Genomic DNA, 43,837 nt, shown 5'->3' with positions numbered 1-43,837 from the left:
CGGCGGCGGCATTACGGTAGCCGTTGCCCTGCCGCGACCGCCGCACCGCCGTACCGGAGAGCCGATGCCCGCCCACACCACGAACGACGCCGCCCGCAGGGAGGCCGCCGCCGCACCCGGCACCGGGAACGCCGAAACACGGCCCGAGCACGCACCCCCTCCACCCCCTCCATCCGCTGCCTCCGCTCCCTCCACCCCGCCGGCCGAGGCGGTCGCACCGCTGCTGCGCGGTATCGCCGTACTGCGGCGGCTGACCGAAGCGGACGAAGGCGGCACCCTCAGCCTCAGCGGCCTGGAGAAGGCCACCGGCCTGGCCCGCTCCACCGTCGACCGCGTCACGGCGACCCTCGCCCGTATGGGATACGTCCGCCTGGACGGCCGCGACGTCACCCTCGCCCCCCGCCTGACGGAACTCGGCAACGCCTACCTGGCCGCCCTCCGCCTCCCCGCTCTGCTCTCCTCCCGTGCCGACGCCCTGGCCGGCGAACTGGACGAGTCGGTCTCCCTCGCGGTCGGTGACCGGGACGGCATCCGCTTCATCCACCAGGCCACCCGCCGCCGCGCGATGTCCCTGAGCTTCCGCATCGGCGACCTGCTCCCCGCCGAACGCACCGCGCCGGGCCCGCTGTTCGCCACGGAGTGGACGGAGTCCGACTGGCGCCACTGGCACGAGCGCCGGGCCGCGGACCCGGAGGACCGCACCTTCCCCGCCGTACCCCCACGCCAACACACCCCCCAGAGCGACGACTTCGAGCAGCGCACCGCCGCCGCGGCGGCCACCGACTGCGCCCTGGACGACCAGCTGATCGAACCCGGCCTGGTCGCGATCTCGGCCCCGGTACGGGACACCGGCACCGGCCGGGTGGCGTGCGTGGCGAGCGTGGTGAGCCACACCAGCCGCCACACGGCCGAGGACCTGCGCACCACCCTGCTCCCCCACCTGCGCGCGGCGGTCACCGCGATGGAGAACGACCTCCGCACCGCCCCACCGCCCGAACCGGGCACCCCCCGCTCCGGCCTGGCCACCTGGACGACCGCGTCGAAACACGAACTGGGCCGGGAGTTCGTCGAATCCCTGGCCCGCGGCCTGACGGTACTGACGGCGTTCGGCGAAGGCCGCAGCGCGCTGACCCTCACGGAGGTCGCGAGGGCGACGGGCCTGGCCCGCGCGACAGCCCGCCGGGCCCTGATCACCCACGAACACGCGGGCCTGGTACGGCAGACCCCGGACCACCGCTTCACCCTCACCCCCCGAGTCCTCTCCCTCGGCTTCCCGCCCCTCTCCCGCACCTCCCTGCCCCAGATCGCCCAGCCCCACCTGACCGCCCTCGCCGACCGCGTCCACGAGTCGGCCTCACTGGCCGTCCTGGCGGACTCGGGCGAGGAGATCCAGTACACGGCCCGCGCATCGACGAGCCGCGTCATGAGCGCCCACATCACACTCGGCACCCGCCTCCCGGCCCGGTCGACGGCGATGGGCCACGTCCTCCTCTCCCTCCCGGAGGCCCGCTCTCTCGGCTACGCCCTGGTCGACGAGGAACTGGAGGCCGGCCTGCGCTCCCTCGCCGTCCCGGTACGCGACCGCGAGGGCCGCACGGTGGCCGCCGTGAACGTCGCCATGCACGCCGCCCGCCGCACGGCAGCGGACTGCATGACGGACATCCTGCCGCCCCTGAAGGAAACGGCCACGCACATAGAGGCCGACCTACGTGAGGCGGGCCGCTTCCGCCGAGTCCCCCTCACCTGACCAGCCCGCCACCCTCCGACCCACCCGCTACACTGTCGGCGGTGGCACATCCGCACCTCACCGTGCCGCCACCGGCCTTCGTAGCTCAGGGGATAGAGCACCGCTCTCCTAAAGCGGGTGTCGCAGGTTCGAATCCTGCCGGGGGCACAGAGAAACACCTGGCCAGAGGCCCTTCCGTCCGTCGGACGGGAGGGCCTTCGCACTCGCAGCACACATATGGCACACACGGGCTGCGGGCAGAGGTGGGGAGCTGTGCGACATGCCCGCGAAGGACGAGCTGGCCCGGCGCCGGCACGAGAAGCTGGTCGACCGGCTTGAGACGTTGATGCGGGCCGGCCTGAAGCCGCAGTACGAGGGCTACTACGGTCAGCTGATCCTGAGCCGCGACGATCTCACGGAGATGGGCGAGCTCAAAGATGTTTGGCGAGCCGCTCGGGAGGCCGGAGGACGTCTCGGCTGGAAGGTGACCACCCAGCTCGTCGACGGCAGGCTCTTCGTGCTGGACCAACGGGAGGTTCCGGAGGAGATCGAGCGGCTGGTCGGCCATGCGGCCGCCGACGCCATCGACCGGGCCCGGGACGAAGCTCGCCGACCACGGCTGACCTGAACCGCAGGCGAGGCGGAGGGCGCCGCCGACCGCTCTGCTGCGCTGGTCTGTCAGCGTTCCGAGGACGGTGTGCGGGGCGGGGTCTTCTGGGCGGTGACGATGACTGCGGGGAGGAGGGCGAGGGCGAAGGCGGCGCCGGTGAGGGCGAGGAAGGGGTAGCTGGCTGCGGCGACGACGATCCCGGAGGTCATGCCGCCGGTGGCGCCGGCAATGGCGATGGCGACGTCGACCATGCCTTGGGTCTTGGCTCGCGTGGCCAGGGGGACGGCGTTCGTGATGATGGTGGTGCCGCTGACGAGGCCGAAGTTCCATCCGATGCCGAGCAGGATGAGAGCGACGGTGAGCAGGAGGACGGAGTCGGCCGGCGCGGCGGCGGCGAGGATGCCGGCAGCCAGCAGGGTCAGTCCGGAGGCGGCGGCCGTCACGGTGGGGCCGTGGCGGTCGGTGAGTGCTCCGGTCAGGGGTGAGGGCAGGTACATCGCGCCGACGTGTAGGGCTATGACGAGGCCGGAGACGGCGGTGCCGTGGCCGTGGTCGTGCATGTGCACGGGGGTCATCGTCATGATCGCGACCATGACGAGCTGGCTGAGGATCATCACCAGTACCCCCAGCGGCAGGCCGGGGCGGCGGTGTGTGGCGGGTTGCTGGACGTGGGGCGCCGATCCTGTGCCGGTGCGCTCCGGTGCCTCCGGCTCGGAGGGGAGGGTGCGGGCGAGCAGGAGGGGGTCGGGACGCAGCCAGATCAGGAGGGTCAGTGCAGCCAGGGCGAACGCCGCGCTGGAAATGAGAAACAGGCCGCTCAGCGGGGGCAGTGCGAGGGCGGTGGCGAGGTGCCCGGCGGGGGCGGTCAGGTTCGGGCCGACGACGCCGCCCAGCGTGGTGGCGACCAGGACGGTAGACAGGGCGCGGGCGCGGTGACGCGGGGCGGCGAGGTCGGCTCCGGCGTAGCGGGCCTGGAGATTGGCGGCGGTTCCGGCGCCGTAGAGGAAGAGGGAGATGAACAGCAGGGCGGGGTTGTCGAGGGCGGCGGCGACGACGACTCCGGCACCGCCGAGAGCGCCTGCGAGGTAGCCGGCGGCCAGGCCGGGGCGGCGCCCGCGGGTCTGCGAGACGCGGCCGATCGTGACGGCGGCGAGGGCGGAGCCTGCGGTGAGCAGGGCGCTGGGCAGCCCCGCCAGAGTGGTGGAGTGGAGCATGTCCTGCGCCAGCAGGGCGGCAACGGTGACGCCGGCCGCGAGTCCTACACCGCTGAGGATCTGGGACGCCAGCAGGATGACCAGGATGCGCTTCTGCGTCTCGGGGAGCGAAGGGCCGGGAGTGGCCGGTGGGGCGTCTGCCGGCCCGCTGGGTGGCGTAGTCGCGGTGTGGGGCATGGTGTCTCCGTTACGAGCCCAATGGTTGTGGGCGGGCGTGGTGTTGGGGTGCCTTACGTGGTCCTGTCCGGCTGCGAGTCAGGTGGCCCGTGCGAGCTGCCTGGGGCCGTCAGCGAGCGGACACGGGGACCGGTGTGCTCGGCAGGGTGTAGGCGTCGGCGATCAGTTCGGTCGAGCGCAGGAGCGCCTGAGGGGTGTGGCCCACACTGGCGATCATGATCTCGTCGGGCCGGGCGGCCTCGTGCAGGCGGTCGAGGTGCGCGGTGACCCGGTCGGGCGTGCCGTGCAGGACGGTGTTGGTCCAGCGGTCGAGAACCAGCTGCTCCGAGGCGGTGTAGGGGTAGGAAGCCGCCTCGTCGGCCGTGGGCACGAGGTAGGACTTGCCGTGGAGCATGCGCATCATGCTGTGGGCGTAGCTGCGTGTCTGACGCAGGGCCTCGTGCTCGTCGTCGGCGGCCATGACGGCGAAGCTGGCCAGTGCGTACGGCTCGGTGAGGACGGCCGAGGGGGTGAACCGGTCGCGATAGAGCTGGAGCGCACCGGCGACGTGATCGGGAGAGAAGTGCGCGGCGAAGGCGAAGGGCAGGCCCAGGCGGGCGGCGAGCTGGGCGGAGTATCCGGAGGATCCGAGCAGCCAGACCGAGGGGCGGCCGGTCGTCTGCGGAAGACCGTTCTCCTTGTCCTGTCCCGGTCCGGGCACGGCGTAGACGCGCTCGCGGTAGGGGTGCTCTTCGGGGAAGTCGTCGTCGAGGAAGCGCAGCAGCTCGACGACCTGTTGCAGGAAATCGTCGTCGTCGGAGCGGCCTCGTCGCAGGGCGGCGGCGGTGGCCTGGTTGGTGCCCGGGGCGCGGCCCAGACCGAGGTCGATCCGGTCTGGAGCGAGGGCCTGGAGCAGGCCGTACTGCTCGGCGACGATCAGTGGGGGGTGGTTGGGCAGCATCACTCCGCCCGCCCCGAGCCGCAGCCGTGTGGTGTGGGCGGTCAGCCGGGCCAGCAGGACGGCGGGGCTGGAGGAGGAGACGCCGGGCATGGAGTGGTGTTCGGTCACCCAGTAGCGGGTGAAACCGCGCCTCTCGGCGAGTTCGGCCAGTGCGATGCTGCCGGACAGGGCGTCGGCGGCGCTGACGCCGCGGCCGGCCAAGGCGGTGTCGAGGACGGACAGCGGCGCGGGAGCGGAGCCGCGCGCCGTGTCCCTGATCGGGTCGTTCACGGGGATTCCTTCTGCGGTGCGCCGGCCTGGCGCGAGTGGCCGGGCCGGGGAAAGGACCGCCGCGGTGCACGCGTGGCGCGCCGCGGGGCCAGGGCGTTCGGTGTCAGGCCAGTTCGACGCGGTCGATCAGTCCGGCGGTGGTGAAAGCGTCCACGAGCTGCTCGCGGCCCTCGGTGAAGTGGGCCCAGCTGTCGAAGTGGACCGGCACGATCCGGCGGGCGCCCAGGATGCGGGCGGCCTCGGCGGCCTGAGCGCTGTCGAGCGTGAGCAGCGCGCGGTCCAGGACGGGAGTGCGGACCGCGCCGGCGAACAGTACGGCGGTGTCCACCGGGCCCGACCGGTCGGCGATCTCGCGGACCAGGGAGAGCTGGGCGTTGTCGCCGCTGACGTAGATGGTGGGCAGGCCGTCACCGCTCAGGACGAAACCGACGACCTCGCCGACAACGGGTTCGAGGTCCTCACGCGTGCCGGGCCCGTGCAGGGCCGGGACGCCGGTGACGGTGATCGTGCCGCCATCGGGGCGGTCGAGCTCGATGGACTCCCAGTCCTTCAGGGGGCGTGCGGTGCCGCCCAGCCGGCCCGCGCCACTGGGCGTGGTCAGGGTCAGGGGGACATCGGTGAGCAGGGCCCGGCCCGAGGCGTCGAGGTTGTCGTCGTGCTCGTCGTGCGACAGCAGCACCACATCGATACGGCCCAGATCAGCGGGCGTGGCGGAGGCGGGCGCGGTCTTGGCCAGGCCGGAGGGGTAGGTGCCGGGGGCGTCGAAGGTCGGGTCGGTCAGGAAGCGCAGCCCGCCGTACTCGATGAGGGCGGTCGGACCGCCGAAGACACGGATGGGGATCTGCTCGCTGGACGCGCCGGTTGCTGCCATGACGAAATCACCTCACGGATAGATTGGCTTACATCCGTGACCATAGGCGTTTGTCACGGATAGAAGCAAGCTGTAGCGTGAGATGCGTGAGTGAGACCGATACCGCCACCACCGTCGAAGCAGTCGGCCCGGGGCTGCCCCCGGCACCGGGCGCTGAGCAATACCCCGCCCTCGACCTGGCCAACAGCGCCATCGCCCTGCCGGGCGGCCAGTTCCTCGATGCGTTGGGCACGCCCTCCGGCGCCAACCAGTGGCTGGTGGACCACAACCTGGCCCCCGCGGACGCCGGCATGCAGGAGATCTGCGCGGCACGTCTGCGCTCCCTGCGCGAACAGGTACGCGCCCTGCTCGCCGCCCAGGTCGGCGGGCATCCGGCTCCCGCCACCGCGCTGGCGGCCGTCAACGACGCCCTCACGCGGGTGCCCACCGCCTCCCCGCTCGGCTGGGACTCGGTCCGCGGCATGCACCGCACCGCCCCGCACCCCATCGACCAGATCGTCGACCAAGCCCTCGGCATCCTCGCCGCCGACGCCGCCGACCTGCTCACCGGACCCGACGCCGAACGCCTGACGGCCTGCCCCTCCAACCCCTGCAACCGCTACCTGCTCCGCGCGGGACGCCGCCACTGGTGCTCGGTCCGCTGCGGCGACCGTGCCCGCGCCGCCCGCGCCTACGCCCGCCGCACGCAGACCACCGCCGACTGAGTCCGGCCACCTCCGCCCCGCCGCCGGTTCACCGGACCCGCGCCGGGGCGCGGTTTCGCACGCCCTCAAGCCCCCGGCATGGACGGCCCAACTGGCCCTCCATCCGGTCGTTCCCCACGATCGACGAAGGACCATCACCTCTCATGACGGCCACATTCACCCTGCTGACCACCGGCTACGACAGCCTCGACGCCCGCAACGCGGACCGCGACGGCCGCGAGAAGCCGTGGCACGTCGCCTCGACCGTCTGCCTCCTGCACGACGGCGACACGATCGTCGTCGTCGACCCCGGCATGGTCGAGGACCGCAAACTCATCCTCGACCCGCTCGCCGCCGCCGGGATAAGCCCCGAGCAGGTGACCGACGTGGTCTTCAGCCACCACCACCCCGACCACACCCTCAACGCCGCCCTGTTCCCCAACGCGCGCGCCCACGACGTCTGGGCCGCCTACCACAACCACCTCTGGTACGACCGCCCCGCCGACGGGTACCAGCTCTCCCCCTCGATCCGCCTGATGGAAACGCCCGGCCACACCCCCCAGGACATCTCCACCGTGGCGGAAACCGCCGAAGGGACCGTCGTCCTTACCCACGCCTGGTGGAGCGTCCACGGCCCCGCCGAAGATCCCACCTCCGACGACCACGAGGGCCTGCGCGCCACCCGCCGCAAGATCCTCGCCCTCAAGCCCGCCCTGATCGTCCCCGGCCACGGAGACCCCTTCGTCCCCGACGAGAGCACCCCCGTCTGAACCACGGAAGCCGGCCCCGGACCGGCCGGCTTCAATCCGCCACAGCGCGGGCATCGGCACTACGCGGCTGCGACGGCTCTTGGGGTCGTCGTCGTACAGCTCGCCCCTGCGCCGCTGAGCCTGGTGTCTGACGTGGAGTACCCGGTTGTCCAGGTCCACATCGGACCAGCGCAGGCCCACAAGCTCACCCCGTCGCAGACCCATGACGATGGCCAGGACGAATGCGGCGTACAGCGGGTTCTTTCGCGCAGCCTCCAGAAAGGACAGCGTCTCTTCCAAGGACCAAGGCCGAATCTCCCGTTGCTCGACTCGCGGTGGCTCCACCAGCGAGGCAACCCTCCGCGTGATCAATTCCTTCCGCACGGCCGCCGTGAGCGCGGTGCGGAGCACACGGTGCGCCTCCTTCGCGGTGGCGGCCGTATGAGCGGCGAAACCATGCTGCTCTGCGGCCGAGGTTTCGCGACGGTCACGTCGCCGGGTGGTTCAGCGCTCACCGGTGTGGCCCGTCAGGCCAGGGGTACCGCCGGCCGTGTTCCGATCCTCTGGCGACGAGTCCACCGCGCCGGTTTCCCACTTGTCGTGGGCTTGCTGGTCGGATGCCGGCCGATGGGAGGGAGCGTGAGCGGGATCAGCGTGCCGGAAGGACGGCAGACAGTACGCTGAATCCAGCGGGATCGGGCCCGCAGCACAGCGTCCGGGAGGTACTTCATGACGGCCGAGATGGTGGCCCCGGCGTGGATGCATGAGCAGATCACGGCGGAGGAGTACGAGTCCTGGTCCGAGGAGCAGTGCGCCGGCATCGAGGTCGTGGACGGGATGGTCGTCGTGAGTCCGAGCGCGTCCAAGCGGCACAACCGACTGGCGCGGATTCTCGCGAACGCCCTGGATGCCGCCGCGGGCCCGGAGTGGAACGCCGACACGGACTTCGACGTCCGGCTTCAGGACGTCCCGCTCACCAATCGCCGCCCGGACGTCGTCGTGTACCGCGCGGACACGATCGACATCACCCCCACCCGTCCTGAGCACGTGCTGCTGGTCGCGGAGGTGGTGTCGCCGGGCTCGGAGACCACCGACCGGATCGTGAAGGTCGACCAGTACGCCAAGGCAGGCATCGGCTTCTACTGGCGGATCGAGCAGGCCGTGACAGGCGTTCCTCTCGTGTACACCTACGTTCTCGACCCCGCGACGAAGACTTACAGGGACGGAGATGTGTTCACCGGCGTCGTCAAGGCAGCGGCCCCCTTCTCGGTGGAGATCGACCTCGGCCGGATCTGACCACGCGCTGTTCAGCAGTCGGCGACGCGTGAGTGACGCGTGAGTGATGCGTGAGCGGACTGCCCGATACAGGGCGGCTTGAGCCGGATCAAGCGGCTCGCCGCGCGGTTCTGACCCTCGAAGCGGAGCTCCCGTGGTCGCCGCCCGGGCTCGTGGCGTCAGCGGTGGATCGACCAGCCGCGTTCGCCGAGGGCTGTGCTCAGGGCGGGGGCCGCTGCGGGGCTCACCATCAGTTGGACCAGGCCCGCTTGGCGGCCGGTCGCGTGGTCGATGTGTACGTCCTCGATGTTGACGCCCGCGCGGCCGGCGTCCGCGAAGATGCGGGCCAGTTCGCCCGGCTGGTCGCTGATGAGGACGGCCACCGTCTCGTAGGAGGCGGGCGCCTCGCCGTGCTTGCCGGGCACTCTGGCGCGGCCCGCGTTGCCCCGGCGCAGGACGTCCTCGATGCCCGCCGCGCCGCCGCGCCGTTTGGCCTCGTCGGCGGACTGCAGGGCGCGCAGCGACTCGACGGTGTCCTCCAGGTCGGCCGCCACCCCCGCGAGCACCTCCGCGACGGGGCCCGGGTTGGCCGCGAGGATCTCGGTCCACATCCGCGGGTCGGACGCGGCGATCCGGGTGACGTCGCGGATGCCCTGACCGCACAGTCGCACCGCTGTCTCGTCGGCGTCCCGGAGTCGTGCGGCGACCATCGAGGAGACGAGCTGCGGGGTGTGTGAGACGAGGGCGACGGCCCGGTCGTGGGCGGTGGCGTCCATGATCACGGGCACGGCGCGGCAGAGCGCGACCAGTTCCAGGGCGAGGTTCAGCACCTCCGTGTCGGTGTCCGGCATCGGGGTGAGCACCCAGGGGCGGCCCTCGAACAGGTCGGCGCTCGCCGCGAGCGGGCCGGAGCTCTCCTTGCCCGCCATGGGGTGGGTGCCGATGTAAGAGCCGAGAGGGAGGCCCAGGTCCTCCAGCTCGCGCCGGGGGCCGCCCTTGACGCCGGCGACGTCGGCGTAGCCGCGCGCCACCCCCGCGCGCATCGCCCCGGCCAGCACGGCGGCGGTGTGCGCGGGCGGCACGGCGACGAGTGCCAGGTCCACGGGGCCGGGGGGCGGCTCGTCGCTGCCGGCGCCGAGGGCCGCCGCCGTCCGGGCCCGGTCCGGGTCGTTGTCGGCCAGATGCACCGTGACGCCGCGTCCGGCGAGCGTCAGGGCCGCGGATGTGCCGATCAGGCCGGCTCCTATGACCAGGGCGGTCCTCATCGGACGCCGTCCTCGTGCCAGGCGGCCGCCACGTGGCGGAGGAGGGCTGCGAGGGCTGCGAGCCCTTCGTGCTGCTGGTCAGTGTTCACTTGCTCCGTCCAGGTTCGGGAGTGGGCGCCATCACCAGGCCCGCGCCGGTCCCATTCGTCAGGAACGTGCCGGCCGGTCCGGGGGCGGTGTCAGTCGTGCCAGTGTTCGAGGACCCTGCGGCGGATCCGCTCCGGGTAGGCCTGGGCGAAGGAACTGTGCGGGAGCCGGCCTTCTCCGGGGGCGGGCAGCAGCCCGTCGTGGAAGACGATCGGGCCGGACTGGGCGGCGCGCTCCTCATGGGTGTAGCAGTTCAGCAGCGGGTGGACGAAGCCGTACCACGCCTCCGCCCGGCCCAGGGGGTGGATCCGGGTGGCCAGCGCCCACAGCAGGTCGGTGTCGTCGGCGGGGTCGACGTCGTCGTCCAGGACGAAGGTGGCCGCCGTGGCGCGGCCCGAGTGGGACTCGGAGAGCACCTTGCCGATCCGGTGCGTGAGTTCGGCGGAGTCGACGCCGGGCAGCCGCTCCCGCCAGTCCCGCGGGACGGTGACCACCATCCAGTGCGACGCGGCGCGCAGCGGCGACCAGGCAGTGGTGACCGGCAGTCCGGCGGCGCGCAGCTCCGCCAGGACCTCGGCCGCCTGACCGACGCCCGTCACGGTGTGGAACTCGTCCACCGGCCGGCCCTCGGCCACCAGCGGCCAGATCGGGTCGTCGCGGTGGGTGATGGCCTCGACCGTGTACACCGGCTGCATCGACGTCTCGGTGGAGCCGTATCCGGCGAACTCGCCGAACGGCCCCTCCCGCGCGTCGCGGCCGACTGACAGGTGCCCCTCGATGACGATCTCCGCGCCCGCGGGCACTTCCAGGTCCACCGTCTCGCACCGTACGACGTCGACCGGCTCGCCGTGCAGCGCCCCGATGTAGCCGGCCTCGTCGACCCCCGGCGGCAGCGGAACGCCCCCGACGAACGGGACGGCCGGGTCGCCGCCCTGCACCAGTGCGTACGGCATCGGCTCGCCGATCTTCACCCACTCCGACCAGATCATGCCGATGTGCTGCGCCGGGATCACCAGGCCGGTCATGTGCTTGCCGTCGATCAGCATGATCCGGGCGATCGACCAGTTGGTCCAGCGGCCGTCCGGCGTCCTGGCGACGATGATGCCCCAGGTGTTGGCGTAGGGGCCGCCGTCGAACTCGTGGACCCGGGGCACCGGGAAGCGGTCGAGGGTGGCGTCGTCGCCCAGCAGCACGTTCTGCTTGCAGGGCGCGTCCTCTCGCGCGACCGGCCGAGGAGGGACGGGTTTCGCGTCGCGGGTACGGGCCAGGTGGTCGACCAGTTCGGCGGCGGTGGTCCCGGCGGGCAGGCCGACGGACAGCGCGACCCGGGCCAGCGGCTTGCCGGGGGCGGAACTGAGCGCGGCGGGCGCCCCCAGCAGCCGGAAGCCCGGCTCGACGCCCGCCACGTTCTCGAACAGCGGGGCCGGGGCCTGTCGTTCACAGGACAGGCGGCTGATCGCGGCGGCCTCCAGATCGGCGCTCACCGGCCGTGTGACGCGCCGCAGGTCGCCGAGCGCCTCCAGCGCGTCGAGGTAACCGCGCAGCTCACCGAACCGGATCAGCGGGCTGGGGCCGGCCGTGGGAGCGGTCGTCGGGCTGGTCGCCGAGCCGGTCGCGGGAGCGGTCGCCGGCCCGGCCGTGGGGGCGGTCGCCGAGCCGGTCGCGGGAGCGGCCGCCGGCCCGGCCGTGGGGTCGGCCCCCGGCCCGGTCGCAGGCCCGGCCGTGGGGGCGGCCCCCGGCCCGGTCGCAGGCCCGGCCGTGGGGGCGGTCGCCGAGCCGGTCGCGGGAGCGGCCGCCGGCCCGGCCGCAGAATCGGCCGCGGGGCCGGTCACCGAACCGGACGCGGGACTGGTCGTAAGGCTGGCCGTGGAGGCGGTCGCCGGCCCGGTCGCCGGGCTGGTCGTGGAATCGGTCGCCGACCCGGCCGCAGAATCGGCCGCGGGGTCGCTCACCGACCCGGCTGCGGACTCGGTCGCCGCTCCGCTCGTAGGCTCGGTCATAGGCCTGCTCATGAACGCGCGCTCCTCTGCTGCGTACCGTTGTGGCGTATCACGGGGGCGTCGGCCGCCGGGCCCGTCCGGCCGGCCGGCTGCCGCCGTGGGAAGCCCTCCCAGCGGCGGGCGCCGGTGGCCTCGAGACCGAACTGGTCGAGAACCCGCATGACGATGTGGTCGACGATGTCGTCGACCGACTCCGGCCGGTTGTAGAAGGCGGGCATGGGCGGCACGATCGAGACGCCCATGCGGGCGAGTTCCAGCATGTTCGCCAGATGGATCTCGTTGAGCGGCGTCTCCCTCGGCACCAGAACCATCCGGCGCCGCTCCTTGAGCGTCACGTCGGCGGCGCGGCCCATCAGCCCCTCGGCGTACCCGGCCCGAATGCCGGCCAGCGTCTTCATGCTGCACGGGATGATCACCATGCCGTCGGTGGGGAACGAGCCGGAGGAGATCGCCGCACCTTGGTCGTCGGGCGAGTAGGTGACGTCGGCCAGCGCGGCCACCTCGCGGGCGCTCAGCCCGGTCTCCAGTTCCACCGTCGCGCGCGCCCAGCGGCTGAGCACCAGATGTGTCTCCACCTGCGGGTTCCGCTGCAACTCGGTGAGCAGTCGAACGCCCAGCACCGCGCCGGTGGCGCCGGTCATTCCCACGATCAGCCGCATCCTGGCCCCCACCGCAATCTTCCGTGTACGGAATGTCCTTGTACTGAATATACTGGCCGACATGGCGAACACAAGCCCTCGGCCGCGGCCACAACTGGAAGAGGCGCTGCCGCATCAGCTGCGCCGGGCCGGACAGGCGTGGGCGGCGCTGTGGCAGCAGCGCCTGCCCGACCTGACCAGTCCTCAGTTCGCGGTGCTGCTCGCCCTGGACGACCACGGCAGCCTGGACCAGTCCGCGCTGGGGGCCCTGACCGCCGTCGACCGCTCCACGCTCACCGTTCTGCTGGACCGCCTGGAGGCGCGCGGCCTGGTGACCAAGGAGATGGACCCGGCGAACCGCAGGCGCCGCATCGTCGCCCTCACCGACACCGGCCGCCGGCGTCTGGCCGAGGGGGTCGAGGAGGCCGCGCAACTGCACGCACGGGTGGAGGAGCTGCTGGGCGAGGAGCGGACGAGGCAGCTGGTCGAGATGCTCCGCGTCATGGGGGACATGCCGCAGCCCACTCCCCCTCGATAGGCCGCAGCCCCCTCCCCCTCAAAAGGCCGCAGCCCCCTCCCCCTCGAAAGGACGCAGCCCACTTCCCCTCAATAGAGGGATGGGCCCTCCGAGCCGGCGCTGGAAGTGTGATCAGCGAACCGACTGGCTCCGCCTGGGAGGGCTGACGCATGTACAGACCGGCAACCGCGCAACGGCTTGCCGGGCGCCTTTCCGGGCCGGTGCTGGGGCCCGGGGACGAGGGATACGCGGCCGAGGTCGCCGGGTTCAACCGGGTCCTGCGGCACCGGCCCGCGATGGTCCTCGGCGCACGGGACGCCACGGAGGTGCGCAAGGCCGTCGCCTTCGCGGCCGAGACCGGACTGCCGACGGCGGTCCAGGCGACCGGCCACGGTCCCTCGCGTGTCACCGAGGGAACCGGGCTGCTCGTCAACACCCGCCGGATGACCGGCGTGACCGTCGACCCCGCCACCCGGGTCGCCCGGGCCGAGGCCGGCGCGCGCTGGCGGCAGGTCGTCGACGCGGCCGCCGTCCACGGGCTCGCTCCGCTCAACGGCTCCTCACCGCTGGTAGGAGTGGTCGGCCACACCCTGGGCGGCGGACTGGCGCTGCTGTCCCGCGCCTACGGTTTCGCCGCCGACCACGTCACCGCGGTGGACATCGTCACCCCCGACGGACTCCCCCGCACCGCCACCGCGCGGCGGCACCCGGACCTCTTCTGGGCGCTGCGCGGCGGCAAGGGCAACTTCGGCGTGGTGACGGCCCTGGAGTTCGGGCTCGTGCCGGTCACCCGGCTCTACGGCGGCGGTCTCTTCTTCCCCGGCGACAGGACCGCCGAGGTGCTGCACGCCTGGCGGTCGTGGACGGAGTCCGTGCCGGAGGAGACCGCCTCCTCTCTTGCGCTGCTGCGGATGCCCGACCAGAGGCCGATCCCGCCCTTCCCGCGGGGCGGGCTCCTGGTGCACCTCCGCGTCGCCCACCTCGGCCCGGGCGACGAGGGGGAGCGACTGGTCAGGCCCCTGCGCGCCGTCGCCCCGACGCTCGCGGACACGCTGGGAGAGATGCCGTACACCCGCTTCGCGGACATCCACAAAGACCCGGCCTCCCCCATCGCCTACGACGAACGCTCCACCATGCTGCGCGAGCTGGGTCCGGACGCGGTCGACGACCTGCTCCGCCTCGCCGGTCCGGGCAGCGGCTGCACGGACGCCGTGGTCGAGTTACGGCACATGGGCGGCGCGCTCGGCCGGCCGGCCGCGGTGCCGGGCGCGGTCGACCACCGCGACGCCCTGTACTGCCTGACCACGCTCGGACCGCCCGGCGGACGCCCGGAACACGTCGTGGACGGCATGGCGCATCGCGGGACGGGCCGCGCCCATCTCAATTTCCTCGCCGGACCGGGTACCGCCCGGCTGGCCCACCGGGGTCACACGCCCGCCGACTACGCGCGGCTGGGCGAGATCAAGGCGCGGTACGACCCGGAGAACCTCTTCCGGTTCAACCACAACATCCCACCGCGCGTGCGGGCCCTCGAACGCCCCGCGTGACACCCCCCGACCACACCAAGGCGCCGACTCGGCACACCTCACGAATCCTGGAAGGGACGACTCTCGATGACCACCAACAGCGCGGTGCAGGCTCCGCCGCGAACCGCACCCGGTGCGGGCTTGACCGGGCTCAGGCTCGGAGCCCTCTTCGGCCCAGTGATCTTCGGAGTGACCGCTGCGGGCGTGGCGCTGCCCGACGTCGCCATGGAGATGGAGGTCCGCCCGGCGGTCGCCGGCTGGGTGCTGACCGCGCACGCCCTCGCGCTCGGCGTGGGCACCGCGTTCTTCGGGCGGCTCTCCGAGAAGTGGGGCGTGCGCAACACCCTCCTCACCGGCGCCCTGTTCCTCGCCGTGGGCGCGGTGCTGTGCCTGGTCGCACAGGACTTCGGCACCTTGATCGCCGGCCGGTTCGTGCAGGCGGCGGGCTCCGGCGCCATGACCTCCAGCGCCCTCACGCTCGCCTCGGGAGCGGCGGCCGAACACCGGACGAAGATCCTTGCCATCTTCGGCGCGTCCATGGCGCTGTTCTCCTCCACCGCCACCCTCATGGGCGGCATGGTGACGGACTGGCTGGACTGGCGGCTGACCCTGGTGCTGCCGGCGCTCTCGCTGCTGCTGGTGCCCTTCTGCCTGGAGCTCGCGGCCTCCCGCCCCGGCTACGGCAAGGCCGTCGACGTGACCGGCGGCGTCCTGCTGGGCGCCGGCGCGACCTCCCTGCTGCTCCTCATCCAGGCGTCCTCCCTCGACCTCGACACCCCGCTGGTGATCGGGCTGGCGGTCCTCCTCGTGGTGTCGGTGGGCGGCCTGCTGACGCGGATCGGCAAGCGGCCCGACGGGTTCCTCCCGCGTGAACTGGCCACCGACCGGACCTTCCTTACCTCGGCGGCGATCGGCGTGGGCGGTTACGCCGGGCTGTTCGCCGCGATGTACGCGGTGCCGCAGATCCTCACCGTGCAGTACGGCTGGGGTGTGTTCAAGATCGGCGCCTGGCTGCTCCCGGGCGCGGTCGTCGGCGCCGTGGCCGCCCGCGTGGCCAGCAAGCTCACGGTCGGCAAGGGCGGCAGCCTGCTGCTCGCCGGGACCGCCGTCAGCTGCGCGGTGTTCCTCGGCACCGTCGGCCTCGTGGACGGCGGCATCGTCGTGATGCTCATCGGCACCTCCATGGGTATGGCGACGTTCGCCGCCACTCAGGTGCTCACCACCGCCGTGCTCTCCAGCCGTCTCGCGCCCGCACAGCGCGGTGGCGCCATGGGCGTGCTCAACCTGCTGTTCTTCGTCGGCGGCGGCATCGGCTCGGCCGCGGCCGGGACCCTCTCCGAGCACATGGACCTCACCAGCGCGCTCGCCGTCGTCGCGGCGCTCCCGCTGCTGGCCGGGCTGATCGCCCTGACGCTCCCGCCCGCCCGGGCGCAGCAGGAGGCCTGACGCGTACGGGCGGAAGCCCGAAAGCCGAAGCCCTGAAGCAGCGACCCGGGAGCTGAGGCCCAAAGAGGCGGCCCGGACGGTGAAGACGCAGCACGCCCCTCCCCCTGGTCCTGTCCGTCGAGGAGCGGAGGGAGGGGCGTTGCCGTGAGCCGGTTCAGTAGGCCGCGACGCCCAGGTCGACGTCGCTCAGGTCGAGCCAGAGGGACAGGATCCGGCGGAGCCCGTCGCGTTCGGTGCGCAGCAGGTCGTTCTCCAGCCGCAGTTGCTCCAACGGGTCGGCCGTGACGGGGTTCGGCGAGGTCCGGGAGAGCAGCGCTATGCCGGCCGGGCGGCGGCCCCGGTGACCGTCAGAACGAGGGGCGGCGTAGGCCGGCGGGTCCACGGGAGGTGAGCCTGCCGGGGAGAGCCGCCCCACCAGAATCGACTGGTGCAGGACGTGCAGGTCCCGGGCCGGCTCGATGCCGAGGTCCTCGGAGAACCGCGCCCTGACGGCGCGGAAGGTCTTCAGGGCGTCCGCCTGGCGGCCCGAGTGGTAGAGCGCCAGCATCAGTTGGGCACAGGCTCGCTCCCGGAAGGGGTTCTCGGAGACGAAACCGGTCAGATCGCCGATGATCCGCTGGTGGTGCCCCAGTTTCAGCGCCACGTCGAAGTACTCCTCCTGCACGGTCAGCCGGTCCTCGTGCAGCCTGACGACGAGCGCGGTCAGCGCCGGGCTGTCGAGGCCGGCCGCGACCGGTCCGCGCCACAGCGCGAGCGCCGCCTTCAGCAGTTTCTCGGCGCGCTCCAACTGGTCGTCGCGGACCATGGCCCGCCCCTGGGAGACGAGCCGCTCGAAGGTGAACAGGTCCACGGCGTCCTCGCCGTGGACGCTGATCCGGTAGCAGGAGGGGTGGGTCTCGATCACGCTGTCGCGCTCGCCGCCCCTGAGCAGGCGGCGGAGGCCGGAGACGCAGATGCGGATCTGTCCGTGGGCGGACGCGGGCGGCTTGTCGTCCCACATGACGTCGACGAGCCGGTCGAGGCTGACCATCTGATTCGGCTGCAGAAGCAGCGCGGCGAGTAATTTCTGCCTGCGGATACCGCTTATTTCTATTGGCTCCCCGCCGCTCGTCACGAGTAGCGGGCCAAGTATGTGGAACACGTGGTCGGCGCACATATCTATACCCCCGGTAATGATGTGCGAGAAAATGACGCACGGGCGCGTGAAGACCCGTAATCACGCCAATGCAGTTGCCATCGGCATCAGGTGAATGTCGATGGCAACTGTCGTCGGCGGCACGGGACTACGGTCGTGCGAGATGTTCCTGGACCTCTGAAGAACCCTATTCGTAGCGGTAGAACTTCGTGTGATCGAGCAGATCGGCCGGTGTCATCGTGTACCAGGGCGCGAGCTTGGTGTGCAGCGAGGGCACATCCGGGTGCTCTTCCACCGGAAGGTACTGCGGAACGTCCGGGTGCTGCTTCTGCCAGATCGTCCAGGCCTTGTCGAGGAAGGAGTGGTGCATGAAGAAGATGGGGTCGTTCGGCGACCCGATGTACAGCATGTGGCCGCCCACCCAGGTGTGGCCGGCGCCGTGCAGCTTGCCCAGGTTGGCCTCGTGGGGGAACTTCGCGTACCCCTCCAGGTGGTTGCGCAGGGACTGCGTCTCGGTGCCGTACCCCGAGGTGTAGTTGTAGGGCGGCGTGTCGTACGTCGGCAGGGCGAGGGTGTCCGCCAGTTCCTTCGTCGTCGGCAGGACGGGGTTGGTGGTGCCGAAGTCGCGGACCAGGTAGTCCCGGTCGTCCGCGGTGTAGTTGCCGTTGAACGCCGGGTGCTCGTCGCCGACCGGGACGACGCTGACGTTCAGCTTCCAGCCGTTGCAGCGGGCGAACGGGCCGGTCATGACCCTGCCGTCGCCGGGCCGGCCGTTGCCGCCCATGAAGTCGTCGGCCCACAGGGGCGAGTCGGGACTCTGGTCCTTGGTCCAGTCCCAGTACGGGATGGTGACGGTGGGGTCGAACCGCTGCATGGCCCGCTCCAGGACCAGCAGGTACTGGCGGTGCCACGGGAACAGGCCCGGGCCCATGTGACCCCAGCGCTTGCCGACGCCGCCGTCCTTGTCCAGGTAGTCGCCCGAGTTGATCTTTATGTGTATGCGGACCAGCTCGTCGTAGACGCCTGTCTCCTTGACCCGGAGCAGGGCGCGGATGAATCGTCTCTTCTCCGCGCGGGTCATGTCGAGGTGGTTCTTGCGAACGGGAACCATGGGCTTCTTCCTTCTCGGTTCTCTCGCGTCCGGGTCAGGCATGGTGGTGGCCGCCGGAGGGCAGCAGGTTCGCCCCCCGCAGCTCGTCGACGGCCTGGCGGCCGGCGGCCAGCGGGGTGGCCTCGAACCGGTAGTGGCACATCGAGCTGAGGTACGCGCCCTCGCCCAGCTTCATCAGGTGCAGTTCCCGGCCGTCTATCCGCACCTTCCCGGTGCTCTCCGTCACGGTGATCGTGCGGCCCTTGTACTGCTCGGTGTACAGGTCCCCCGGCTCTTCCCCGGCCGCCCCGGGGGCGGCCGCGTCTTCGTTCGAGGCGGCCCAGGTGTTGCCCGCGTGGATGACGGCGGCGGGCGCCGCCGCGACCGCGACGGCGCCCGCCATGCCCTTCATCACGTCACGTCGTTTCACTGCTGTCCTCCTGATTGAACAATCCACCAGACAGTGGTAAGCGTCCCGGCCAGCCTTGCAATGGGATGTATCGGCGGGATATCGCGCCGGTGCTACCGCGCCCGCGGGTGCGCCGCGCCGCTCTTTCGCGAGCTCAGGCCCGCCGGGGACGCGGCGCGATGTTGTGGTTGAACCGGAAGAGATTGTCCGGATCGACCTGGGCCTTGATCGCTGCCAGCCGGGCGAAGGTGGCCGGTTCGTAGCCGCTCTCGGTGAGGTCCGCCGCGTCGGGACTGGCGAGGAAGTTGAGGTAGCGGCGCCCGGTGCCCCACGCCGCCATGCCGTCCACCACGAGCGGGGGCCGGTTGTCGGGCAGCGAGAGGGTCGACAGCGCGAAGGCGGCGTCCCGGTGGTCGACGGCGTTGGGCGTCTTCGGCGGCCGGCCGGCCGCGCCGCCCAGCTGCCGCAGCTCCACGGCCAGGTCGATGCAGTCGGCGCCTGGGCCGGCCAGCTCCAGCAGCGCGCGCACGGCCGCCTCGTCCAGCTCGCGGAGCATCATCGACCGCTCGCTGTAGGGGATCGGCTCGGTGGGGTCGTTGTGGATCTCTCCGCACCTCGTGTACGGCATGTCGGCCAGCGTGTCGACGACCAGCGGACCGGCGGCGCGCAGCGGCCCGGCCAGCTTGTCGCCGTCCTCGGCCGAGCCCAGGTAGGCGATCCGGACGTGCACGGTCAGCCGGCCGCGCAGGAAGGGCGGGATCGACTCGACGTCCGGCAGCCGCAGCAGCGCCAGCGAGGAGGTGACGTCCTCCGGCACGGTCGCGGTCCACTCGCGCCAGGCGTGCAGCACCTCCGCGGCGGCCTCGCCGGCGAAGAACAGCCCGCCGCCGTACAGCCGCTCCACCGGGACGAGGCCGAACTCCAGGGCGGTGACGACGCCGAAGTTGCCCTTGCCGCCGCGCGCGGCCCAGAAGAGGTCGGTGTCCTGGTCGGCGGTGGCCCGGTGCGACCGTCCGTCGGGGGTGACGATCTCCAGGGCGGTGACGTGGTCGGCGGCGTAGCCGTACTTGCGGGCCATCAGCCCGAGGCCGCCGCCGAGCGTGTAGCCGATCACCCCGGTCAGCGGTGACGAGCCGTTGAGCGGGGCCAGGCCGTGCTCGGCGGCCGCCTCGACCACCTCGAACCACTGCGTGCCGCCCTCGACCCGGGCCGTCCGAGCGGCCGGGTCGACGCGCACGCCCCGCATCCCGCGGGTGCTGATCAGCAGCCCGCCGTCCGCCGCGGTGGACGGGCCGTGGCCGGTGGCCTGGACGGCGACCGGCATCTTGCGGGCGGCGGCGAAGGACACGGCCTCGCGCACGTCCTCGGCTCCCGCGACGACCGCCATCAGGTCCGGAGCGTGCTCGGTGATCTGGTTGAACCCGTCCAGCTCCGGGGCGAAGTCGTCGTCCCCCGGCAGCAGGACCCGGCCCCGGAGCCGTTCGGAGAGCTCCGCCGCGGCCGGCTTCTCGATGCTCTTGCCTGTCGTCATCCTCAGTCCTCCCGGACCCGGTTGTGTGGCGGGACGGAAAGGACTCTGCCAACGGCGGGGGCCGTGTCCCATCCCCCGTTTGAGGAGGATGCGGCGACCGGCCGCCGGACCGGGCCCGGCGGCCGCCGCCGTTACGGGAGACAGGCGGCCCCGTCGAGGATCCGGCGCCCTGCGGGCAGCTCGCCGCGCATCGCCGCGCCGAGTTCCTCCAGGTCCTCGTGGACGAGTGCCTGGGGCCCGTCGCACAACGCGGTCGCCGGGTCGGGGTGCACGTCGACGATGACCCCGTCGGCGCCGACGGCCAGCGCCGCCCGGGTCAGCGGAAGCACCAGGTCGCGCCGCCCGCCCGAGTGCGAGGGGTCGACGATGACGGGAAGGTGCGACAGCCGCTGGACGATGGGCACGGCGGAGATGTCCAGGGTGTTGCGGGTGGCCGTCTCGAACGTCCGGATGCCGCGTTCGCACAGCACGATGTCGAGGTTGCCGCGCTGCGCGACGTACTCGGCGGCCATCAGCCACTCCTCGATGGTCCCGGACATCCCCCGCTTGAGCATGACCGGCTTGTCCACGTCGCCGACGGCCCGCAGCAGCGCGAAGTTCTGCGCGTTGCGGGTGCCGATCTGCAGCATGTCGGCGTACGAGGCGACCAGTTCGACGTCGTGGGCGTCGACCACCTCGGTGACGACGGGCAGGCCCGTCTCGGCGCGCACGTCGGCGAGGATCTTCAGCCCGGCCTCGCCCAGGCCCTGGAAGGCGTAGGGAGAGGTCCTGGGCTTGAAGGCACCGCCCCGCAGGACGGTCGCGCCGGCCGCCCGGGCCATCAGCGCCGCCCGCAGCGTCTGCTCCGGCGTCTCCACCGCGCAGGGCCCGGCGATCAGCGTCGGCGCGCCGGGGCCGATCGGCGACCCGCCCACCCGGACCACCGAGCGGTCCGGGTGGCTCTCCCTGCTGATCAGCTTGTACGGCACCGAGATGCGCACCACCTCGGCGACCCCGCGCAGGGCGCCGAGGCTGAGCGTGCCGAACTGCTCGATGTCGCCGACCAGTCCGACGACGGTACGGCTGGTCCCGCGGCTGACGAAGGCCTCGCCGCCCGCCGACTCGACCCGCGCGACGACCGCGGCGACGTCCGACACCGTGGCCTGTGCGGCCATCACGATCACCATGTCTCAACCCCGGACAACGGCCTGCCCCCAGTCCTCGTCGGGCCCGAACAGTTTGCGCGGCTTCATGGCGTCCAGTTGCTCCGCCAGCAGCGCGGTCGGCACCAGCGTGCCCTCGGGTACCGCGCCGGCCACACAGGGCACCCCGAGTTCCGCCTCGACGGACGCGGCGAGCGACGCGGCGGCCTCCGCGCCGTCCGGGCCGGGTGCCTCGAACTCGACCACCAGGCGGTCCCGTTCGGCCCTGGCCCGCCAGAACAGCACGCCGTGGGAGGCGGGCAGCCGGTAGACCATCTCCTCCACCTGGATCTGCCCGAGGCGCCGCCCGGCGACCGTGTAGCCCTGGCCGAGCCGCCCCATGACCCGCACGGTGGGGAGCTGCCACCCGCAGGGGCAGTCCTCGTACCGCAGTTCCACCAGGTCTTCGAGGTTGTAGCGCACCAGCGGCATCGCCTCGCGGTACAGCGGGGTGATGACCAGCTGCCCGGCGCCCTCGGCGGTGATGCGCCCGGTCTGCGGGTCGTAGATCTCCGGCAGCACCCGGTCGGCCCAGAAGTGCATCCGGCCGTACGGGCAGTCGCTGCCCAGCGGGCCGACCTCGGTGCAGCCGTACTCCTCGATGACCGGTGCGCCCCAGATCTCCTCGATCCGGCGGCGGCGCGCGTTGCTCATCGGCTCGCCCGCCACGTACAGCGCCCGCAGCGACTTGAAGGAACCGGCGGGGCAGCCGGCGGCCTTGGCCGCCGCGACCCACAGCAGGCACTCGCTCGGCGTCGACCAGGTCAGCGTCACCTCCAGGTCGCGCAGCACGCGTACCACCCGCGAGTAGGGCACCGCGAGCGAGCGGCAGTCGCCGGGGACGACGGTCGCGCCGCCGCGCATGGCGGCCCAGTGGGCCATGTGCCCGGCGAGCACCAGCCCGTAGGGGATGCGCACCAGCATGGTGTCCCCGGGGCCGAGCGGGACGGTCTTGCGGACGAACCGGTCGGCCAGGTCGGTCCACTCCGCCTCGGTGAAGTAGGCGGGGGTCGGGTTGCCGGTGCTGCCGCTGGACTCGTGGTAGGAGGCCAGGCGCTCCCTGTCCACGGCGAGCATGCCGAAGGGGTAACTGTCGCGCAGGTCCGCCTTCCCGGTGAGGCCCACCGTGGACAGCTCCTGCCCGGCCCGCAGACGCTCGGCGTAGAACGGCGAGTCGAGAGCGTGCCGCAGCGTCGGACCGATCCGTTCCCGCTGGAGCGCCCGCAGTTCGTCGAAGGTCTTCCAGTCGCCGATGCCCGGCAGCGCGCCGGACGCCGGACCGGAGGCGGCCGCTTCGGTGTTCAGGGCGACGGTCACGGATTGCCTCCCGCCCGGGCGGCCTCGGTGATCGCGCCGGAGGCGATCATCTCCACGACCGCCGTGATGTCGCCGTCCATCTGCCGGTCCTTGGCGGCGAAGGGGACCTCCTTGCGGATGCGCGCGTGCACGGCCCTGGTGCGCGGGCTCATCTCGTCGACACCGCGCAGCTCGACTGCCTGGCAGGCGGCGAGGAGATGGATGGCGGCGACCTCACGGGTCAGTTCGATCACGTTGCGCGCGTCGCGCGCCGCGATCGGGGCCATGCTGACCTTGTCCTGGTTGTGGGCCTCCGTGGAGCGGGAGAACGTGGAGGCCGGACCCGCGTGCTTGAGCGCCTCGGCGGTGAGCGCCGAGCACGCGATCTGCATGCCCTTGAAGCCGTGCTGAAGCCCGGCCTCGGTGTCGTCGTCGTCCACCCGGGCGATCAGGTTCGGGGTGAGGCCGTTGTTGAACTTCTCGTCGACCAGGAGCGCGAGCTGCCGGTCGAGCAGGTCGGCGACGCCGGCGACGGCCGTCTTCAGCGAGTCCATCGCGGTGACGACGTGCCCGCCGTAGAAGTTGCCGCCGCTGTACACGGCGCCCGTGGAGGGGTCGAACAGCGGGTTGTCACTGGAGGAGTTGATCTCCACGGTCATCCAGGTGCGGACCCAGTCGAGCATGTCCCGCAGCACGCCGTTGACGTGCGGGGCGCAGCGCAGCGAGTAGCGGTCCTGGATGCTGCGGGCGAGCTTCTGGTAGTGCCGGCCGTCCAGCGGGACGTTCAGGTCGACGACCTGGTCGTACGTCATCGCCAGCGAGGAGCCTTCGAGCATCTCGTGGATGAACGCGGCGCTGGCGCCCTGGCCGCTGTGCGGCTTCTCGTTGTGGATGAACGGCGCGTAGTGGCCCCGGTTGCCGAGCATTCCCTCGCCGGCCAGCGCGGTGCAGATGTCGGCGACGTCGGCGAGTTCGGCCGCCGCCTCGGTGTTCAGGACGGCGAACGCCGAGCTGAAGGAGGTGCCGTTGATCAGCGCCAGCCCGTCCTTGGCCTCCAGCGTCACCGGTTCGAGGCCCAACTCGGCCAGCACCTCCGCGGTCTGGCGGGTCTCGCCGCGGTGGCGCACCCTGCCCTGGCCCGTCAGGGCGTTGGCGAGGTAGCAGAGCGGGACCAGGTCACCGCTGGCGCCGACCGAGCCGCGCTCGGGGACGGCCGGCAGGATGTCGTGCCGGAGGAAGTCCAGCAGCAGGTCCACGACGGGGAGGCTGACGCCGGAGTTGCCGCGGGCCAGGCAGTTGGCGCGGATCAGCACGGTGGCGCGCACGACCTCGTCGGAGGCCAGCGGGCCGGTTCCGTTCAGGTGGTAGCGGATCAGCTCGTTCTGCAGTCGTGCGGTCTTCTCCGGTGATATCTGCCGGTTGACGCTGTCACCGAATCCCGTCGTCACCCCGTAAATGGGCTTGCCGGTCGCGAGGATCTCCAGCTTCAGGTTCCGGGAGGCGTTCATCGCCCGCAACGCGTCCTCGGAGACCGCGAATTCCGAACCTTCGCGGGATGCGGCGGCCACGGTCTGGGCGATGCTCAGGCCGTGCCCGTCAATCTTCATGGTCGTCACTTTGTGGACACCTTTCTCGCCGGTTGCCCACGAGTCTTGACCGCTGATGTTTCCCGTCGATATCGGAAGGTCGCCGCACGCGATATGCGGATGAGACGCCGAAGATACCCGCCCTCTTCAAGGTTGATCCAAGACCGGCACGGAGAAATGAGGAACCCCCATGATCTCCAATGGCGCGTTCGGCAGGCGGCTACGCCTGCGGCGCCTCTACCGAAACGATTCCGAACGGCTACTGATCGTGCCGATGGACCATTCGGTGAGCCAGGGACCGATCACCGGCGGCGAAGGGCTCGACGGACTCGTGGGCCGGCTGGCCACCAACCGGGTGGACGCCATCGTCCTGCACAAGGGCAGTCTCCGGCACGTCGATCCCGCCTGGTTCGGCAGCACCTCGCTCATCGTCCATCTGAGCGCCAGCACCGTGCACGCTCCCGACCCGGACGCCAAGTACCTGGTGGCCGGCGTCGAGGAGAGCCTGCGGCTGGGCGCGGACGCGGTGAGCGTGCACGTCAACCTGGGTTCGGACGGCGAGCAGCGGCAGGTGTCCGACCTGGCGGCGGTCGCCGAGGCCTGCGACCGCTGGAACGTACCGCTGCTCGCGATGATGTACCCCCGCGGCCCCAGGATCAGCGATCCTCGCGACCCCGCGCTGGTGGCGCACGCGGTGACCCTGGCCGCCGATCTCGGCGCGGACCTGGTCAAGGCCCCCTACGTCGGCTCGGTGACGGAGATGAAGGAGATCGTCGCCCGCTCTCCCGTCCCGGTCATCACCGTCGGCGGTCCGCGCAACGACGACGAGGGCCAGGTCCTCGCCCACGTCGGCGAGGCGCTGAGCGCCGGCGTCGCGGGCGTGGCCATGGGCCGCAACGTTTTCGAGGCGCCCGATCCCGGCGTCATGGCCGGGAAGCTGGCCGATCTCATCCACAGTGTGTGACCCCTAGGAGCCCTGCACATGAAGCTCAGTTGGCTGGACATCCGAGGCGTCGACGAGGCGCGGGACGCCATCGTCCAGGAGGCGCTGCACCAGCGGGTCGACGGCATCGTCGCGGCGGACCCGGCACCCCTGGAGGGCCTGCCCCCGACCGTCACCAAGGTGCTGTTCCCCCGCGGCAAGACCCTCCCGGAGGACTTCGGTGAGGCCACCGTGATCATCGTGGACCCCGACTTCCACAAGATCACCCCCGCCGAGCTGAAGCTCAGGCACCCGGAGCTGGAATTCGGCCGGTTCGTGGAAATCGTCGACGCGAAGACGCTGGAGGACGCCTGTCAGTCGGCGCGCACCGAGCAGTGGAGCCTGCTGCTGTTCCGCGACCCGACCAAGATCCCGCTGGAGATCGTCATCGCGGCGTCCGCCGCCGCCCGGGGCAGTCTGATCACGGTGGCGGCCGACGTCGAGGAGGCCGAGATCATCTTCGGCGTGCTGGAGCACGGCTCCGACGGCGTCATGATGGCGCCCCGCAAGGTCGGCGACGCCACCGCTCTGAAGGCCGTGGTCAACGCCGAGACCCCCGACCTGCTTCTGACCGAGCTGGAGGTCGTCGGCACGGAGCACGTCGGCATGGGCGAGCGCGCCTGCGTCGACACCTGCACCTACTTCCGCGAGGACGAGGGCATCCTGGTCGGGTCGCACTCCAAGGGCATGATCCTCTGCGTCAGCGAGACGCACCCGCTGCCGTACATGCCGACCCGCCCGTTCCGGGTGAACGCCGGCGCCATCCACTCGTACACGCTGTCCAAGGACGGCCGGACCAACTACCTCAGCGAGCTGAAGGCCGGCAGCAAGGTCGTGGCGTCCGACGTCGAGGGCCGCACCCGGCTCGTCACCGTCGGCCGGGTCAAGATCGAGACCAGGCCGCTGATCTCGGTGAACGCGGTCTCCACCGACGGCCGCGAGGTCAATCTGATCCTCCAGGACGACTGGCACGTGCGGGTGCTCGGCCCGGGCGGCAAGGTCCTCAACAGCACCGAGCTGAAGCCCGGCGACAAGGTGCTCGGCTTCCTGCCGACGGAGGACCGGCACGTCGGCTACCCGCTCGACGAGTTCTGCCTCGAGACGTGACGTAGTGGACGCGCTCCTGTACGTCCCGGTCCGGGTCGGCGACCTCGACGGCGCGGCGGCCGTCGTGCGCACGGCCCGGCCGGGTGCCGGTACCGAGCGGGTCGGCCTCGCCTTCACCCGCGAGGAACGGCTCCACGCCGCGCTGGGACCCACCCAGCGGTGGATCCGTCTGTCCCGGCCCGCGCTCCTGGCGCTGCTCGGGCCACTGGGCATCGAGCACGTCCGGATCGACCCGCTCTACGTCGGGCCTGAGATGCCGAGAATGCCGGAGGCGGCCGGCCTGCCGACCGTGCACCTCCGCGGGGACGGGCCCGTCCTGACCGGCCCACGGCGGTACGCGCAGTGGCTCCCGGACGACGTGTGGTGACGGTCGGCGTCACCGCCCCGGAACCGCCAAGTGGCGTACGGTGGAGTCAGGTTGTGACAGGCAAGGCTGACTCTTCATCCGTACACCACCCCGGAACGGAGTGCCGGAGATGCCCACTGCTCTCGGTCGCGACGAACTCCTCCTGCGCGCCGGACGCGCGGACAGCCCGCACACGCTGTTCAGCACGCTGGCGACGCAACTGCGCAGGGCGGTCCCGTACGACGCCGCCGTCTGGCGGGCCACCGACCCGGAGACCGGCATGATCACGTCGCCGATCTTCGCGGAGAACATCGAGGACCACAGCTGTGCCGTCTACTGGCAGTACGAGCTGTTCACGGAGAAGATCAACCTGTTCCGGGACCTCGCGCTGGCGCCGGTACCGGTGGCCAGCCTGTGGGAGACCACGGGGGGCGAGCCCGAGCGCAGTTCCCTGTACCGGGGCTTTCTGGCGCCGCGCGGGGTGCACGACGAGTTGCGGGCCGTGCTGCGGGTGGACGGCCGGCCCCACGGGTACATCAGCCTGTTCCGGGAGACGGGGCGGGCCGAGTTCTCCACCGGGGAACGCAGGTTCATGGAGGATCTGGGCACGCCCGTCGCCCGCCTGCTCAGGGCGTACGCCAAACAGCGTCCCGAGCCGTCCGGCGACGCTCTGACCGGCACCGGGCTGCTGCTGTTCGACGCCGAGGGCGCCCTCGTCTCGGTCAACGACGAGGCACGGCGCTACCTGGAGGAGATGCCGCGGGGTCCCGCCTCGCTCACCGCGCTCGGTCTGCGCATACCCCTGTGGGTGCACGGCACCGCGATGCGGGCCAGGGCGATCGCCGAGGAGCGCGGCGGGGACACCGCGCGGATCAGGATGCGCACCCGCACCGGCCGCTGGCTGGTGTGCCACGCGTCCTGCCTGCGCGGGGCCGACGGACGCCCCGGCGCCTCCGCGGTGATCATCGAACGCGCCCCGGTCTCCGACGTCACGCCGCTCGTCGTGCAGGCCTACGAGCTGTCGGAACGGGAGCTGGAGGTCACCCGACGGGTGGCGCGGGGCCTGTCCACCAGCGGGATCTCCGAGGAGCTGCACCTGTCGCCGCACACGGTGCGCGACCACATCAAGGCGATCTTCGAGAAGCTCGGCGTGTCCAGCCGCGGCGAGTTGGTGGGCCGGCTGTTCACCGAGTACTACGAGCCCATGGGTTCGTCCCCCACCGGCCGGCGGAGCTAGGCCCCGGCCCGCCCCCGCGGATCAGGCGGCGGGCCCCGGGCCCGGCACGCGCCCCGAAGGAACCGGCACAACCCGAAGAACCGACCGCACCACGCCACGGCCCCGGGCGGGCCGCCGTCCGAGCGGCCGTGCCCGCGCGCGCCCGCGGCCGTGCGCAGGGCCGGCACGTGCGCAGGGCCGGCACGCGCTCGAACCGGCACGCGCTCGAACCGGCACGCGCTCGGGCCTGCATGTGCTCGGGCCTGCATGTGCTCGAACCGGCACGCGCTCGGGCCGGCCGCGGATCAGCTACCAGGAAGTGAAGCTGCCGACCTCACCCATGCCTTACGGCGCCCGGCCGTACGCGCCACCCCGGGCCGACGGCCCGGAATTCACCGTCCTGCTCGGCCCGGACTACTCGGGCAAGTCGTCGGTGCTGCGGCGTCTCGCCGACAGCGGCCACTGGACGGTGGTCACCTGCGACCAGACGCCGCTCGACACCGACTACGCGCTGATCGGCCGGGCCCGCCGGGAACTGCTGTCCGAAGCGCTGAGGGCTCCGGCCGGACGCTACTCGCCGGACATCCTCATCACCCTGCTGCAACTGGCCGTGGTGCACATGCGCGACCGCGTGACCGGCGCACCGCCCGGACGCCCCCCGAACCGGGCTCCGGCATCGACCGTGCCGTCGACGCCGTCGTGCACGCGACGGGGCATCGGGCCGGTGTCTGACATGGAGGCGGAACTGTTCCCCGCGTACCGGGGAAGAGTGCTGGCCGAGCGGGACGGGCTGCGCAAGGCACTCGGCGACGTGCGGGCGGCACAGGACGGCGCACTGCGGCACCTGCTGAGCGCGAACGCCGCCGGCAGACCGGCGGGCGGGCCCACGTGGATCCCTACCGGCTCACCTCCGCGCTGCTGCGCAGACACCAGCGGGTGCCGCTGCGCGCCGTAACCTCCGCCGTCTACCTCTGACCGCCCGGCAGAAGGGGCACCGCCCGTGTTCACCCAGCAGTACCTCCGGGAGCACGCCGAACGCCGTGTGCGGGCCGCGCGCGCCGGCCGGGCGGCCGAGCCGGACCGGACGGCCGTGACGGTCGTGCTGCGGCGCTTCGAACCCACGACGTTCGCGCGGTCCGCGGTGGCCTACGCCCTGAGTCTGCCGGACACGCTGAGCGAGCCGTGGCTGCGCGCCCACACCCGCACGGTCTTCCTCTCCGGCAACCCCGACAACCTCCGTACGCGGTTCGCCTTCCACCACGTCAGCGCGGACGGCGCCATGGCGTGGACGCTGCCCGAGGACACCGGCGAGGCCCCGCCGCTGCGGCGTCTGCTGCGGCTCTTCCCCGCTCCCGCCCTGCCCCCGCTGCCCGCCCGGATCGAGATTCCGCCCCGGGCCGGCGCCGGTCCGGACCTTCGCACGGCACGGCTCGACGTCGTCACCACCCGGGTGTCCCTGGCCGACTATCTCGTGCACGTTCACCACGCCCTGGCCGAGGCGGTCCTGTCCGGGCTGATCGGCGCGGGCACCGGAGTCGTGCTCCGGCACCTGCCCCGACTCGACCCGGCCGAGGGGCCCTACGCGATGCTGCGCGCCGTCCCCGACCGGGACGCGGCCGACGGCCGGCTGCGCGCCTGCGCGGGCGTCGCCCGGTGCGGCGTTGAAGGCGAGGAAAGCGAAGGGACTTGGGTTCATTTGGAGTGAAATGAGAAGGAAGCCCCTTCATGGCCTCGCCGCGGGCAACGCCAACTCTCAGCCCGGGATCAGGTCGCGCGGATTCTCGAGGGTGCCGACCCGGAAGTCCTGGTGCAGCCCCTCGGGGGCGTCTCGCGCGGCATGAGAGGTGCAGGACGCGGAACAGCCTGCCGGGAGCGGACTTCAGCAGCCGCACCGCACCGGGGACGTCGAAGTCGTCGAGCAGCTGCCCGAGGCGGCTGCCGAAGGACCGCGCCTCCTTCTCGCCCCGCGCGACGGCGAACACGTCGGCGGCGGCGGCCGGCGGGGCTGACCGGACGCTCACGCCGGTCCGGCCGCTGCCCCGCCGTCATGGCCCTGATACCGCAGCAGCAGCATCGCGGCGTCGTCGTGGTGCGGTCCCGCCGCGTGCCGCACCAGGTCCTCGCGGAGGGCGTCCAGGGCCCGGTGGACGTCGGGGTCCTTCAGGAGGTGGGCGCGTTCGGCGAGCGGGTAGAAGTCGCCCTCCTCGTCCCGGGCCTCCGTCACGCCGTCGGTGTAGAGGAGCAGCTGGTCGCCGGGGACGAAGGGCACCGAGAACAGCTCCGGGCCGGGGCCGCCGTGTGCGGCCAGGCCCAGCGGGAGGGCGTGGGCGGGCGGCTCCGGGAAGTCGGCGGTGCCGTCACGGTGGACGACCATCGGGGCCGGGTGGCCGTAGTTGAGGAGGACGACCTGGTGGTCGTAGCCGATCTCGGCGACGATCGCGGTCACGAACTTCTCGTCCTCCAGCTCGCGGGCGACGCTGCGTTCCAGCCGCTCGCCGAGCTTGACCAGGTCCTTCTCGTCGTACGCCGCTTCCCGGAAGGCGCCGAGGACCCTGGCCGCGGTCTCCACCGCCGCCAGGCCCTTGCCCTGCACGTCGCCCACGATCACCCGGACGCCGTGCGGGGAGGCCGTCACCTCGTACAGGTCGCCGCCGATCCGGGCCTCGGCGAGCGCCGAGGTGTACGAGACGGCCGCGTGCAGCGGGCCCGCGGTCAGCGGTACCGGGCGCAGCAGGACCCGCTGGGCCGCCTCCGCGATCGACCGCACACTGGCCAGTTCCGCCTCCCGGCGCGAACGCATCACGGCCGCCGCGATTCCGACGCCGGTCACACCGGCCACCGACACCATGGCGGTGTAGCCGCGGGGACGGTCGAAGAGCCCGTTGTACAGGCCGAGGCCCACGCAGAGCAGCAGCGCGACCAGCCCGATCACCGCCGTACGACGCCAGCCGCCGACCAGTCCGGCGAACGCCGGTCCCAGCGACACCAGCGGCAGGAGCCCCACCCCCGGCCCGGCCGTGAGGTCCACGACGGCGACCACGGTCATGGCCGCGACAGGCACCCAGGCCAGCATCGTGGCACTGGACGGCGACTTCTTCACGGTCATGACTACTCCGGTGTCGCAGCGCTCAAGAGTCGCCTCTTCCCCGTTCTCAGGCGTCCCTCCCCAGTCTCTTAGACTATGCAACGGTTCGTTGGCGCAGGAGTTCCCGAGCGGTCCTTAACCCAATCGAGGCCGAGTATCGAGGCCGGGTGACGCGCCCGCCGGCACGACATGTGACGGGGCTAGCATCCGCTCATGAGGACCTCAGAGAACACGCAGCGCAACGACAGCCTCCCCCTCGACGTCGGCATCGGCGCCCTCCAGGGCGGATCCGCCGACCTCTCCCAGTACGCGGGCCGGGTCGTACTGGTGGTCAACGTGGCCTCCAAGTGCGGGCTCACCCCCCAGTACGCCGGCCTGGAGCGGCTGCACGAGCGGTACGCGGAACAGGGCTTCACCGTGCTCGGCGTCCCCTGCAACCAGTTCATGGGCCAGGAGCCGGGCAGCGCCGACGAGATCGCCGAGTTCTGCTCGGCGACGTACGGCGTGACCTTTCCGATGACCGAGAAGGTGGACGTCAACGGGGAGGGCCGGCATCCGCTGTACGACCGGCTGACGGGCTTCGCCGACGCCGAGGGGCACAGCGGGGACATCCGCTGGAACTTCGAGAAGTTCCTGATCGGGCGGGACGGCGAGGTCGCCGCGCGGTTCTCGCCGCAGGCCGAGCCGGAGTCGGCCGAGGTCGTGGCGGCCGTGGAGGAGCGGCTGGCGGGTTGACCCTGCCCCTGGGGCAGGCCCGAGCATCGTCGTCGCCGGGCGGAACAGGCCGCCCGGCGACGGAGGATGACGACGTGGACGATGCACGCGACGACGAGTTGCTGACCATCGGGGCGTTCGCCGCGCGGGCCCGGCTGTCGGCCAAGGCTCTCAGGCTGTACGACCGTATGGGCTTGCTGGTGCCCGACCATGTGGACGAGGCCACCGGCTACCGCTACTACCGCACCCGGCAGACCGGACGCGCCCGGCTCGTGGCCCTGCTGCGCCAGCTGGACATGCCGCTCGCGAAGGTCGCGGAGGTGGTCCACGCGGACGGGCCCGGGGCCGCCGTTCTGCTCGACGCCTACTGGGCGGGAGTGGAGGCCCGGGTGGCCGGGCAGCGAACGCTCGCCGACTACCTCCGTGGACGTCTTTCGGGGAGGAGTTCCGAGGTGTACGGAAAGTTCGTGGTCGAGACGGTGGACGTGCCGGCGCAGGTGGTGATCAGCGAGATGCGGCACACCCTGGCGGGCGAGCTGCCGGCGTGGATCGGTGCCTCGCTGACCCGGCTGGAGGAGGCGGCGCGGGGCTGCGGGGGTGTGACGGCGGCGCCGTTCGTCGTCTACCACGCCGAGGTGTCGATGGAGAGCGACGGCCCGGCGGAGTCGTGCGTGCCGGTCGCCGACGAGGCGGCGGCCCGGGCGTGGAGCGAGGAGCGGGGGCGGGCCTGGCAGTCGCAGGCGCGGGTGGAGCCGGCCCGGCGGCTGGCCTACACCCGGATCACGAAGGCGCAGGTGGCCCATCCGCAGATCCTGGCCGCCTTCGAGGCGGTGGAGGAGTGGGTCGCCGCTCAGGGGCTGACGGTGGCGGGTCCTTGCCGTGAGGTGTACTTCGCCGACTGGGAGGCGTCGGGCCCCGAGGACCCGGTGTGCGACATCGCGTTCCCCGTGAGCTGAGCGCGACGGAGCTGAGTCGAGCCGACGCGGGGCCGGAACTGAACAGAGCCCTCTCGGCAAGGTCGGCGAACTGGTCGAGAGGGCTCCGTCGGCGGTGCTGGTGGGCGGAGCGTGGAGCCGTTACTCCTTGACCGAGGTCACGAAGGCGTTCCACGCGTCGGCGGGGAAGGCCAGGACCGGGCCCTCGGTGACCTTGGAGTCGCGGACGGCGAGTGCCGCCACGACCGGTGACTTGACCTCGACGCACGCGCCGTTTCCTCCGGAGTAGGAGGACTTGGTCCACGATTCCTGGGCGCCCTGAAGAATTGCCATGTCTGCTCCGATGGCGAGTGCTGAGTGCTGTTTACGCCAATGACGCTTGATCTTTGGCGTGATCGACGCTACTCGCTGTCCTCGCCGATCGGAGCAGCCATTCACCCGACCGGGTGGCATATACCAGTGTCTCCTCCAGTACCGCATACCAGGGGTGTAACATCCGCCGACACGTCAGCGGGCGTACTCCTTCGCCACGTCCTCGATGCGCCGCCGCGACTCCTCCACGTTCAGCGCCTGCGCCCGCAGGTGCTCGTACATCACCGTGTACTTCTGCACGTCCTGCGCCTTCTCCAGGTACAGGTCGCTGGTCACGCCCTCGATGTACACGACGCTCGAGTCGGCGGCGTCGGCGAACTCCAGGATCGAGTACTGGCCGTTGATGCCGGGGTGCGCCCCCACGTCGAACGGCAGCACCTGCACGGTGATGTGCGGCAGCTGCGACAGCTCGGCGACGTGCTCCAGCTGCTCGCGCATCACCTGCTTGCCGCCCACCACCCTGCGCAGGCAGGACTCGTCCAGGACCACCCACAGCCGCAGCGGGTTGCTGTCGGCGGAGATGCGCTCCTGGCGCCGTATGCGGACCTGGACCCGTTTCTCGATGTCGGCGACCGAAGTCTCGGGCAGGGCGCCCTGGATGAGCGCCTCGGCGTACGGCCGGGTCTGCAACAGGCCGGTGATGATCTGCGGTTCGTAGGTCCGCAGCGACTCCGCGTCGGTCTCCAGGCCGATGTAGACGCTGTAGGGGATGTCCCCGAAGGCGTGCCACCAGCCCTGCTGGCGCGAGTCCTTCGCCATCTGCATCAGCGAGTCGACGATCCGCTGGTCCTCGACCTCGTAGACCCCGCACAGGTCGCGGACGTCACGCTGGCTGATGCTGCGCCGGCCGTTCTCCAGGCGGCTGATCTTCGACTGCGAGACCAGCAGCCGCTCCGCCACCTCTTCGGCCGTCATGCCCTTGAGCTCACGGAGCCGGCGCAGCTCCTGGCCCAGCCGGCGTCGCCTGACGGTGGGATTGACATTGGACGCCACGGGACGTGCACCTCCGGCTGCGTGACTCATACCTGCCACTTTGCGTATCTGCTGCTGAGCAGACTGCCACCAAGGTGCTTTCTGCCGCTGGGAAACGGTCGATATGCGCCGCGTACACGCCAGTTCGGGGCGCCCCCCGTACACATGGCCGCGCGGGGCGGCGGAACCGTACCGCCGTCCGGGCGTGCCGGACGTACGGTCGGTCCCGCCGCCCCGCGCGAACCTGCGGCTCCCGTGACCGGGCCTGGGGACTGGCGGTGCGGCGGTGCGGGTACTGCTTGTGCCTTGCTGCTGCGTGTTGCTGCTGTGCGTTGTCGCGGTGGGTGTGGCTCAGTGGGCCACCGCACGCGCCATGGATCCGTGGCGCGGTTGCGCCGGAACACCGCGCGCGGGTTCCGGGGCGGGCCTGGCTCCCGGTCCCGCGGCCTGGCGGCCGGCCGGGGCCGGGGCACGGCGTGGCTGGGCCGCCGCGCCGTTCTGGACGTCCATCACCGCGTGCGCCACCAGGCCGCCCATGGGGTCGTGCCTGATGAGGTCCCGCAGGCGGGACCGTGACGAGCGTCCTTCGTTGCCCGGGTAGAGGTGCTTGCCGAGACCGACCGCGTGGGCCAGCGCGGCGAGCGCCGCGGTCCGCGGGTCCGGCGGTACGCCGGTGCGGATCGCCGAGTCCAGCCGGGCCTTGATCTCCCTGCTGATCGCCGTGTCCGTCGCCTGATAGCGAGTCGTCGGCAGCACCCCGCACATCTGGCCCTCCACGGCATGCACCATGCCGCATCGCTCCAGATGCGAGAGGTAGGTCTGGCGCAGCCCCAGGCGGGGCCCGCCAATCCAGTTGACCGCCCGTACGGGAGCGCCACGCCTTCGCAGCAACTCCAACGCGCAGTCCAGTGTTGGATCTCCTGTCGGCCGTGGTGCCACCACGGCGATACGATCCCCGTCTGGGGCTATCCGTCCGGCCAGCGCCAGCTCCACCAGCTGTGCTCCGGCCAGACCGAGGTCGAGCGACTGCGGCTGTGCGGTGGTACCCGTGGTCGGGTCCAACGCCAGCAGCAGAAGCTCTTCCGGAAGTGTTCTGCGGCTCCTGCCCATCCATGCCTCCCCGCGTGGATGAAAGACAGGGTGACCCCTCTCACATTGGTCTGTCGAGGGTGCGTGACCGGTTCGCAATGGAACCAGTAGGTATGTCGTTCTCGTCTACCGCGTGGGTTCCACCCGTACACAGGACACTGGTACATGGTTTCGGTACGGGTTCGGTAGCGCACACGCGACGTGCGGCGCATGGAGGAGGCATCGGTGGCGGGCGAGTCCCCCGACAGTTCGAAGCAGCGCGAGTCGTCGGAAGAACCGACGTCGGGGAGCGCGGGTCCGGTTCCCGAAGCCAGGACCGAGGCGAGCGAGGCGCGTGATCCGCGGCTGGCGGTGGCACGGGAGGACGCGAAGCCGTCGGCGTCCGCCGGGTCCGCCGGGTCCCGTGGGGGCGTCGATACGGCGACCCGGGTGCTGTCGGTCCGCGAGACGGAGGCGGAGTCCGACACGGAGGCGGAGTCGGAGGCGGAAGCCGAGGGCGAGGGCGCCGGCTCGGACCCCGTCGAGGACGGCTTCTCCGAGACGCCCGAAGAGTCCGACACCTCCGAGGTGTCTCATACGTCCGGCACCTCCGGGGCCGATCGCGACGAGCCCGCCGCCGCCACCGACGGCCGGCTGCGGAACGCCGTCGCCGCCTGGGTGGCGACCGCCGACGAGCGGGCCGCCGCGGAGGCCGGCGCCGGGGACACGCCGCGCGCGGGGGCCGCGGAGGAGACCCGGCGGGACACCGCCGCGGACTCCGGGGCGCCCGAGGACGAGCGCGACGCGCAGGCCACGGGAGCCGGGACCGGCTCCGGCGCGTCCGAGGACGCCGAAGAGCACGTGGGCGGTCAGTCCGACGGCGGACCCGACGCACGCGAGGGCACGAAGGAGCGCGCCGACGCTGCCGCCACCGCGGACCCCGACGCCTCGAAGGACACCGAAGAGCACCCCGACGGCGAGTCCGGCGATCGGTCCGACGCACGCGAGGACACGAAGGGGCGCGCGGACGCTGCCGCCACCGCGGACCCCGACGCCTCGAAGGACACCGAAGAGCACCCCGACGGCGAGTCCGGCGATCGGTCCGACGCACGCCAAGGCACGGACGAGCGCGCGGACGGCGAGTCCGACGGCCGCTCCGGGGCGTCCACGGGCACCGTGGAGAGCCCGGACGGCGAGGACGCCGCCGGGGCCGTCGGCAGTGCGGACCGGGGCGGCTCCGCGGACGGCGGGCGTCCCGTCGATCAGCCCACCGCCGTTTTCAAGGCCCCGCGGCCCTCCGCGCCCGCCGTCGACCAGCCGACGACCATGCTGAAGCTGGGCGACACCGCCAACCCGCCCAAGACCGGCAAGGAAGACAAGAGCGGCAAGGGCGGCAAGGGCGGCGATGCCCCCGCGCGGGTCCCGGAGGTTGGCGCCGAGCGGACCAGCAAGTTCGTCGCGCTCCGGCACCCGGACGACCCCGCGACGCGCAAGCCCCCGCCCGAGGCCCCCAGGGCGCCACAGGCACCCCGTACCGGGGCCACCGCCGCCGTACCGCAGGTCGGGCCCGAGCGGACGACGCAGCAGCCGCTGCCGCCGAAGCCGCCGCTGGACCTGCTGGCGGAGCTGACGAACACCCCGCCGCCCCCGGAGACCCCGCTGCGGACGACCGTGCGCCGGGTCAAGATCTGGACCCCGCTGGTCATCCTGCTGGTGATCGTCTTCGGCGTCGTGCAGTCGATGCGCGAACTGCCCGCGCCGGAGCTCGACCTCACGGCGCAGGACAGCTTCACCTTCGAGGGCGGCAAGCCGGAGATCCCGTGGCCGTCCAGCGGGCAGGCCGCGCTGGACGTGCAGGGCATCGGCACGTTCGGCTCGTCCGGCGATCAGCAGCCCGTGCCGATCGCGAGTGTCGCCAAGGTCATGACCGCGTACGTCGTCCTGCGCGACCACCCGCTCGAGAGCGGCGCCGAGGGCCCGAAGATCCAGATCGACCAGGCGGCGGAGGACCAGTCGCAGGCCGGCCAGGAGTCGACCGTCAACGTGTTCCAGGGCGACTCGATCTCGCAGCGCGAGGCCCTGGAAAGCATCCTGATCGCGTCCGCGAACAATGTGGCGCGACTGCTCGCCCGCTGGGACGCGGGGTCCGAGAAGGCGTTCGTGGAGAAGATGAACGCCGCCGCGAAGGACCTCGGCATGTCGAACACGACGTACACCGACCCGTCGGGCCTGAACAACACGACGGTGAGCACGGCCGTGGACCAGGTGAAGCTGGCCAAGGAGGCGATGAAGTCGCCCGCGTTCCGTGAGGTCGCCGCGATGATGTCGTACGACGACTACAAGGGCGTCAACCACTCCAACTGGAACCACCTGGTCGGCCACAACGACGTCGTCGGCATCAAGACCGGCACCACCACCTCCGCGCTCGGCAACCTGGTCTTCGCGGCGAAGAAGGAGGTCGGCGGCGAGACCCGGACCATCGTCGGTGCCGTGGTCCGCCAGCCGGCGGGCGGCAAGGACAACACCATCCTCGGTGCCGCGCTGGACTCCGGCGACAAGCTGATCCGGGCCGCGCAGGACACCTTGGAGTCGTCGACGATCCTGAAGAAGGGGAGCGTCGTCGGGTACGTCGACGACGGTCTCGGCGGCCGGACGCCGGTCGTCGCCACACAGGACGTCAAAGCCGTCGGCTGGCCGGGCCTGACCGTCAGACTGACGTTCAAGGCGGACGAGGTGCCGCACACGGCCGCGGCCGGCACGAAGGTCGGCACGCTCACGGTCGGTGACGGCGAGGCGGCCGGCGCGGTGAAGGTACCGGTCGCCCTCCAGAAGGATCTCGTGGAGCCCGCCTTCACGGACAAGCTGACCCGCCTGGGCTGACGGCCGGCCCGCACGGGCCGCACCGACGCGGACGTCCCCCGCGGCCCACCCGGCCGCGGGGGCGTTTGCGTCCCGGAAGCTCCTGGAAGGTCCCGGAGGGTGGCCGCGGGGTCCCGGAGGGGAGGAAGCCACGGTGCGGGAGTGCGTGCTAGCGTCACGAAACGGGCAGGTCGCCGGTCACGGGAACGGGACACGGCCGTAAGCAGAAAACGGGACACGGGGAGTGCCTTCAGGTGGCCACTGCGGAGCCGACACGCGCCGACGACGCCGATGCGGGCCCGGGAGCCGGCCCGCGACCGCACGTACCCGCGCCCCGCGAGGACGCCGGGGAGAGCGGACGGAGCGGGAGGACCGGCAGGGGCCCGGCGGGCGGCGTCCGTGAGCCGGACCGTGCCGAGCCGGAAGCGCCGTCCGCTGTGAAGGCCGCCTTCCTGGCCCTGCGCGAGCGCATGCTGCGCCACCCCGTGCTGTCCGTGACCGCCCTGGCGGGAATCCTCCACATCGCCTGGTTCTTCACGTTCGCGAACAGTGGCGGCGACCTCGCGGCGCAGGACGCGTGGTCGGAGTTCGTCGGCCGCCATCCGGACTCGGCGTACAACTTCGCCTGGTACGGCGGCATGCACCCGGTGTCGTACAGCGTCGTCTCGCCGTATCTGATGTCGGTGCTCGGCGTGCGTACGACGATGATGATCGCGGGGACGCTGTCGGCCGGGCTGCTGACGATGATCCTGATCCGCAGCCGGGTGGTCCGCAATCCGCTGTGGGCGTCGCTGGCGGGCCTGTTCGGGCTGCTGGGCAACGCGGCGTCGGGCCGGGTGACGTTCGGGCTGGGCATGATGTTCGGGCTGGGGGCGGTCGCGGTGGTGTTCTGCTGGCCCTACCGCTGGCGGTACGAGCGGTGGGCCAAGGGACTGTGCGCGGCGCCGCTGGCCGCGCTGTCCACGATGGCCTCGCCGGTCTCGGGTCTGTTCGTGGGTCTGGTGGCGGTGGCCCTGTTCCTCCAGAAGCGCCGCCCGGGGGCCTGGTCGCTGGGGCTGGCCCCGGCGGCGGTCGTCGCGCTGTCGGCCGTACTCTTCCCCTTCTCCGGTACGCAGCCGATGGGCTTCGGCTCGGCGGTCCTGCCGGTCCTGTATGCGGGCCTGGTGTACGTGTTCGTGCCGCGCACCTGGACGACCGTACGGATCACGTCGGCGGTCTACGGCCTGTCCGTGCTGCTGGTCTGGCTGATCAGCTCCCAGATCGGCTCCAACATCACCCGCCTCGCGATGCTCTTCGCCGGGGCGGCCCTGGTGGCCGCGCTGCCGTTCACGGTGGCGCGGACGCGCAAGTGGTACGCGCTCGTGGTCGCGGTCATCGGCTTCGTCGGCTGGATCGGCTTCAAGTCGGCCGACGACGTCGTCCACACCCAGCCGACCGCTTCCTGGGCGCGCGAGCTGGCGCCGCTCCTCAACGAACTGCAGGAGGTAGGCGCGGAGAAGGGCCGGGTGGAGGCCGTACCCGCCCGCTCCCACCGAGAGGCCTCGGCGCTCGCGCCGTACGTGAACCTGGCCCGCGGCTGGACCCGCCAGGCCGACATGGAGCGCAACCCGCTCTTCTACGACGACACGCTCAACTCGGCGAACTACCACGAGTGGCTGAAGCGCTGGGCCGTGCACTACGTGGTGCTGCCCAAGGGCGAGCCGGACGGCGACGGCGGCAAACGCGAGCGGGAGCTGATTCAGCGGGGCCTGCCGTACCTGAAGCAGGTCTGGGGGGACGCCAACTGGCAGCTGTTCGAGGTGCTCGACCCGACGCCGCTGGCGGAGCCCGACGCGGTGGTCCAGCGTGCCGAGCAGGACGAGTGGACGATCGACGTGAAGCAGCCGGGCCGCGTTCTGGTCCGGATGCCGCACTCGCCGTGGCTGAGCCTCGTCGACGCCGAGGGCAGGAAGCTGGAGCCGCCCCAGGAGACGGAGGCCTCCAAGAACGGTCCGGAGGGCACGCCGAAGACGTTCGACAACGTCAACGGCTGCCTGACGGAGACGGAGGAGACCGCCGAGGGCGACAAGTGGACGGTGCTGATCGCCCCCGAGGCGGGCACGTACCGGCTGGCGTCGCCGTACGGGCTGAAGCGGGGTACGCCGTGCCCGGACGAGCTGAAGTAGGCGGCCTCGGGAGGGCCGTCCGGATGTTCATGTAGGTGAACCCAGGTCAGCAAGCCGAACATTTTTACCTGCTCTTGACCCTCCCCTTCCTTGTCGTGCCCGCGTCGGCACAACCACGATGAGCGGGCACTTCGCGGTTCCTTCCTCGCCCCTACCCCGCTCGCGCGAAGTGCCAGCCAGCTGAGCGGAGTTCACAAGGCGGACCCCGGAAGGGGGCACATGAACGGTCTCGACTGGTCCGTGCTCATCGGCTACTTCGCCGTCATGGTGGCGATCGGCGTGTGGTCGCACAAACGCGTGGACAACGTCAGCGACTTCTTCACGGCCGGCGGCAAGATGCCCTGGTGGCTCTCCGGCATCTCGCACCACATGTCGGGCTACAGCGCGGTGATGTTCACCGGGTACGCGGGCATCGCCTACACCTACGGCGTCACGTCCTTCGTCACCTGGTCCTTCCCCATCGCGCTCGGCATCGCCGTCGGGTCCAAGCTGTTCGCGCCGCGCATCAACCGGCTGCGCTCACGGCTGCACGTGGCCTCTCCCCTGGAGTACCTCAAGAACCGGTACGACCTGCCGACCCAGCAGGCCCTCGCCTGGTCCGGCATGCTGCTGAAGATCGTGGACGTGGCCGCGAAGTGGGCGGCCATCGCCACGCTGCTGTCGGTCTTCACCGGCATCACCCTCAACCAGGGCATCCTGATCACCGGCGTCATCACGGGCATCTACTGCACGATCGGCGGCCTGTGGGCAGACGCGCTGACCGAGCTGGGCCAGTTCATCATCCAGCTGCTGGCGGGTGTGGCCATGTTCGTGGCCGTGGTCATGAAACTCGGCGACCACGGCGGCTTCTTCGGCGTCTGGGACGAGCCCGAACTCCAGGGCCACGGCGAACCGCTGGTCGGCCCGTACGGCACGGTGTTCCTGCTCGCCTTCCTCTTCATCAAGCTCTTCGAGTACAACGGCGGCATGCTCAACCAGGCCCAGCGCTACATGGCCACGAGCAATGCCCGCGAGGCCGAGCGGTCGGCTCGGCTGTCGGCGGTGCTGTGGCTGGTCTGGCCGCTGGTGCTGTTCTTCCCGATGTGGATGTCGCCGCTGCTGGTGGAGTCGCAGAAGGCGGACGGCTCCGACTCCTACGCCCTGATGACCGAGCAGCTGCTGCCGCACGGCCTGCTCGGCCTCGTCATCGTCGGCTTCTTCTCGCACACCATGGCCATGTGCTCCTCGGACGCCAACGCCATCGCGGCCGTCTTCACCCGTGACGTGGCGCCGGTGCTGTCGGCGCGGGCCAGGAGCTGGAGCGATCGCGCCGGGCTGCTGGCGGCGCGGCTGGCGACGGTCGTCTTCCTCGGCCTGTCGATGGCGGTGGCGACGCAGGTCGACTCGCCGACCTTCAAGGACATCATCACCGTCGTGATCAAGTGGGTGGCCGGACTGATGGGCCCGATCGCGATCCCGATGATGCTCGGTCTGCTGCGGCCCTTCCGCCGCTCGGGTCCGACGGCCGCGCTCACCAGTTGGGCGCTGGGCCTGCTCGCCTTCTGGCTGGTCAACTACCCGATCAACTGGAGCGTGGAGGGCGGGGTGCCGCTGGAGTACCAGGTGTCGATCCCGCTGGCCGTGTCGCTGGTCCTGTACGTCCTGATCGGTTTCCTGAAGCCGGAGGACACCCCGGAACGGCTCGCGATCATCGAGCGGGTCAACACGGACGGCGACGACGACGCCTCCGGCGCGGCGGCGGCCGTCCCGGCGCCGGCGGGCGGCGTGGAGGACGGGGTGGGACGCACCCGGGTGGGCGACCAGGGCTGACCGCGCGGTCGGCCCCTGGACGCTCCCGGCGTTCGCCAGGGCCCGTCGTTCGGATCAGGTCGGCTGAGAGGGACCGCGCCTCTCGGCCCACCCGAGCGGGGCGTGGTGCGTGCGGCTGCAAGGCGGAGGAGGGCGGCAGGGCGGAGCCCCGGCAACCGACGACAACGCCGCGAATGCGCGTGCCACGCCCCGCGACGCCGGCATGTTCCGAACGGCAGGCCCTATCCCCGCGGGTACCGTGCCAGCCACCCCGGCGACGATCCCGCCGGGCCGTGCAGCGCGGGGCCCTGGGTCATCTCCATGGCGAAGTCGTCGGCCAGTTCCAGGATCGTCGGACGGCCCTCCAACTCGGCCAGCCAGGCCGGTGGGAGGGCCGTTTCCCCGTGCAGCGCGCCGAGCAGCCCGCCGGTCAGGGCACCGGTCGCGGCGGACGGCCCGCCGTGGTTGACGGCGAGCCGCAGCCCGTGCCGTACGTCCTCGCCGACGAGGGCGCAGTAGACGGCGGCGGCCACCAGCCCCTGCGCCGCCCCCTCGCCGATCAGCTCGGTCACCCGCGCCGGGCCCGGCATTCCCTGCCGTACCGCGCCGAGCGCGCGCTGGAGGGCGTCCGACACGGGCTGGTGCCCCGGCCTGGCGGCGAACAGGGCGAGTCCCCGCTGCACGGCACCGTCGAGGCTCTCGCCGCGCGCCAGCCCGTGCACGATCACGGCGTACGCGCCCGCCGCCAGGTAGCCGGTGGGGTGGCCGTGGGTCTGGGCCGCGCACTCCACGGCGAGCTGGGCGACCAGTTGCGGCTCCCAGCCGACCAGGAGCCCGAACGGCGCCGACCGGGCGGCGGCCTCGGGCCCGCGATCGCCGGGGTTCTTGGGTGCCTCCGGGGTGCCCATGGTCTCGTCACCGAGGCCGAGCAGCAGAGCGCGGGGGGCGTTCCGGCGGGCGTACAGCCACTCCTCGTGGGCCAGCCAGCCGTCGTCCTTGCGCCGCAGGTCGGGTCCCCAGTCGCGCTGGGTGGCGGCCCAGCGCCGGTACGCCCGGTGCAGGTCGGTCGGCGGGTGCCAGGCGCCGGTGTCCCGCCGTACCTGCGCGCGGATCAGCCCGTCCACGGAGAACAGGGCGAGCTGGGTGAGGTGGGTGACGGCACCGCGCCGGCCGTAGGCGGGGGCCAGGTCGGTGAGCCCTTCCGCGCCGTGGGCCTCGCGGATGCCGTCGAGGTCCAGCCCGTCGACGGGCGCGCCGAGGGCGTCCCCGACAGCCACCCCGAGCAGCGTTCCGCGCACCCGGCTGCGGAAGTCCTGCTGCTCGGCACGGCCCCAGACGGCACCGGTCGTCGCGCCCACCTGGACCTCCTCTCGGCACTGTCCACATCGCTGTCCACACCACTGGCCCCACGTAATGACGTCCAGCACTGTATTCGAACGAGGATGTCCGGTCAGGGCAGGAACGGTGTGGAGACGTTCACGTGGCGACGCGCCTCTCGCGGCAGCAGCGGACGAAGTCCCGGACGACGGGGTTGTCGTCGTCGGCGGGGGCCCAGGCGACACCGACGCTGCTGGGGCTCACTCCGGTGACCCGGCGGTGGACGACGCCGGGCCGGGTGTAGAAGCGGGCCGCGGAAGCGGGGGCGAGGGCGATGCCGTATCCGTTGGCGATCGCGCTGAGCCAGTCGTCCGGCTGCTCGGTGACCGCGCCGACGCGCACCGGATGGCCGTCGCGCTCGTCGGCGGCCAGCCAGTACTCCCGCCACCGGCCCGTTTCCGGTGGGGCCGCCACGAACGGCTCGTCCCACAGGTCCCGGAAGGCGATCACCGCACGAGCGGCGAAGGGGTGCGCCTCGGGCAGCACGACGCAGCGGGGTTCGCTGAACAGGACCGTCACCCGCAGCGCGTCCTGACCGGGGAACGGCACTCGCACCAGGGCGACGTCGACGTCCGCGTCCGCGAGTCCGGCGGAGGGATTCGACCAGGCGGCCTGCCGCATCTCGGCCC

General features: G+C 71.9%; 39 protein-coding genes, 1 tRNA gene and 1 pseudogene (1 of these 41 only partly in view). 21 read left to right on the top strand and 20 right to left on the bottom strand.

Going from position 1 to position 43,837, the window contains the following annotated elements; translation table 11 throughout:
• The first annotated feature begins 64 nt into the window (after positions 1-64).
• The 3 genes from ACIQ1J_RS11710 (at position 65) to ACIQ1J_RS11700 (ending at position 2,354) form a co-directional block, all read left to right on the top strand.
• Positions 65-1,747 carry an IclR family transcriptional regulator C-terminal domain-containing protein gene (locus tag ACIQ1J_RS11710; RefSeq protein ID WP_403556294.1) on the top strand — a complete coding sequence of 561 codons (1,683 nt, stop codon included), beginning with the start codon at positions 65-67 and terminating at the stop codon, positions 1,745-1,747.
• A gap of 74 nt (positions 1,748-1,821) precedes the next feature.
• A tRNA-Arg gene (locus ACIQ1J_RS11705) sits at positions 1,822-1,894 on the top strand.
• Between the two features lie 112 nt (positions 1,895-2,006).
• A complete protein-coding gene (locus ACIQ1J_RS11700; protein ID WP_403556292.1) occupies positions 2,007-2,354 on the top strand; it encodes a hypothetical protein in 348 nt (115 codons plus the stop codon).
• Positions 2,355-2,404: 50 nt separating this feature from the next.
• Here the strand turns inward: ACIQ1J_RS11700 and ACIQ1J_RS11695 are convergent, their stop codons facing one another.
• The 3 genes from ACIQ1J_RS11695 to ACIQ1J_RS11685 all read right to left on the bottom strand — a co-directional run bounded on the left by ACIQ1J_RS11695 (position 2,405) and on the right by ACIQ1J_RS11685 (position 5,808).
• Positions 2,405-3,727, bottom strand: coding sequence for an MFS transporter (locus tag ACIQ1J_RS11695; RefSeq protein ID WP_403556290.1), 1,323 nt, complete (start codon positions 3,725-3,727; stop codon positions 2,405-2,407).
• A 109-nt stretch (positions 3,728-3,836) separates the two neighbouring features.
• Positions 3,837-4,937: an LLM class flavin-dependent oxidoreductase gene (locus tag ACIQ1J_RS11690; protein ID WP_403556288.1), complete on the bottom strand. Its 1,101-nt coding sequence runs from the start codon at positions 4,935-4,937 to the stop codon at positions 3,837-3,839.
• Positions 4,938-5,040: 103 nt separating this feature from the next.
• Complete coding sequence (locus ACIQ1J_RS11685; protein WP_403556286.1) at positions 5,041-5,808, bottom strand: MBL fold metallo-hydrolase; 768 nt, start codon at positions 5,806-5,808, stop codon at positions 5,041-5,043.
• An 86-nt stretch (positions 5,809-5,894) separates the two neighbouring features.
• Here ACIQ1J_RS11685 and ACIQ1J_RS11680 point away from each other — a divergent pair, with 86 nt between their 5' ends.
• Together ACIQ1J_RS11680 and ACIQ1J_RS11675 are read left to right on the top strand one after the other, a co-directional pair.
• Complete coding sequence (locus ACIQ1J_RS11680; RefSeq protein WP_403556284.1) at positions 5,895-6,512, top strand: CGNR zinc finger domain-containing protein; 618 nt, start codon at positions 5,895-5,897, stop codon at positions 6,510-6,512.
• 143 nt (positions 6,513-6,655) lie between these two features.
• Positions 6,656-7,261 carry an MBL fold metallo-hydrolase gene (locus tag ACIQ1J_RS11675; RefSeq protein WP_403556282.1) on the top strand — a complete coding sequence of 202 codons (606 nt, stop codon included), beginning with the start codon at positions 6,656-6,658 and terminating at the stop codon, positions 7,259-7,261.
• Positions 7,262-7,303: 42 nt separating this feature from the next.
• On the opposite strand, the pseudogene ACIQ1J_RS11670 reads toward ACIQ1J_RS11675, so the two are convergent.
• A pseudogene (locus ACIQ1J_RS11670) lies at positions 7,304-7,681 on the bottom strand (tyrosine-type recombinase/integrase); the annotation flags it as partial.
• A 288-nt stretch (positions 7,682-7,969) separates the two neighbouring features.
• On the opposite strand from ACIQ1J_RS11670, the gene ACIQ1J_RS11665 reads away from it, so the two are divergent.
• Positions 7,970-8,536 (top strand): Uma2 family endonuclease, encoded by a 567-nt coding sequence (locus tag ACIQ1J_RS11665; protein WP_403556280.1) that lies wholly within the window; start codon positions 7,970-7,972, stop codon positions 8,534-8,536.
• 158 nt (positions 8,537-8,694) lie between these two features.
• Here ACIQ1J_RS11665 and ACIQ1J_RS11660 read toward each other — a convergent pair whose 3' ends face one another.
• The 3 genes from ACIQ1J_RS11660 to bagM all read right to left on the bottom strand — a co-directional run bounded on the left by ACIQ1J_RS11660 (position 8,695) and on the right by bagM (position 12,526).
• Positions 8,695-9,780, bottom strand: coding sequence for a prephenate dehydrogenase (locus ACIQ1J_RS11660; RefSeq protein ID WP_403556278.1), 1,086 nt, complete (start codon positions 9,778-9,780; stop codon positions 8,695-8,697).
• 179 nt (positions 9,781-9,959) lie between these two features.
• Positions 9,960-11,867 carry a bagremycin/ferroverdin biosynthesis UbiD family decarboxylase BagN/FevL gene (gene bagN, locus ACIQ1J_RS11655; RefSeq protein WP_403556276.1) on the bottom strand — a complete coding sequence of 636 codons (1,908 nt, stop codon included), beginning with the start codon at positions 11,865-11,867 and terminating at the stop codon, positions 9,960-9,962.
• A gap of 8 nt (positions 11,868-11,875) precedes the next feature.
• The gene (gene bagM / locus ACIQ1J_RS11650; protein WP_403556646.1) at positions 11,876-12,526 is read right to left on the bottom strand and encodes a bagremycin/ferroverdin biosynthesis UbiX family decarboxylase BagM/FevK; all 651 of its coding nucleotides are present in this window, start codon (positions 12,524-12,526) and stop codon (positions 11,876-11,878) included.
• Positions 12,527-12,587: 61 nt separating this feature from the next.
• Between bagM and bagL the strand changes: the two genes are divergently transcribed.
• The 3 genes from bagL (at position 12,588) to bagJ (ending at position 15,994) form a co-directional block, all read left to right on the top strand.
• Complete coding sequence (gene bagL / locus ACIQ1J_RS11645) at positions 12,588-13,043, top strand: MarR family transcriptional regulator BagL/FevM (protein WP_403556274.1); 456 nt, start codon at positions 12,588-12,590, stop codon at positions 13,041-13,043.
• Positions 13,044-13,192: 149 nt separating this feature from the next.
• On the top strand, positions 13,193-14,569 hold the full coding sequence (gene bagK / locus ACIQ1J_RS11640; RefSeq protein ID WP_403556272.1) for a bagremycin/ferroverdin biosynthesis FAD-dependent oxygenase BagK/FevA1: 1,377 nt from the start codon (positions 13,193-13,195) through the stop codon (positions 14,567-14,569).
• A 66-nt stretch (positions 14,570-14,635) separates the two neighbouring features.
• Positions 14,636-15,994, top strand: a complete 1,359-nt coding sequence (gene bagJ / locus ACIQ1J_RS11635) for a bagremycin/ferroverdin transporter BagJ/FevB (RefSeq protein ID WP_210963804.1) — start codon at positions 14,636-14,638, stop codon at positions 15,992-15,994.
• Positions 15,995-16,148: 154 nt separating this feature from the next.
• Here bagJ and bagI read toward each other — a convergent pair whose 3' ends face one another.
• The 7 genes from bagI to bagA all read right to left on the bottom strand — a co-directional run bounded on the left by bagI (position 16,149) and on the right by bagA (position 24,243).
• Positions 16,149-17,108 (bottom strand): AfsR/SARP family transcriptional regulator BagI/FevR, encoded by a 960-nt coding sequence (gene bagI / locus ACIQ1J_RS11630; RefSeq protein ID WP_403556270.1) that lies wholly within the window; start codon positions 17,106-17,108, stop codon positions 16,149-16,151.
• Between the two features lie 208 nt (positions 17,109-17,316).
• Complete coding sequence (gene bagH / locus ACIQ1J_RS11625; RefSeq protein WP_403556268.1) at positions 17,317-18,240, bottom strand: bagremycin/ferroverdin biosynthesis o-aminophenol oxidase BagH/FevF; 924 nt, start codon at positions 18,238-18,240, stop codon at positions 17,317-17,319.
• Between the two features lie 34 nt (positions 18,241-18,274).
• A complete protein-coding gene (gene bagZ, locus ACIQ1J_RS11620) occupies positions 18,275-18,649 on the bottom strand; it encodes a bagremycin/ferroverdin biosynthesis copper chaperon BagZ/FevE (RefSeq protein ID WP_403556266.1) in 375 nt (124 codons plus the stop codon).
• A gap of 133 nt (positions 18,650-18,782) precedes the next feature.
• Positions 18,783-20,159 carry a bagremycin/ferroverdin biosynthesis FAD-dependent oxygenase BagG/FevA2 gene (gene bagG, locus ACIQ1J_RS11615; RefSeq protein ID WP_403556264.1) on the bottom strand — a complete coding sequence of 459 codons (1,377 nt, stop codon included), beginning with the start codon at positions 20,157-20,159 and terminating at the stop codon, positions 18,783-18,785.
• Between the two features lie 131 nt (positions 20,160-20,290).
• Positions 20,291-21,325 (bottom strand): phospho-2-dehydro-3-deoxyheptonate aldolase BagF/FevY, encoded by a 1,035-nt coding sequence (bagF, locus tag ACIQ1J_RS11610; RefSeq protein WP_403556262.1) that lies wholly within the window; start codon positions 21,323-21,325, stop codon positions 20,291-20,293.
• Positions 21,326-21,328: 3 nt separating this feature from the next.
• Complete coding sequence (gene bagE, locus ACIQ1J_RS11605; RefSeq protein ID WP_403556260.1) at positions 21,329-22,657, bottom strand: bagremycin/ferroverdin synthetase BagE/FevW; 1,329 nt, start codon at positions 22,655-22,657, stop codon at positions 21,329-21,331.
• Complete coding sequence (gene bagA, locus ACIQ1J_RS11600) at positions 22,654-24,243, bottom strand: bagremycin/ferroverdin biosynthesis tyrosine ammonia-lyase BagA/FevW (protein ID WP_403556258.1); 1,590 nt, start codon at positions 24,241-24,243, stop codon at positions 22,654-22,656. Before bagA ends, bagE begins: the two co-directional genes overlap by 4 nt.
• Positions 24,244-24,412: 169 nt before the next feature.
• Between bagA and bagB the strand changes: the two genes are divergently transcribed.
• From bagB to ACIQ1J_RS11565, 7 genes are all read left to right on the top strand, one after another.
• On the top strand, positions 24,413-25,186 hold the full coding sequence (bagB, locus tag ACIQ1J_RS11595; RefSeq protein ID WP_403556256.1) for a bagremycin/ferroverdin biosynthesis DhnA-type aldolase BagB/FevI: 774 nt from the start codon (positions 24,413-24,415) through the stop codon (positions 25,184-25,186).
• 18 nt (positions 25,187-25,204) lie between these two features.
• Positions 25,205-26,311: a bagremycin/ferroverdin biosynthesis 3,4-AHBA synthase BagC/FevH gene (gene bagC / locus ACIQ1J_RS11590; protein WP_403556254.1), complete on the top strand. Its 1,107-nt coding sequence runs from the start codon at positions 25,205-25,207 to the stop codon at positions 26,309-26,311.
• Between the two features lie 4 nt (positions 26,312-26,315).
• Positions 26,316-26,678 (top strand): SAV_915 family protein, encoded by a 363-nt coding sequence (locus ACIQ1J_RS11585; RefSeq protein WP_403556252.1) that lies wholly within the window; start codon positions 26,316-26,318, stop codon positions 26,676-26,678.
• A gap of 109 nt (positions 26,679-26,787) precedes the next feature.
• Positions 26,788-27,894, top strand: a complete 1,107-nt coding sequence (gene bagY, locus ACIQ1J_RS11580) for a LuxR family transcriptional regulator BagY/FevT (protein ID WP_403556250.1) — start codon at positions 26,788-26,790, stop codon at positions 27,892-27,894.
• Between the two features lie 319 nt (positions 27,895-28,213).
• On the top strand, positions 28,214-28,828 hold the full coding sequence (locus ACIQ1J_RS11575) for a hypothetical protein (RefSeq protein WP_403556248.1): 615 nt from the start codon (positions 28,214-28,216) through the stop codon (positions 28,826-28,828).
• 45 nt (positions 28,829-28,873) lie between these two features.
• Positions 28,874-29,578, top strand: a complete 705-nt coding sequence (locus tag ACIQ1J_RS11570; protein WP_403556246.1) for a DUF6182 family protein — start codon at positions 28,874-28,876, stop codon at positions 29,576-29,578.
• A gap of 139 nt (positions 29,579-29,717) precedes the next feature.
• Positions 29,718-29,882, top strand: coding sequence for a hypothetical protein (locus tag ACIQ1J_RS11565; protein WP_403556244.1), 165 nt, complete (start codon positions 29,718-29,720; stop codon positions 29,880-29,882).
• A gap of 8 nt (positions 29,883-29,890) precedes the next feature.
• Here ACIQ1J_RS11565 and ACIQ1J_RS11560 read toward each other — a convergent pair whose 3' ends face one another.
• Entirely contained in the window at positions 29,891-30,979 is a 1,089-nt protein-coding gene (locus ACIQ1J_RS11560) for a PP2C family protein-serine/threonine phosphatase (protein WP_403556242.1), read from the bottom strand.
• 192 nt (positions 30,980-31,171) lie between these two features.
• On the opposite strand from ACIQ1J_RS11560, the gene ACIQ1J_RS11555 reads away from it, so the two are divergent.
• Together ACIQ1J_RS11555 and ACIQ1J_RS11550 are read left to right on the top strand one after the other, a co-directional pair.
• A complete protein-coding gene (locus ACIQ1J_RS11555) occupies positions 31,172-31,693 on the top strand; it encodes a glutathione peroxidase (protein ID WP_403556240.1) in 522 nt (173 codons plus the stop codon).
• A gap of 74 nt (positions 31,694-31,767) precedes the next feature.
• Positions 31,768-32,628 (top strand): MerR family transcriptional regulator, encoded by an 861-nt coding sequence (locus ACIQ1J_RS11550; protein ID WP_403556238.1) that lies wholly within the window; start codon positions 31,768-31,770, stop codon positions 32,626-32,628.
• Positions 32,629-32,748: 120 nt separating this feature from the next.
• Here ACIQ1J_RS11550 and ACIQ1J_RS11545 read toward each other — a convergent pair whose 3' ends face one another.
• The 3 genes from ACIQ1J_RS11545 to ACIQ1J_RS11535 form a co-directional block, all read right to left on the bottom strand.
• The gene (locus ACIQ1J_RS11545; protein WP_210963792.1) at positions 32,749-32,940 is read right to left on the bottom strand and encodes a DUF397 domain-containing protein; all 192 of its coding nucleotides are present in this window, start codon (positions 32,938-32,940) and stop codon (positions 32,749-32,751) included.
• 174 nt (positions 32,941-33,114) lie between these two features.
• Positions 33,115-33,972 carry a helix-turn-helix domain-containing protein gene (locus tag ACIQ1J_RS11540; RefSeq protein WP_403556236.1) on the bottom strand — a complete coding sequence of 286 codons (858 nt, stop codon included), beginning with the start codon at positions 33,970-33,972 and terminating at the stop codon, positions 33,115-33,117.
• Positions 33,973-34,302: 330 nt separating this feature from the next.
• Positions 34,303-35,061, bottom strand: a complete 759-nt coding sequence (locus tag ACIQ1J_RS11535; RefSeq protein WP_279565536.1) for a GPP34 family phosphoprotein — start codon at positions 35,059-35,061, stop codon at positions 34,303-34,305.
• A 189-nt stretch (positions 35,062-35,250) separates the two neighbouring features.
• Between ACIQ1J_RS11535 and ACIQ1J_RS11530 the strand changes: the two genes are divergently transcribed.
• The 3 genes from ACIQ1J_RS11530 to ACIQ1J_RS11520 all read left to right on the top strand — a co-directional run bounded on the left by ACIQ1J_RS11530 (position 35,251) and on the right by ACIQ1J_RS11520 (position 41,852).
• Complete coding sequence (locus ACIQ1J_RS11530; RefSeq protein WP_403556234.1) at positions 35,251-37,899, top strand: D-alanyl-D-alanine carboxypeptidase; 2,649 nt, start codon at positions 35,251-35,253, stop codon at positions 37,897-37,899.
• Positions 37,900-38,132: 233 nt separating this feature from the next.
• Complete coding sequence (locus ACIQ1J_RS11525; protein ID WP_403556232.1) at positions 38,133-40,043, top strand: glycosyltransferase family 87 protein; 1,911 nt, start codon at positions 38,133-38,135, stop codon at positions 40,041-40,043.
• 219 nt (positions 40,044-40,262) lie between these two features.
• A complete protein-coding gene (locus ACIQ1J_RS11520; RefSeq protein ID WP_403556230.1) occupies positions 40,263-41,852 on the top strand; it encodes a sodium:solute symporter family protein in 1,590 nt (529 codons plus the stop codon).
• 221 nt (positions 41,853-42,073) lie between these two features.
• Here ACIQ1J_RS11520 and ACIQ1J_RS11515 read toward each other — a convergent pair whose 3' ends face one another.
• Together ACIQ1J_RS11515 and ACIQ1J_RS11510 are read right to left on the bottom strand one after the other, a co-directional pair.
• Positions 42,074-43,189, bottom strand: coding sequence for an ADP-ribosylglycohydrolase family protein (locus ACIQ1J_RS11515; protein WP_403556228.1), 1,116 nt, complete (start codon positions 43,187-43,189; stop codon positions 42,074-42,076).
• Between the two features lie 118 nt (positions 43,190-43,307).
• On the bottom strand, positions 43,308-43,837 hold the 3' portion of the coding sequence (locus ACIQ1J_RS11510) for a LysR family transcriptional regulator (RefSeq protein ID WP_403556225.1). The gene runs 367 nt beyond the window's last position; only the last 530 of its 897 coding nucleotides appear in the window; the start codon falls outside the window, past its right edge; the stop codon is at positions 43,308-43,310.

The sequence above is a fragment of the Streptomyces sp. NPDC097107 genome (assembly GCF_044762405.1).
GTDB classification, from domain to species: Bacteria; Actinomycetota; Actinomycetes; order Streptomycetales; family Streptomycetaceae; genus Streptomyces; species Streptomyces thinghirensis.
The sequence above is the reverse complement of the archived record's forward strand: the minus strand, read 5'-3'. Positions and strand labels throughout refer to the sequence as shown.

Bases quoted from the DNA above. Each gene is read 5' to 3' on its own strand.
- ACIQ1J_RS11710 (WP_403556294.1), top strand. From the start codon at position 65: ATGCCCGCCCACACCACGAACGACGCCGCCCGCAGGGAGGCCGCCGCC.
- ACIQ1J_RS11700 (WP_403556292.1), top strand. From the start codon at position 2,007: ATGCCCGCGAAGGACGAGCTGGCCCGGCGCCGGCACGAGAAGCTGGTC.
- ACIQ1J_RS11695 (WP_403556290.1), bottom strand. From the start codon at position 3,727: ATGCCCCACACCGCGACTACGCCACCCAGCGGGCCGGCAGACGCCCCA.
- ACIQ1J_RS11685 (WP_403556286.1), bottom strand. From the start codon at position 5,808: ATGGCAGCAACCGGCGCGTCCAGCGAGCAGATCCCCATCCGTGTCTTC.
- ACIQ1J_RS11675 (WP_403556282.1), top strand. From the start codon at position 6,656: ATGACGGCCACATTCACCCTGCTGACCACCGGCTACGACAGCCTCGAC.
- ACIQ1J_RS11665 (WP_403556280.1), top strand. From the start codon at position 7,970: ATGACGGCCGAGATGGTGGCCCCGGCGTGGATGCATGAGCAGATCACG.
- ACIQ1J_RS11660 (WP_403556278.1), bottom strand. From the start codon at position 9,780: ATGAGGACCGCCCTGGTCATAGGAGCCGGCCTGATCGGCACATCCGCG.
- bagN (WP_403556276.1), bottom strand. From the start codon at position 11,867: ATGACCGAGCCTACGAGCGGAGCGGCGACCGAGTCCGCAGCCGGGTCG.
- bagM (WP_403556646.1), bottom strand. From the start codon at position 12,526: ATGCGGCTGATCGTGGGAATGACCGGCGCCACCGGCGCGGTGCTGGGC.
- bagL (WP_403556274.1), top strand. From the start codon at position 12,588: ATGGCGAACACAAGCCCTCGGCCGCGGCCACAACTGGAAGAGGCGCTG.
- bagK (WP_403556272.1), top strand. From the start codon at position 13,193: ATGTACAGACCGGCAACCGCGCAACGGCTTGCCGGGCGCCTTTCCGGG.
- bagJ (WP_210963804.1), top strand. From the start codon at position 14,636: ATGACCACCAACAGCGCGGTGCAGGCTCCGCCGCGAACCGCACCCGGT.
- bagH (WP_403556268.1), bottom strand. From the start codon at position 18,240: ATGGTTCCCGTTCGCAAGAACCACCTCGACATGACCCGCGCGGAGAAG.
- bagG (WP_403556264.1), bottom strand. From the start codon at position 20,159: ATGACGACAGGCAAGAGCATCGAGAAGCCGGCCGCGGCGGAGCTCTCC.
- bagF (WP_403556262.1), bottom strand. From the start codon at position 21,325: ATGGTGATCGTGATGGCCGCACAGGCCACGGTGTCGGACGTCGCCGCG.
- bagA (WP_403556258.1), bottom strand. From the start codon at position 24,243: ATGAAGATTGACGGGCACGGCCTGAGCATCGCCCAGACCGTGGCCGCC.
- bagB (WP_403556256.1), top strand. From the start codon at position 24,413: ATGATCTCCAATGGCGCGTTCGGCAGGCGGCTACGCCTGCGGCGCCTC.
- bagC (WP_403556254.1), top strand. From the start codon at position 25,205: ATGAAGCTCAGTTGGCTGGACATCCGAGGCGTCGACGAGGCGCGGGAC.
- bagY (WP_403556250.1), top strand. From the start codon at position 26,788: ATGCCCACTGCTCTCGGTCGCGACGAACTCCTCCTGCGCGCCGGACGC.
- ACIQ1J_RS11575 (WP_403556248.1), top strand. From the start codon at position 28,214: ATGCCTTACGGCGCCCGGCCGTACGCGCCACCCCGGGCCGACGGCCCG.
- ACIQ1J_RS11560 (WP_403556242.1), bottom strand. From the start codon at position 30,979: ATGACCGTGAAGAAGTCGCCGTCCAGTGCCACGATGCTGGCCTGGGTG.
- ACIQ1J_RS11555 (WP_403556240.1), top strand. From the start codon at position 31,172: ATGAGGACCTCAGAGAACACGCAGCGCAACGACAGCCTCCCCCTCGAC.
- ACIQ1J_RS11545 (WP_210963792.1), bottom strand. From the start codon at position 32,940: ATGGCAATTCTTCAGGGCGCCCAGGAATCGTGGACCAAGTCCTCCTAC.
- ACIQ1J_RS11535 (WP_279565536.1), bottom strand. From the start codon at position 35,061: ATGGGCAGGAGCCGCAGAACACTTCCGGAAGAGCTTCTGCTGCTGGCG.
- ACIQ1J_RS11530 (WP_403556234.1), top strand. From the start codon at position 35,251: ATGGAGGAGGCATCGGTGGCGGGCGAGTCCCCCGACAGTTCGAAGCAG.
- ACIQ1J_RS11520 (WP_403556230.1), top strand. From the start codon at position 40,263: ATGAACGGTCTCGACTGGTCCGTGCTCATCGGCTACTTCGCCGTCATG.